General features: G+C 71.2%; 51 protein-coding genes (2 of these 51 running past the window's edge). 40 read left to right on the top strand and 11 right to left on the bottom strand.

Annotated features, from left to right (window positions below):
• Both POL25_RS00700 and POL25_RS00695 read right to left on the bottom strand, forming a co-directional pair.
• Positions 1 to 732, bottom strand: the beginning of a protein-coding gene (locus tag POL25_RS00700) for a hypothetical protein (RefSeq protein WP_272083704.1). It extends 1,449 nt beyond the left edge of the window; only the first 732 of its 2,181 coding nucleotides appear in the window; its start codon is at positions 730 to 732; the stop codon falls past the left edge of the window.
• Positions 729 to 2,120: a carboxypeptidase-like regulatory domain-containing protein gene (locus POL25_RS00695; protein WP_272083702.1), complete on the bottom strand. Its 1,392-nt coding sequence runs from the start codon at positions 2,118 to 2,120 to the stop codon at positions 729 to 731. Before POL25_RS00695 ends, POL25_RS00700 begins: the two co-directional genes overlap by 4 nt.
• 248 nt (positions 2,121 to 2,368) lie before the next feature.
• Between POL25_RS00695 and POL25_RS00690 the strand changes: the two genes are divergently transcribed.
• From POL25_RS00690 to POL25_RS00675, 4 genes are all read left to right on the top strand, one after another.
• Positions 2,369 to 3,697, top strand: coding sequence for an FHA domain-containing protein (locus POL25_RS00690; protein ID WP_272083700.1), 1,329 nt, complete (start codon positions 2,369 to 2,371; stop codon positions 3,695 to 3,697).
• Between the two features lies 1 nt (position 3,698).
• Positions 3,699 to 4,553: a PP2C family protein-serine/threonine phosphatase gene (locus tag POL25_RS00685; protein WP_272083699.1), complete on the top strand. Its 855-nt coding sequence runs from the start codon at positions 3,699 to 3,701 to the stop codon at positions 4,551 to 4,553.
• Between the two features lie 72 nt (positions 4,554 to 4,625).
• Positions 4,626 to 5,084: a nucleoside deaminase gene (locus POL25_RS00680; RefSeq protein ID WP_272083697.1), complete on the top strand. Its 459-nt coding sequence runs from the start codon at positions 4,626 to 4,628 to the stop codon at positions 5,082 to 5,084.
• A gap of 9 nt (positions 5,085 to 5,093) precedes the next feature.
• Positions 5,094 to 6,089, top strand: a complete 996-nt coding sequence (locus POL25_RS00675; RefSeq protein ID WP_272083696.1) for an NAD-dependent epimerase/dehydratase family protein — start codon at positions 5,094 to 5,096, stop codon at positions 6,087 to 6,089.
• Positions 6,090 to 6,244: 155 nt separating this feature from the next.
• On the opposite strand, the gene POL25_RS00670 is transcribed toward POL25_RS00675, so the two are convergent.
• From POL25_RS00670 to POL25_RS00655, 4 genes are all read right to left on the bottom strand, one after another.
• Positions 6,245 to 7,300: a hypothetical protein gene (locus tag POL25_RS00670; protein ID WP_272083695.1), complete on the bottom strand. Its 1,056-nt coding sequence runs from the start codon at positions 7,298 to 7,300 to the stop codon at positions 6,245 to 6,247.
• A gap of 91 nt (positions 7,301 to 7,391) precedes the next feature.
• Positions 7,392 to 8,027: a hypothetical protein gene (locus tag POL25_RS00665; protein WP_272083693.1), complete on the bottom strand. Its 636-nt coding sequence runs from the start codon at positions 8,025 to 8,027 to the stop codon at positions 7,392 to 7,394.
• Positions 8,028 to 8,058: 31 nt separating this feature from the next.
• A complete protein-coding gene (locus tag POL25_RS00660; protein WP_272083691.1) occupies positions 8,059 to 8,742 on the bottom strand; it encodes an RNA polymerase sigma factor in 684 nt (227 codons plus the stop codon).
• Positions 8,739 to 9,644: a carbon-nitrogen hydrolase family protein gene (locus POL25_RS00655; protein WP_272083689.1), complete on the bottom strand. Its 906-nt coding sequence runs from the start codon at positions 9,642 to 9,644 to the stop codon at positions 8,739 to 8,741. The genes POL25_RS00660 and POL25_RS00655 overlap by 4 nt, the downstream gene beginning before the upstream one ends.
• Before the next feature lie 270 nt (positions 9,645 to 9,914).
• Here POL25_RS00655 and rimP point away from each other — a divergent pair, with 270 nt between their 5' ends.
• The 28 genes from rimP to glmM all read left to right on the top strand — a co-directional run bounded on the left by rimP (position 9,915) and on the right by glmM (position 42,523).
• Positions 9,915 to 10,529, top strand: coding sequence for a ribosome maturation factor RimP (gene rimP, locus POL25_RS00650; protein ID WP_272083687.1), 615 nt, complete (start codon positions 9,915 to 9,917; stop codon positions 10,527 to 10,529).
• A 21-nt stretch (positions 10,530 to 10,550) separates the two neighbouring features.
• Entirely contained in the window at positions 10,551 to 11,966 is a 1,416-nt protein-coding gene (gene nusA / locus POL25_RS00645; protein WP_272083685.1) for a transcription termination factor NusA, read from the top strand.
• Positions 11,967 to 11,979: 13 nt separating this feature from the next.
• Positions 11,980 to 12,378, top strand: coding sequence for a YlxR family protein (locus POL25_RS00640; RefSeq protein ID WP_272083682.1), 399 nt, complete (start codon positions 11,980 to 11,982; stop codon positions 12,376 to 12,378).
• Between the two features lie 3 nt (positions 12,379 to 12,381).
• Positions 12,382 to 15,768: a translation initiation factor IF-2 gene (gene infB, locus POL25_RS00635; RefSeq protein WP_272083681.1), complete on the top strand. Its 3,387-nt coding sequence runs from the start codon at positions 12,382 to 12,384 to the stop codon at positions 15,766 to 15,768.
• A 28-nt stretch (positions 15,769 to 15,796) separates the two neighbouring features.
• A complete protein-coding gene (gene rbfA, locus POL25_RS00630) occupies positions 15,797 to 16,216 on the top strand; it encodes a 30S ribosome-binding factor RbfA (protein ID WP_272083679.1) in 420 nt (139 codons plus the stop codon).
• Entirely contained in the window at positions 16,194 to 17,216 is a 1,023-nt protein-coding gene (gene truB, locus POL25_RS00625; RefSeq protein ID WP_272083678.1) for a tRNA pseudouridine(55) synthase TruB, read from the top strand. The genes rbfA and truB overlap by 23 nt, the downstream gene beginning before the upstream one ends.
• A gap of 135 nt (positions 17,217 to 17,351) precedes the next feature.
• Positions 17,352 to 17,621 carry a 30S ribosomal protein S15 gene (gene rpsO / locus POL25_RS00620; RefSeq protein WP_272083677.1) on the top strand — a complete coding sequence of 90 codons (270 nt, stop codon included), beginning with the start codon at positions 17,352 to 17,354 and terminating at the stop codon, positions 17,619 to 17,621.
• A gap of 183 nt (positions 17,622 to 17,804) precedes the next feature.
• The gene (pnp, locus tag POL25_RS00615) at positions 17,805 to 19,910 is read left to right on the top strand and encodes a polyribonucleotide nucleotidyltransferase (RefSeq protein WP_272083676.1); all 2,106 of its coding nucleotides are present in this window, start codon (positions 17,805 to 17,807) and stop codon (positions 19,908 to 19,910) included.
• Between the two features lie 4 nt (positions 19,911 to 19,914).
• Positions 19,915 to 20,367, top strand: coding sequence for a dUTP diphosphatase (gene dut, locus POL25_RS00610; RefSeq protein WP_272083675.1), 453 nt, complete (start codon positions 19,915 to 19,917; stop codon positions 20,365 to 20,367).
• 15 nt (positions 20,368 to 20,382) lie between these two features.
• A complete protein-coding gene (locus POL25_RS00605; RefSeq protein WP_272083674.1) occupies positions 20,383 to 21,972 on the top strand; it encodes a protein kinase in 1,590 nt (529 codons plus the stop codon).
• 43 nt (positions 21,973 to 22,015) lie between these two features.
• Positions 22,016 to 23,008, top strand: coding sequence for a phosphoribosylaminoimidazolesuccinocarboxamide synthase (locus POL25_RS00600; RefSeq protein ID WP_272083673.1), 993 nt, complete (start codon positions 22,016 to 22,018; stop codon positions 23,006 to 23,008).
• A gap of 121 nt (positions 23,009 to 23,129) precedes the next feature.
• Positions 23,130 to 23,495: a phage holin family protein gene (locus POL25_RS00595; protein ID WP_272083672.1), complete on the top strand. Its 366-nt coding sequence runs from the start codon at positions 23,130 to 23,132 to the stop codon at positions 23,493 to 23,495.
• Between the two features lie 86 nt (positions 23,496 to 23,581).
• Positions 23,582 to 24,970, top strand: a complete 1,389-nt coding sequence (gene purF / locus POL25_RS00590) for an amidophosphoribosyltransferase (RefSeq protein WP_272083671.1) — start codon at positions 23,582 to 23,584, stop codon at positions 24,968 to 24,970.
• 13 nt (positions 24,971 to 24,983) lie between these two features.
• Positions 24,984 to 26,133 (top strand): peptide chain release factor 2 gene (gene prfB, locus POL25_RS00585; protein WP_272083670.1). Its coding sequence is split into 2 segments (ribosomal slippage): positions 24,984 to 25,070 and positions 25,072 to 26,133, totalling 1,149 coding nucleotides; the frame shifts between segments, so codons are not numbered across the junction.
• Positions 26,130 to 28,169, top strand: coding sequence for an FtsX-like permease family protein (locus POL25_RS44075; protein WP_272083669.1), 2,040 nt, complete (start codon positions 26,130 to 26,132; stop codon positions 28,167 to 28,169). The genes prfB and POL25_RS44075 overlap by 4 nt, the downstream gene beginning before the upstream one ends.
• Entirely contained in the window at positions 28,166 to 30,019 is a 1,854-nt protein-coding gene (locus tag POL25_RS00575; RefSeq protein WP_272083668.1) for an FtsX-like permease family protein, read from the top strand. The genes POL25_RS44075 and POL25_RS00575 overlap by 4 nt, the downstream gene beginning before the upstream one ends.
• A gap of 164 nt (positions 30,020 to 30,183) precedes the next feature.
• The gene (locus POL25_RS00570; RefSeq protein WP_272087228.1) at positions 30,184 to 30,885 is read left to right on the top strand and encodes an ABC transporter ATP-binding protein; all 702 of its coding nucleotides are present in this window, start codon (positions 30,184 to 30,186) and stop codon (positions 30,883 to 30,885) included.
• A gap of 44 nt (positions 30,886 to 30,929) precedes the next feature.
• Positions 30,930 to 33,542 (top strand): outer membrane protein assembly factor BamA, encoded by a 2,613-nt coding sequence (gene bamA, locus POL25_RS00565; protein ID WP_272083667.1) that lies wholly within the window; start codon positions 30,930 to 30,932, stop codon positions 33,540 to 33,542.
• A 172-nt stretch (positions 33,543 to 33,714) separates the two neighbouring features.
• Positions 33,715 to 34,266 carry an OmpH/Skp family outer membrane protein gene (locus POL25_RS00560; RefSeq protein WP_272083666.1) on the top strand — a complete coding sequence of 184 codons (552 nt, stop codon included), beginning with the start codon at positions 33,715 to 33,717 and terminating at the stop codon, positions 34,264 to 34,266.
• Between the two features lie 56 nt (positions 34,267 to 34,322).
• Positions 34,323 to 34,853, top strand: a complete 531-nt coding sequence (locus tag POL25_RS00555) for an OmpH/Skp family outer membrane protein (RefSeq protein ID WP_272083665.1) — start codon at positions 34,323 to 34,325, stop codon at positions 34,851 to 34,853.
• Positions 34,854 to 34,988: 135 nt separating this feature from the next.
• Positions 34,989 to 35,444, top strand: coding sequence for a 3-hydroxyacyl-ACP dehydratase FabZ (gene fabZ / locus POL25_RS00550; protein ID WP_272083664.1), 456 nt, complete (start codon positions 34,989 to 34,991; stop codon positions 35,442 to 35,444).
• Entirely contained in the window at positions 35,441 to 36,079 is a 639-nt protein-coding gene (locus tag POL25_RS00545) for a hypothetical protein (protein ID WP_272083663.1), read from the top strand. The genes fabZ and POL25_RS00545 overlap by 4 nt, the downstream gene beginning before the upstream one ends.
• 365 nt (positions 36,080 to 36,444) lie before the next feature.
• Complete coding sequence (locus POL25_RS00540; protein WP_272083662.1) at positions 36,445 to 36,624, top strand: hypothetical protein; 180 nt, start codon at positions 36,445 to 36,447, stop codon at positions 36,622 to 36,624.
• Between the two features lie 158 nt (positions 36,625 to 36,782).
• Positions 36,783 to 38,171, top strand: coding sequence for an FHA and sigma-54 interaction domain-containing protein (locus tag POL25_RS00535; RefSeq protein ID WP_267680006.1), 1,389 nt, complete (start codon positions 36,783 to 36,785; stop codon positions 38,169 to 38,171).
• A 21-nt stretch (positions 38,172 to 38,192) separates the two neighbouring features.
• Positions 38,193 to 39,167: a dihydropteroate synthase gene (gene folP, locus POL25_RS00530; RefSeq protein WP_272083661.1), complete on the top strand. Its 975-nt coding sequence runs from the start codon at positions 38,193 to 38,195 to the stop codon at positions 39,165 to 39,167.
• A complete protein-coding gene (locus tag POL25_RS00525; protein ID WP_272083660.1) occupies positions 39,161 to 40,162 on the top strand; it encodes a diadenylate cyclase in 1,002 nt (333 codons plus the stop codon). The genes folP and POL25_RS00525 overlap by 7 nt, the downstream gene beginning before the upstream one ends.
• On the top strand, positions 40,159 to 41,157 hold the full coding sequence (locus POL25_RS00520) for a YbbR-like domain-containing protein (protein ID WP_272083659.1): 999 nt from the start codon (positions 40,159 to 40,161) through the stop codon (positions 41,155 to 41,157). The genes POL25_RS00525 and POL25_RS00520 overlap by 4 nt, the downstream gene beginning before the upstream one ends.
• A gap of 10 nt (positions 41,158 to 41,167) precedes the next feature.
• Positions 41,168 to 42,523 (top strand): phosphoglucosamine mutase, encoded by a 1,356-nt coding sequence (gene glmM, locus POL25_RS00515; RefSeq protein ID WP_276593651.1) that lies wholly within the window; start codon positions 41,168 to 41,170, stop codon positions 42,521 to 42,523.
• 195 nt (positions 42,524 to 42,718) lie between these two features.
• Here the strand turns inward: glmM and POL25_RS00510 are convergent, their stop codons facing one another.
• On the bottom strand, positions 42,719 to 44,077 hold the full coding sequence (locus POL25_RS00510; protein ID WP_272083658.1) for a DUF1552 domain-containing protein: 1,359 nt from the start codon (positions 44,075 to 44,077) through the stop codon (positions 42,719 to 42,721).
• A 32-nt stretch (positions 44,078 to 44,109) separates the two neighbouring features.
• Positions 44,110 to 46,125, bottom strand: coding sequence for a DUF1592 domain-containing protein (locus POL25_RS00505; protein WP_272083657.1), 2,016 nt, complete (start codon positions 46,123 to 46,125; stop codon positions 44,110 to 44,112).
• Positions 46,126 to 46,473: 348 nt separating this feature from the next.
• Between POL25_RS00505 and POL25_RS00500 the strand changes: the two genes are divergently transcribed.
• Positions 46,474 to 47,424 carry a DUF4215 domain-containing protein gene (locus tag POL25_RS00500; protein ID WP_272083656.1) on the top strand — a complete coding sequence of 317 codons (951 nt, stop codon included), beginning with the start codon at positions 46,474 to 46,476 and terminating at the stop codon, positions 47,422 to 47,424.
• Positions 47,425 to 47,629: 205 nt separating this feature from the next.
• Here POL25_RS00500 and POL25_RS00495 read toward each other — a convergent pair whose 3' ends face one another.
• A complete protein-coding gene (locus tag POL25_RS00495) occupies positions 47,630 to 48,022 on the bottom strand; it encodes a DUF423 domain-containing protein (RefSeq protein WP_272083654.1) in 393 nt (130 codons plus the stop codon).
• A complete protein-coding gene (locus POL25_RS00490) occupies positions 48,019 to 48,552 on the bottom strand; it encodes a YfeK family protein (protein WP_272083652.1) in 534 nt (177 codons plus the stop codon). Before POL25_RS00490 ends, POL25_RS00495 begins: the two co-directional genes overlap by 4 nt.
• A gap of 100 nt (positions 48,553 to 48,652) precedes the next feature.
• Here POL25_RS00490 and POL25_RS00485 point away from each other — a divergent pair, with 100 nt between their 5' ends.
• Positions 48,653 to 49,930: a replication-associated recombination protein A gene (locus POL25_RS00485; protein WP_373372078.1), complete on the top strand. Its 1,278-nt coding sequence runs from the start codon at positions 48,653 to 48,655 to the stop codon at positions 49,928 to 49,930.
• A gap of 49 nt (positions 49,931 to 49,979) precedes the next feature.
• Here the strand turns inward: POL25_RS00485 and POL25_RS00480 are convergent, their stop codons facing one another.
• Positions 49,980 to 51,329 carry an FAD/NAD(P)-binding protein gene (locus tag POL25_RS00480; protein ID WP_272083648.1) on the bottom strand — a complete coding sequence of 450 codons (1,350 nt, stop codon included), beginning with the start codon at positions 51,327 to 51,329 and terminating at the stop codon, positions 49,980 to 49,982.
• 121 nt (positions 51,330 to 51,450) lie between these two features.
• Between POL25_RS00480 and POL25_RS00475 the strand changes: the two genes are divergently transcribed.
• The 6 genes from POL25_RS00475 to POL25_RS00450 form a co-directional block, all read left to right on the top strand.
• Complete coding sequence (locus POL25_RS00475; protein WP_272083647.1) at positions 51,451 to 52,185, top strand: pyridoxine 5'-phosphate synthase; 735 nt, start codon at positions 51,451 to 51,453, stop codon at positions 52,183 to 52,185.
• 16 nt (positions 52,186 to 52,201) lie between these two features.
• Positions 52,202 to 52,558 carry a (2Fe-2S)-binding protein gene (locus POL25_RS00470; RefSeq protein WP_272083645.1) on the top strand — a complete coding sequence of 119 codons (357 nt, stop codon included), beginning with the start codon at positions 52,202 to 52,204 and terminating at the stop codon, positions 52,556 to 52,558.
• A gap of 63 nt (positions 52,559 to 52,621) precedes the next feature.
• Positions 52,622 to 53,926 carry an aspartate kinase gene (locus POL25_RS00465; RefSeq protein ID WP_272083643.1) on the top strand — a complete coding sequence of 435 codons (1,305 nt, stop codon included), beginning with the start codon at positions 52,622 to 52,624 and terminating at the stop codon, positions 53,924 to 53,926.
• Between the two features lie 37 nt (positions 53,927 to 53,963).
• Positions 53,964 to 54,449: a ComEA family DNA-binding protein gene (locus POL25_RS00460; RefSeq protein ID WP_272083641.1), complete on the top strand. Its 486-nt coding sequence runs from the start codon at positions 53,964 to 53,966 to the stop codon at positions 54,447 to 54,449.
• A gap of 316 nt (positions 54,450 to 54,765) precedes the next feature.
• Positions 54,766 to 56,541: a DUF4215 domain-containing protein gene (locus POL25_RS00455; RefSeq protein ID WP_272083639.1), complete on the top strand. Its 1,776-nt coding sequence runs from the start codon at positions 54,766 to 54,768 to the stop codon at positions 56,539 to 56,541.
• Between the two features lie 309 nt (positions 56,542 to 56,850).
• On the top strand, positions 56,851 to 57,671 hold the start of the coding sequence (locus POL25_RS00450) for a DUF4215 domain-containing protein (protein ID WP_272083637.1). 958 nt of this gene lie beyond the right edge of the window; the window shows 821 of its 1,779 coding nt (coding positions 1–821); its start codon is at positions 56,851 to 56,853; its stop codon lies off the right edge, out of view.

Below are 57,671 nucleotides of genomic sequence, written 5' to 3'. Positions count from 1 at the left end.
CGGCGGGGCCAGCGGGTCGGTCTCGTCGCGCAAAAACGAGATGACCGAAGGGCCCTGTCCCGAGAAACCTGTTTGTGTGGCCAGGGCCGCGGTCGAGCCGCCGTTGTGCCGGACCTGGCGCAGGCGCAGCAGGCCGGGCCGGGCCTGCGGGTCGCTGAAGTCGCGGCGCAGCGGGTCGTCGCGGTCGACGAAGTGGTGGACGGCGCGGGCCGAGGGCACGAGCTCGGCGAGCACGCCGACCTGCAACCACTGCAGCGCGGGCAGCTCCCACAGGTCGCCCTGGACGCAGTAGCGCTGGGTCTCGATCGGGGCGCCGAGGCCGGGGCAGGCGCCCGGGCCGCCGAGCGCCTCGAGGCCGCCGTGCTGCAGGGCCGCCGTCAGCATGCGCCGCTCGGATGCCGTGAGGCGCCGCGGGTCGACGCGCAGCGGAGTGAAGAGGCCGCGCTGGAGCTCGCTGGCGGCCATCCATCGCAGGTGCAGGGCGCTCTCGACGAGCGCGCGGTCGACCATGCCGAGGTGGGTCGCGCGGGCGTCCCAGGCGGCCGCGGGGGCGGGCACGGCGAAGACGGCGAGGGCGGCGGCGAGGGTCGAGCGGCGCAGCCAGCCGCGCAGGCCGGAGCGGGCTGTCCCGGGGGACAGGTCGGCGGCGACCGGGCTGGCCTCGGGGCCAGGGTCTTTGCGCCCTGTCCTCAGGGACAGGCGGTGCAGCCAGGAGGAGCGTTCGGCGGTCATGGGCGCTTGCCCTTCCCGGCCGGCTGGCCTGGCGCGGGGGAGGTGGTCGTGGCGCCCGGGCCCTTCGAGCCGGTGCCGCCGGTGGTGGGACCTGACTCGGGGGACATGGTCGAATTGCCCTGTCCCTTGGGACTGGCGACGCCGGCGGGGTTGCTGGCGCCAGCGCCGGTCGGGGCGGCGGGCCTTCCGGGGACGGCGCCGCTGGGGACGCTGGGCTGGTCCGGGGCGGCGGGAGCGGCCGGTGCCGCGCCGGCGTTGGGATCGGCGACCGCCTTGAGGCGATCGAGGTTGCGGTAGACGTGCTTGGCGAGGATCAGCGCGGTGTCGAGGTCGTGGCACTGCTGGTCGCCGCAGGTCAGCAGCACGCCGATCTTCTGCTGGCGGTCGACGAAGCCGATCGCGTGCACGCCGTCGGCGGTGGTGCTCCACGTCTCCGGGGTGATGTCGCCGGCCGGCTTGACCTTGCCGAAGGTCTCCTGGATGGTCGCCGCGACCGGATCCATGCCGCCGGGCGGGGCGCTCCACACCCGCAGCGCGAGGTCGTGGCGCTCGTCGCTGTCGGTCGCCTGCAGGTGGACGCCGTGGTAGAAGCCCGTCCGCTTGAGATCGGCGAGGTCCTTGACCTCGAAGGCCTCGGTGTAGCCGGTGCGCTGGCGGACCTCGTCGGGGGTGAGCAGGCCGCTGGCGTCGAGCACCTCGGCGACCACCGGCGCGGTCGCCTGGCCCGGCTCGTCCTCCTCGATCACGACGGCCGGTCCCCCGGCGCCGCCGAGGGCGCGGAACAGGTCGAGGTTGGCGATCTCGGCCTCCCAGCGCACGGCCTTGTGCAGCGGCCGCGGCGGGGCGAGGAACAGCAGGTGCTCGGCGTGCGAGTCGCTGTTCTGCCACTTGCGCAGCTCGACCCGGTTGTGACGCACGGTGAAGTCGGAGCGCGGGCCGCCGATCGCCACGGTGTCGGAGCGGTAGCCGGCGTAGCCCCGCTTGTAGACGATGAGGTAGGCGTCGACGAGCCGCGCGGTCGAGGCCCGCACCGTCAGCTTGGCCGGCGGGATCCGGTAGCGGCCCGCGGCGTCGGTGGTGACGCTGGTCGTTTCCGAGCCCCACGGGCCGATGAAGCCGTCGCCGCGGTCGTAGGCCCACACGGCGACCACGGTGGCCTCGGCGATCGGCTCGCTGGTGGCGGCGTCGACGACCTGGCCGTCGAACGGGCCGAGCAGCGAGGCGTCGGTGACGACGTCGCGCGCGCCGGCGAAGTTGGCCGGGCGCACGATCGGGGCGCAGGCCGCCAGCAGCGGGGCGGTCAGCGCGAGGGCGACGGCCAGGACGGCACGCGCGAGGCGTGATCCGCGGGCGGGAGGCGATCCGGGGCCGCGAGGCCGTGAAACCACGGGTCCGGGGTCCCGGCCGCGGCCGACTCGCGAGCACGAGGCGCGCGGCGAGGGCTGCAGGGGCCGACCTGCGGGCGTTGACGACTGCTCGGGCCCGGCGGGCGACGGCGACGAGCCTGACTGTGCAATGGCGACGCTCAATTGACGCGGTCCGAGCCGGACGGGTACCCTGGCGGGGCGAATAGCGGGCGAGCGCGGGTCTATCCCACGCGAGCGACCCTGGCAAGCCTTCTCCAGGCACGACGCCGATGACGGAGTGGATCCCCTGTCCCGCCTGTGGCACCGAACACGCCCCAGAGGCCGTCGCGTGCGAGATCTGCGGTTATCGCCTGACGCCGCCGGCGCCAGTGAGCGCACTCCCGAAGTGCGCGCGCTGCGGGCAGCCGCTCGGCGCTGGCTTCGAGTTCTGCCAGATCTGCGGCCTCCGCGTGCACTCTCGCCGGCCGCGTCCCACCACCCAGAGCATGAAGCTGATCCCGCGGCGCTTGCTCGACGGGACGGGCGAGGTGGAGCCGGCACGACCTGCGATACCCGATCCGGGGCCGCGTTCTTCCGCGGTCGAACCGGCCGCGGAGGCGGAGGCAGGGATCGTCCCGGCGAGCCCGGCGCCGCAACCGGACGCACCTGTCCCGAACGCCAGCCCGGCCGAGGTCGCGGCCGAGAGCAGCACGCCGGCCGGCCGCGTCGAGGCGGCTGACGGCGGCTCGTGGGGCCAGGCCCGCGTGATCCCGCGGGGGAGCAGCGAGGACGGGGCGCCGGTGCCCCGCGACACCCCAGGCCCGGGCGACACGGCGCGCATGGGTCAGGCGACGCCGGCGGCCGAGCAGGCGTCGGTGGCGGTGAGCGGCTCGCCAGACGGGCCGTCGTGGTCGGCGCCGATGGCGAGGCTGGCGGTCGAGTCTTCGCGCCGCTCGTCGGGGGCGGCGCCGCTGCGGATCGTGCTGGTGAAGCGCGACGGCTCGGAGGGCGAGTCGGTGGCGCTGCGCGGGGCGCTGACGATCGGCCGCAAGCAGGGCGACCTGATGTTCCCGAGCGACGAGTTCCTGAGCCCGGCCCACGCCCGCCTCGAGCCGGCGGCCGGCGGGGGCGTGCGCCTGGGCGATCTGGGATCGCGCAACGGGGTCTATGTCCGGATCTCGCGGCCGGAACCGGTGTTTCCGGGCGATCTCTTCCTGGTCGGTCATCATTTACTGCGGCTCGAGAACCTGCCCCCGGGCGCCCGCGAGCAAGAGCTCGACGACGCGTCGACGCGCCTGTTCGGCACGCCGATGCAGCCGGCGTGGGGCCGGCTGACGCTGATCGGGGTCGGCGGGGCCGAAGCCGAGGTCCACTGCCTGCGCGCGCCGCAGATCGTGTTCGGACGCGAGCTCGGCGACATCATCTTCCCCACCGACCCCTTCGTCAGCTGGCAACACGCGCAGCTGGCGATGGAGCTGCGCGGAGACGCGATGACGGTGCTGCTGACCGACCTCCGCTCGGCCAACGGGACCTATCTCCGGATCCGCGGGGATGTCATCCTTCAACCTGGCGATATGTTCCGGGTCGGGGACCAGATCTTCCGGGTGAGGATGCACTGAGGTGGCGCAGCTCGAGGTGTTCGCAAGGACCGAGGTGGGTTGCGTCCGCAAGCGCAACGAGGACCACTTCGTGGTCCAGAACCTCAAGACCGCGGAGCGCGGGCTGCTGCCGCACCAGCGCGTGCAACCGCTGACGTCGCACGGGACGCTGATCTCGGTGTGCGACGGGATGGGCGGGGCGGCGGCCGGCGACGTGGCGTCGGCGATCGCGGTCGACGTGCTGGCGGCGGTGGTCCAGGCGAGGGCGCCGTTCGCCAGCACGGCCGCAGCGCAGGACGTGATGCACGAGGCGATCACGGCGGTGAACGACAAGATCCGCGCCGCAGCGGTCGAGGATCCGGCGCGTCACGGGATGGGCACGACGCTGACCGCGGCCCTGGCCTTCGGGCCAGAATTGCTGATCGGCCACGTCGGTGACTCGCGGGCGTACATCCGCCGCGGCCGGGCGCTGACGCAGCTCACGACCGATCACAGCGTTGTCGGTCAGCTGATCGCGGCCGGCCGCCTGCGCCCCGACCAGGCCCGCGACTACGAGCACCGCAACGTGCTGCTGCAAGCGCTCGGGGTCCAGCCGCGCGTGGGCCCCGAGTTCGACGTGGTCCAACTGCGCGCCGGCGACGTGCTGCTGCTGTGCAGCGACGGCCTGACCGGGCCCGTCACCGACGAGCAGATCCTGGGGCTGATGCTCCGCTACGAAGACCCGCTGCGCTGCTGCCGGGCGCTGACCGAGGCGGCCTGCGCGGCGGGCGGCCCCGACAACGTGACGGTGGCGATCGCCCGCTTCTCCGGCGAGGGGCTCGAGCTGCCCCACGGGCGCGAAGAGGTGGCGGTGCACCGCGTGCAACTGGCGGTGTGAGCCGCGGCGGCGAGGCGCCGCGCGGAGGCCGGCGCGAGTGGCCGACGGGCGATGTGCGTGCATGCTGAGGTGGTGACCGACGACGACCGGTTCCTCGCGCGCGCGCTCGAGCTCGCCTGCACCAACGTGTGCGCCGGCGGGCGGCCGTACGGGGCGGTGGTGGTGCGCGCGGGGCAGATCGTGGCCGAGGGGGTGAACGAGCTGCACCTGCGACCCGACCCCTCGGCCCACGCGGAGATGCTGGCGCTGCGCTCGGCCGGCGCGGCGCTCGGGCGCGCGAAGCTCGACGACTGCACGGTGTACGCGAGCGGGCAGCCGTGCCCGATGTGCCTGGCGGCGCTGCACCTGGCGAGCGTGCGCCGGGTGATGTTCGCGTACAGCAACGGGGACGGCGAGCCGTACGGGTTCACGACGGCGCCGCTGTACCGCCAAATGGCGCTGCCGCTGGCGGAGCAGCAGCTCGAGATCGTGCAGGGCGAGCCGTCGCTGTGGCCGGAGAACCCGTTCGCGCTGGCGTCGCGGCGCTGCTAGGCTGGACCGGTGAACGACGCGGTGCTCGTGACCGGCGGGGCCGGGTTCATCGGCTCGCACACGGTCGCGGCGCTGCGAGCGGCCGGCCGGCGAGTGGTGGTGCTGGACGACTTCAGCACCGGGCGGCGCGAGAACCTGTCCGAATGGGCAGGCGATCCGCAGGTCGCGGTGGTCGAGGGCGACGTGCGCGGCGCGGTGGAGCCCGCGCTGGCCGGGCTCGGGCCGTTCGCGGCGGTGGTCCACCTGGCAGCCCAGACTTCGGTGGTGCGCTCGCTCGCGGCGCCGATCGACGACCTCGACGTCAATCTGCGCGCGACGACGCGGCTGCTGCTGTGGGCGGCCGCCGCGGGGGCGCGCCGGTTCGTGTTCGCGTCGTCGGCGGCGGTCTACGGCGAGCCGCGCCGGGTGCCGGTGGCGGAGAGCGAGCCGACGGCGCCGCTGTCGCCGTACGGGGCGGCCAAGCGCGCGGCCGAGCTGTACCTCGGCTGCCTGGGGCCGCTGCACGGGGTGCAGACGGTGTGCCTGCGCCTGTTCAACGTGTACGGGCCGCGACAAGATCCGGCGAGCCCGTACTCGGGGGTGGTGGCGACGTTCCTGGCCCGGGCCCGCCGCGGCGAGCCGCTGACGATCTTCGGCGACGGCAGTCAGACGCGCGACCTGATCTACGTGGGCGACGTGGCCCGGGCGATCCACCTGGCGGTCGAGACCGATCTCGTCTCCAGGACGGGAGATGTCCCGGGGGACATGTCCGGCGGGCCGCCCGAGCCGGCGGGGCTCAACATCGGCACCGGGCGCGAGCTGGCGATCGTCGACCTGGCAGCAGCGGCGCAGCGCGCCTGCGGGGCGGAAGGCGCGGGCGTCAGGTTCGCGCCGGCGCGGGCGGGGGAGATCGCGCGCTCGGCCGCGCTGACGCAGGCTGCCGCTGCGTCGCTGGGGTTCCGCGCGGAGGTCGAGCTCGACGAGGGGCTGCGGCGCACCGCGGCCTGGCTGGCGACGCAGGGGTGAGGCCCGCGGGGGCGACTCAACAAGCTGGCGCGGAGGACATGCTCTTCAAGGCATGTCCGATAGGACATGCGTGATGACAGCGTGCGGTCCGAGCGGCCGCTCGCTCGCAGATGGCGCTCAGGACATGTCTTTTTGAACATGCCCGAGCGGACAGCTCACCACTCCTCGTAGACGCTGGGCAGCACCTGGTCGGGCAGCTCGTCGCAGTCGAGGACGCGCGGCACGAGCTCGGCGGCGCGGGTGGCGGCCTCGTCGGAGAGGTCGTCGACGAGCGGGAGGGCGAGGCGGCCGAGGCGGCCGAACACGTCGGCGCGGGCGCGCAGGACCTCGATCAGGTCGTCCTCGTCGCGCAGGACGCCCTCGACCGAGAGGATGGTCCACGAGGGGGGCAGCGGCGCGGCGCCCAGGGCGTCGAGCAGCGCCACCAGATCGTCGGAGCCGGAGAGATAAACGTGCTGAAGCGCGGGGGCTCGCAGGGCGCGCAGGGCGAGCACGATGTCTTCGACCGGCGCGGGCTCGTCGTCGCGGCTGAGGCACAGCACGAGCCGCTCGAGGGCCGGGAATTCGCAGCCCGCAAGCCCGTCGAGGACCTCGGCCGGCAGCGGGTCGCCGAGCAGATGCAGGTGCTTGAGGCGGGCGTGATGACAGGACTCGAGCTCCGGCGCGCCGGCGACGTAGGCCGACTCGAGCGCGGGCAAGGAGCGCAGGATGTGGTCGAGCCGCCCGGGGCTGTTGTCGCGCTGGCGCGTGATCGTCTGGAAGGGGGCGTCGAAGATGAAGCTGCGCACCCGCGGGAGCGGCTGCTCGCTCAGCGCGTCGGTCAGCTCGTCGCCGGGGTTGGCCGGGTCGCACACGACGTGGAGGCTGACGGCGCTGCGCGCGTCGACGGCCTGGGCCAGGACCTTGCAACGGACGCGCACGCCGTGGTCGTCGGTGAACACGCAGCGGAGCCGGTGATGCTCGGCGTCCCACTCGAACAGCCCCTCGCCGGCGTCGCGCTGGCCTTGGTCGAGGACGACGTGCTTGCTGTTGACCGCGTAGCCCTCGCGACGCATGCGCTTCAGGACGTAGTCGAGGTGCGAGCGCGCCTCGAGGTCGTCGTCGAAGGACTGGACGACGCTGTCCTCGCCCTCGCCGGTGACGAGGTCGCAACCGTCGTGGACGATGCGGATGGTGTCATACCCACGGGTGAGGAGGTGCTCGGTGGCCACGCGCGCGCAGCCTATCGCAGATCGCGGGCCGGTGCGGCGAATGCTTCAGCGATCGTCGCGCCGAGATCGGCGCCGGGGCACGACGGCCGCTTCAGGGGCCGCGCTGACGCCGGTGCAAAGCGGCGCCGACGAGGCCGGCGAGCAAGAGCATGAGGACGCCGGCCCCGAGGTGCGAGGGCAGCGTGTGATCGAGGCCGGTGATGACGCAGTGCCAGGTGGTGGTGACGATCCCGACGAGGGCGATCGCAGCGGCCAGCCACAGCGCGCCAGCGCTGCGCCGCCGCTGGACGAAGGCCCCGCTGACGGCGCAGATGGCCAGCACCAGGGCGCCGGCCGCGAGCGTGAGGGAGGCGCAGCCGATCTGGTAGATCGGGTGGTCTTCCATTCCTGTTGGATAGGACATGTCGAAGAGGGCAGGTCCGGCGGCGACGAGGACGGCGACGACGGCGGCGACGAGGCCGAGAGCGATCCGGGCGGCGCGCCCCGGGAACCACAAGCCGAGGCCGAGGGCGGGCAAGGCGAACAGCGCGAGGCCCCAGACGAAGGCTTGCAGCGCGAGGATCCAGGCCGGCTGGGCCCACAGGTCGTCGCGCGCGCCGGTGGCGAGGAGGCCGACGAGCGGGATCGCGGCAGCGAGCAGCCAGGCCGGACGGAAGTGCTGCAGGCGCTCGCGCCGGCGCTCGGCGAGGTCGCCGGCGATCAGGCTCTTGGCGTCGACCGCGGTCACGCGCGACCTCCGGAAGCGGTGCGAGGAGCGGTCAAGCACCACCTCGCGCGAGCAGGAGCAGCAGGGCGCGCAGCGACGGGGTCAGCCAGCGCGCGAGGGCCTTGTAAGCGCGATGGGCCCGGACGCGCACGGCGCCCTCGCGGATCCGCAGGCGAGCGGCGATCTCCGCCATGCTCAGGCCCTGGAACTTGTGGAGCTCGACGATCTCGCGTTGACCGGCGGGCAACTGGGCGAGCGCGTCGCGCACCCGCGAGGCGATCTCCTGCGCCTCGGCCTCGCCGATCTCCAGCTCCTCGGCGGTCGGCAGGTCGGAGGGGATCTCGGCCAGGCGGTCGCGCTCGCCGCCGTCGGGCTCGCCGGGGTCGCGGCGGCGGCGCTCGCGGACCTGGGCACGCAGGTGGTCGACCGCGAGGTTGCGCGCGATCGTGAAGTACCAGGCCTGCACGGCGCCGTCGGGGCTGGCGCCCTGGACCTGGAAGCGGGACCGGGCGAGGTGGGCCTTGAGCCAGGTCGCCTGGACCAGGTCATCGGCGGCGGCGCTGTCGCGGACGAGGTGCACGAGGAAGGCGGTGAGGCGGGGGAGGAGGGCGGCATGCAGCGCGGCGAAGGCCCGCGCGTCGCCGTCGAGGTAGCCCTCCATGAGGAGGTGGAGGCCCGGCGGGGCGCTGCGGCCCGGGCTCGGGCCGCGACCTGGGGCGCCGGCGGGGCCGGTCACGCCAGGGTCTCGTCGGCCGACAACGTGACGACCTCGGCCGGAGTTACGCCGTGGAGGCGGCGGTGCGTCAGCGCGGGCAGGTCGCTGCGGACGCGCTGGAGCAGGTCGGCGCGCAGCCAGGTGAGGGCCAGGCCCTCGCCGCGCGAGACCTGGGCGATCACGGCGCCCCAGGGATCGACGGCGAGGCTGTGGCCGAAGCTGTGGCGGCCGTGGCCGTGGGGCCCGTACTGGGCCGGGGCGAGCACGTAGGCCTGGTTCTCGATGGCGCGCGCGCGCAGGAGCGGCTCCCAGTGGTCGATGCCGGTGAGGAGGGTGAAGGCGGAGGGGACGACGAGGATCTCGGCGCCCGCCGCGGAGAGCGCGCGGTAGAGCTCGGGGAAGCGGAGGTCGTAGCAGATGCTGAGGCCGATCTTGCCGAACGGCGCCGCGAGCACGTGCGGAGTCTCGCCCGCGAGGATGATGTCGGACTCGGAGGCGCGCGAACCGTCCGGCAAGGTGGCGTCGAAGCGGTGGATCTTGCGGTAGACCGCGACCACGCGGCCGGCGAACACGGCGACCAGAGTGTTGTAGAACTTGCCGTCGCCGCCCGTGGGCGGCAGCTCGGGCAGGCCGCCGAGGATGATCACCGCGGCGGGGTACTCGTGAGAGAGCGACAGGAACGGCCGCAGCACCGGCGGCGGGTCACCGCGGAGATCGCCGCCCGGGCCGAGGGCGCTCAGGTCGACCGCCCAGGGCCGGCGATCGAGGCCGGGCGGGGCGACGGCCCAGAAATTTTCCGGCAACACGACGAGCTCGGCGCCGTGCGCCAGCGCTTCGCGCGTGAGTTCGGCGGCGCGGGCCAGGCTGGGGACCGGATCGGCCCCGCTGCCGAGCTGGATCAGGGCGGCGCAAAGGTCTCGCACCGGGCGATGGTAGCGAGAAAACGCCCGCCGCCAAGCCTCCCGGGGCCCCTGACTCCAGGGCGGGCCCCTCCGGGGGGTCCAGGTCCTCACGCCCCGGCAAGGGGGTTGCTCGCCTTCAAGCGCCGTGCTACAGGCCCGGCCAGCAAATTGCCTTTCGCAAGCGAGCAGGCAACTGGCCCAGCTCGCTTTTTTGTTTGTCTCGACTCCACGCGCATGGCCACAAGGCGCCCGACACACAACTCCCGCTCGAAAGTCCCGCCGCAGCCCGCGGTGGTCGACGACGTTGCCGGCACCGAGTCCGAGCACGACGCCGCGGGGCATGAGGTCCACGAGGGCGCGGTGCGGCTGCTCGAGGCGGCGATCGAGCCGGTGGCGCGGGCGATGGGCTTCGAGATCGTGCTCACCGAGTGGGCCGGCGGTCGCGGCGGTCGCATCGCCCGCGTGTACCTCGACCACCCCAACGGCGTGACCCTGGACGACTGCTCGCGCATGGCCGGGGTCCTGAGCAACGCGCTCGACGCCGCCGAGGCCGACCCGGAGACCCCGGAGCTGACGGCCCTGCTGTCGCTGCCGTACACGCTCGAGGTCAGCTCGCCCGGCGTCGACCGGCCGCTGGCACGCCTCAGCCACTTCGCCCGCCACGTCGGCGGGCGGGCGGTGGTCCGCACGTTCCACCCGCTCGCGGGCCAGGGCAGCGCCGACCAGCGGACCTTTCACGGGCGGATCGTCGGCACCGAGGTCGACCCCGCCGCTCCTGACGACGATCGCCGCGGCACGGTGCTCTTGCGATCGCTCGACAGTGATACCATCTACAAGATCTCGCTCGCCGACATCCGGCGGGCCAACCTCGTGTACTCCCCCCCGAGTACGGGGGGGCACGGCTAGGACAGCAGAGGTCATCCGGTTATGGAAGAACAGCTCAACCTCAGTGCGGTGCTCGACCAGGTCTGCGACGAGAAGAAGATCTCGCGCGAGGTCCTGATCGAGACGGTCGAGCAGGCGGTCGCCACCGCCGCGAAGAAGGTCTTCGAGGACAAGGAGATCGAGGCGAGCTTCGACCCGGAGACCGGGCACGTGAACCTGTTCCAGGTGCTCTACGTGGTCGACAAGGTCACCGCGCCGCACCGCGAGATCAGCCTCGAGCAGGCCCACCGCGCCGGCCTCGAGGCCGAGATCGGCGACGAGCTCCTCTTTCAGATCTTCTATCTCGAATCCGACAAGAAGCGCGCCGAGCAGCAGGCCAAGGACTACGCCGAGATCGAGGCGCTCCAGTTCGGCCAGCACGGCTTCGGCCGCATCGCCGCCCAGACGGCCAAGCAGGTCATCATCCAGCGCGTCCGTGAGGCCGAGCGGGACAACCTGTTCGACGCCTACAAGGACAAGAAGGCCGAGCTGATGACCGGCATCGTCCGCCGGTTCGAGCGCGGCTCGATCGTGGTCGAGGTCGACAACGGCAAGGCCGAGGCGCTGCTGCCGGCGCGCGAGCAGGTGCCGCGCGAGTCGCTGCGCCCGGGCGATCGCGTGGTCGCGTTCGTCAAGGATGTCGACAAGTCGGCCCGCGGCCCGCAGATCATCCTGTCGCGGACCCACCGCGGCCTGGTCGAGAAGCTGTTCGAGCACGAGGTGCCCGAGATCTACGAGGGCATCGTCCGTATCGAGGCGTGCGCTCGCGAGCCGGGGGCCCGCAGCAAGATCGCCGTGTCGTCGCGTGACCGCGACGTCGACCCGGTCGGCGCGTGCGTCGGCATCCGCGGCAGCCGCGTCCAGGCCGTCGTGCAGGAGCTGCGCGGCGAGAAAATCGACATCGTCCCCTACAACGACGACCCGGCCCGCTTCGTGTGCAACGCGATCCAGCCGGCCACCGTGTCGCGCGTCCTCATCGACGCCGAGCGCCACACGATGGAGCTCGTGGTGCCGGACGACAAGCTCTCGCTGGCGATCGGCAAGAAGGGCCAGAACGTGCGTCTGGCCTCGCGCCTGACCGGCTGGCGCATCGACATCTACTCGGAGTCGAAGCTCAAGCAGATGGAGCGGCGCTCGCTGGCCGAGATGGCAGCGATCCCGGGCGTCGGCGACGCCGTGGCCCTGGCCATGTTCCAGATGGGCTGGCGCAACCTCCGCGACGTGGCGATCGCCGACGCCGAGGAGCTGGCGCAGGTACCGGGCGTGGGCTCGACCGAGCGCGCCGAGCAGATCATCGAGGTCGCCGACGACGCCGCTTCGGGTAAGCTCGAGCTCAACGTCAAGTATCCCGAGCCGCCGCCGGACGACAACGGCGAGGACCACTACAACAGTGACGAAGGTGACGGAGGTAGCGAGTAACATGCATGCGCCGATGCGCACTTGCGTGGGCTGCCGCGCCATCCGTCCGCAGGCTGAACTCCTGCGGACGAGGATCCTGCTCGCCGATGGTGGTGAGCAGGTGCAGGTCGTTCCGGACGAGTACATCCGGACATGTGCGAAGCGCCATGGCCTTTCGGCCAGGGGGCGCTCGGCTTACGTGTGTCCGGCGCGCTCTTGTCTCGAGCGCGCCGCCCGCCGCGGCGGCTTCGCCCGCGGCTTCGCCCGCAAGATGCCGGCGGTGAACCCCACCGCTTTGTGGAGCGCGCACGGAGATGCGCTCGCGGGCATGATCGATCTCCTGAACCGCAGCGGCAGCGCCGCTGCGCCGCGCGTCCAACGTCTCGCTGCCCTGGCGACCGCCATGCGCGCCGCGGTGGGGAGGGTTTGCTGAGTTATGGCCAAGATTCGCGTCTACGAGCTCGCTAAAGAGCTGAGCAAGGACAACAAGGTGATGGAGAACGTGATTCGCGGCCTCGGGGTCGAGATCAAGGGCGTGATGAGCACGCTCGATGACGACCAGGCCGAGCTCGTCCGTCGCCACATTCAAGGCGGCGAACGCCGCGAACCCGAGCGCAACGACCCGCGCGCCGGTGCTCCGGCGCCGGTCATCCGTCGTGCCGGTCGCGGCCCGCGTCCTGCCGACGAAGGCGAGGAGGAGGCCGCAGCGCCCCGTCCCACGCCGCCGCCGGTGGTCCGTCCTGCGCCCGTCCAGCAGCAGCAGCAGCCGCCGGTAGTCCGGCGGCCGGTGCCGCCGCCGGTCAGCGGTCAACCGCCCGTGCGCCCGAGCACGCCCGTGGTCCGTCCGAGCGAGCCCTCGCGCCCGCCCGAGACGCCGTGGTCGACCCCGGTCCAATCGCAGCCGCGCGAACCGCAGCGCGAGGTGCGGGCCGTCGCGGAGCCGATCGAGGTCCGCGAGCCGACCCCGCGCCCGAGCGCACCCGAGCAGGCGCAGGTCCAGGCGGAGCCGCCGGCCCCGCCGCGCCCGGTCACGCCGCCGAGCGAGCCGGAGCCGGTCCGCAGCGAGCCGGTCGAGCCGGTCCGCAGCGAGCCGGTCGAGCCGGCCCGCCCGGCCGAGCAGGTCCAGTCGGCCGAGCCGGTCCAGCCGAGCCAGCCGAGCCAGCCGATCGTGGCCCCGCCGCCGGTGGTCGCGCCGCAGCCGCCCGCGCCGCCTGCACCGGTGCAGTCGCAGCCGGTCCAGCCGCCGATCCAGCGCCCCGTCAGCCAGCCGATCCAGCGCCCGGCCCAGCCGTCCGGGTCGCGCCCGGAGATCCGCCGGTCCGAGCAGCGGCAGCAGCAGCCGCCGCAGCCCGCGGCCCCGCGGGCGCCAGCGCCCGAGGTCGGCTCGCGCATCCAGCTCCCGCCGGGCACCAAGCGCCTGCCGGGAGGCGTGGCCTCGCGGATGGAAGACAGCCCGCGTGAGCCGCGTATCGAGCCGCATCGTCGCGGTCCGGACGGTCCGCGCGGCACCCCGCCGCAGGGCCAGGTCGGCCCGGTCGGCACGCCGCTGCGTCCGGGCGTCCAGACTCGCCCGGGCCCCGGCAAGCCGGGCGCGCCGACCCAGACCGGCACCCGGCCGCTCGGCAGCGGCCCGCAGCTCGGTCAGACCGGGCCGCGCGGCCAGGTCGTGCAGCCGGCGCCGGTCGCCACCCGTCCGGGCGACCGTGGCGGTTCGACGACCCGCTACGTCGTCCCCGCGACCCCGCAGGCGCAGCAGCCCCCGCAACAGGTCCAGCCGCCGCCGGTCGAGCCTGAGGTGAACCGTCGCGTCCTCCGCGACGAAGCGGGCGTCATCGTCGGCGCCGCCTCGCAGCGCGCCGAGCCGAAGATCCTCGGCTTCGTGCAGCTGGCCAACCGCCCGCGGCCGCAGCAGGTGATCATCACCGACGCCAGCGACAGCCAGCAGCGCGGCCGCGCCACGATCCGCAAGGAGCGTGAGGAGCGGGCGCAGCAGCAGGGCCGCAAGCGGAAGACGATGATCCGCAACGTCCGCGGCCGGCCCGGCCTGCCCGGCGCCCGACCCTCCACGCAGGAGATGTCGGAGTCGAAGAAGCGCATCCGCGTCGACGAGGCGATCCCGGTCGCCGACCTCGCGCACCAGATGGGCAAGAAGGCGACGATGCTGCTGAAGACGCTGTGGGGCATGGGCCTGCGCGGCGTCACCATCAACAGCGCCGTCGACGCCGAGACCGCCGAGCTGGTGGCCGCCGAGTACGGCTACACCGTCGAGAACGTGGCCTTCCAGGAGGACCAGTACTTCGACGAGGACACCGAGGAGGGTGCCGGCGACGTGCGTGCGCCCGTGGTCACCATCATGGGCCACGTCGACCACGGCAAGACCTCGCTCCTCGACCGGATCCGCAAGGCCACGGTCGCCGAGGGCGAGGCCGGCGGGATCACCCAGCACATCGGCGCCTACAAGGTCTCCACCGCCAAGGGCGACGTGGTGTTCCTCGACACGCCGGGTCACGAGGCGTTCTCGGCGATGCGCGCCCGCGGGGCCCAGGTCACCGACGTGGTGGTCCTGGTCGTCGCCGCCGACGACGGCATCATGCCGACCACGGTCGAGGCCATCAAGCACGCGCGGGAGGCCAACGTCCCGCTGGTGGTGGCGCTCAACAAGATCGACAAGCCCGACGCCAACCCCGGCCGCGTCAAGCAGATGCTGATGGAGTACAGCCTCGTCGGCGAAGAGTACGGCGGCGAGACGATCATCTGCGAGGTGTCGGCGAAGACCGGCAAGGGCATCGACCACCTGCTCGAGATGTTGGCCATTCAGTCGGAGATCCTCGATCTCCGGGCCACCACCGAGGGCCGGGCGATCGGCGTCGTCCTCGAGGCGCGCGTCGACAAGGGCCGCGGTCCGATCGCCACCGTCCTGGTGGAGGCCGGCACGCTGCGCAAGGGCGACATCGTGGTCGCCAACGAGTTCAGCGGCAAGGTCCGCGGCATGCTCGACGACCGCGGCCGTACGCTCGAAGACGTAGGTCCCTCGACTCCGGTCGAGGTCCTCGGTCTCGACGGCGTGCCGTCGGCCGGCGACCGCTTCAACGTGGTCGAGAGCGAGAAGGCCGCCCGCCAGCTCGTGACCCACCGCCGCGAGGTCCGGCGCCGCAAGGAGAGCGCGCGCTCGGGGCCCAGCATCGCCGACTTCATCCAGCGCAAGAAGACGCCGACCCTCAAGATCGTCCTCCGGGCCGACGTGCAGGGCTCGGCCGAGGCGCTCAAGCAGGCGTTGCTCGAGCTGTCGACCGACAAGGTCAAGGTCGAGGTCATCTCGTCCGGCGTCGGTGCGATCACCCAGACCGACGTGAAGACCGCTTCGGCCGGCGAGGCCGTGATCATCGGCTTCAACACCAAGCCGGTCGGCAAGGCCGGTCAGATCGCCGACGCCGAGAAGGTGCCCGTCTACACCTTCAACGTCATCTACAACGCGCTCGACAAGACGCGTGAGCTGATGGTCGGCCTGCTCGAGCCCGAGTACCGCGAGCGCGATCAGGGCGAGGCCGAGGTTCGGGCGCTGTTCCCGATCCCGAAGATCGGTGTGGTCGCCGGTTGCCGCGTCACGCGGGGCCTCATCCAGCGCTCGCACCACGTCCGCGTGGTCCGTGGCGGCACGATCATCCACAAGGGGAGAATCTCGAGCCTTCGCGTCCTCAAGGACGACGTGAAGGAAGTCCGCGAGGGCTTCGAATGCGGCATCGTGATCGACTCGTTCCCCGAGGTGGAGCCGGGCGACATCCTGCAGGCGTTCGAGATCGAGACGATCGCGCCGACGCTGTGAGGCGGCGGAGAGGCGAGGGGGAGCGCGTATGGCGAGTAACCGGATGCAACGGGTCGAAGAGACCCTGCGCCGCGGGATCGCCGACGCGCTCCTGTTCGGAGCGATCAGCGACCCGCGACTGCAGGGCGTCAACTTCAGCGTCACCGGCGTCAAGGTCGACACCGAGCTGACGCTGGCCCGCGTGTTCGTCGACCTGCTGTCGCCCGACCGCGACCGCGCCACGGTGCTGGCGGGGCTGCGTTCGGCGGCCAGCGCGGTGCGGCGAGAGCTGCAGGGGCGGGTGCAGTTGCGCCGGATCCCCGATCTGCGGTTCGAGTTCGACGAGAGCATTCAGCGCGGCCTGCGGATCGAGACGATCCTGTCGGAGATCGCGACGCCCCCGGCCGCCCCGAAGCTGGGGAGCGCGGGCGGCGAGGACGACGAAGGTGGCGACGGCGACGGCGACTGAGCGCTGCGGCGTCCTGCTGGTCGACAAGCCGGAGGGGCCGACCTCGCACGACGTGGTCGGCTTCGTCCGTTGGGTCTTGAACGAGAAGGCCGTCGGTCACTGCGGCACCCTCGACCCGCTGGCCTCGGGCCTGCTGGTCGTGTGCGTCGGCGCGGCGACGCGGCTCGTGCCGTACCTCAGCGCCGTCGCCAAGGTCTACCGCGCGCGCTTCGGCCTCGGTCGCGCGACCACCACGGGCGATCGCGCCGGCGAGACGATCGCCGAGAGCGCGGTCGAGCCGTCGCAGGTGCGCGCCGCCGCGGATGTCCTGAAGGACATGTGCGGCGCGCTCCAGCTGCCGCCGCCCGCGTACTCGGCGGTCAAGCTCGAGGGTCGTCCGGCCCACGAAAGGGCTCGCAAGGGCGAGATCCTGGCGCTCGCGCCGCGGCCGATGGAGCTGCGGTCCGTCGAGGAGATCGGGGTCACCGACGACGCGATCGACGCGACCTGTGCCGTGAGCAAGGGCACCTATGTCCGCAGCCTCGCCGAAGAGCTCGGCCGCCGCGTCGGCCTGCCGGCGCACCTGGGCGGTCTGCGTCGACTCGCCTGCGGCAGCCTCGATCTCGCCGACGCCGTGCCCGTGCTCGTTTCCGCGCGGTTGCCGGATCTGGCCGGCGCCCCGCCCAAGTTTCGCCTCGGCCTCGCCGGAGCCGACGGCCGCGAGGCCCTGCGGGCGCGGCTCGAGGCGGCCCTGCGGGCGCCTGGTGAGGTCTTGCCGTTCCCGGTGCGCCGGGTGGTCGGGGCCGACGCCGACGCCCTGGCGGGGCTGCTACACGGCCGGGTGGTTGGGGCCGACGCCTTGCCGGCGGTCGCCCCGACCCTGGCCGAGGGGCACCCCGAGGCGGCGAGGCAGGCGCTGTGGTTCCCCGACGCGCTGGTCGTCGTTCGCCTCGACGGGGGTGAGTGGCGGCCGGAGAAGGTCCTTCACGCCGCGGCGCCCGCCCGCGACACGGAGCCGTGACCGGGCCGACGGAAAAGCGTCGGCGCGTGCGCGAGTGGCCTTGACACGCCAAGGTTTTGCCTGGATTTTCCGCCTACACAAAAGAGCACAACACCTTCTGCGGGGGCACGGGCTGCCCGCACCCGAGAATACGAAATGTCTCTCTCTCCTGATCGCACGGCCGAGATCGTTAGCAAGTTCCAGACCCACTCGAACGACACCGCGTCCCCGGAGGTGCAGATCGCCCTCCTCACGTCGCGGATCAACTACCTCACCGAGCATTTCCGCGGCCACGCCAAGGACTTCCACTCGCGTCGGGGTCTGCTGAAGCTCGTCGGCCAGCGCCGTCGTCTGCTCGACTACCTGCGCAACCGCAGCGTCGACCGCTACCGGTCCCTGATCGGGGCGCTCAACATCCGCAAGTAAGGCCGGGGCGAAAGGGGGACGTGTTCCCCCTTTTCGCTTTTGTGGCCTCTGGCGCCCGCGTAGGTCAGCCGCGCTGATCGGCCGTGGGAACGTGCCGGCACGCCGGCGCGGGCGCATGCGGTCCGACGCCCGATCGGGCAGGACCACGAAGATTTTTGTCCCCGCGGCGGAAAGTTTCCCCCCATGAACGTCATCACAGAGACCTGCCGCATCGGCGAGGTCGAGATCAGCATCGAGACCGGCAAGCTCGCCAAGCAGTCCAGCGCCGTCGTCGTGCGCTGCGGCGAGACAGCCGTGCTCGTCACGGCGGTCAGCAGCAGGGAGCCGAAGGATCTGCCCTTCCTCCCGCTCACCTGCGAGTACCGCGAGTACCCCGCCTCCGCCGGCAAGATCCCGGGCGGTTATTTCAAGCGCGAGGCGCGTCCCACCGAGTGGGAGACGCTGACCTGCCGCTTCATCGATCGTCCGATCCGGCCGCTGTTCCCCAAGAGCTATCGCAGCGACACCCAGATCATCGCCACCGTGCTGTCGCACGACAAGGTGCACGAGCCCGACGTCCTGGCGATCACCGGCGCTTCGGCGGCGCTGCACATCAGCGACGCGCCGTGGGCCGGCCCGATCGTCGGCATCCGCGTCGCGCGGGTGCAGGGCAAGATGGTCGCGTTCCCCTCGTGGGACCAGATGAAGGTCGCCGACATCGTGCTCGTGGTCGCGGCCAGCCGCGACGCGATCGTGATGGTCGAGGGCGGCGGCGATCAGATCCTCGAGAAGGACATGATCGACGCCCTCATGTTCGCCCAGGAGTCGGCGCAGCCGCTGCTGGCCGCGCAGGAGCGCCTGCGTGAGCGCGCCGGCAAGACCAAGCGCGTGCACGTCGATCCGGCTGTCGACGAGGCTTTCCGCGCCGAGGTGATGGCCGCGGCCGACGCCGACGTGCGGGCCGCGTTCGCCATCACCGGCAAGCACGAGCGCCGCGACGCGCTCGCGGCCGCCAGCAAGACGGTGCTCGAGCGCTTCGCCGCCAGCCACCCGGAGCGGGTCGGCGAGGTGCACGCTGCGCTCGGCAAGCTCGAGAAGAAGGTCGTGCGCAGCCGCGTGATCAAGGAGGGCCGCCGGCTCGACGGCCGCGGCACCCGCGACGTGCGTCCGATCTACATCGAGACCCACCCGTTCCCGCGGCCGCACGGCTCGGCGCTGTTCCAGCGCGGTGAGACGCAGGCGCTGGCCACCGTCACTCTCGGCACCGAGAGCGACGCCCAGCGGCTCGACACCATCCGCGGCGACGTCACCCGCAACTTCATGCTGCACTACAACTTCCTCCCGTTCTGCACGGGCGAGGCCAAGCCGGTGCGCGGCACGTCGCGGCGCGAGGTCGGCCACGGCGCGCTGGCCGAGCGGGCGTTGAAGTACATCCTGCCGGCGCAGGAGAAGTTCCCGTACACGATCCGCATCGTCAGCGAGACGCTCGAGTCGAACGGCTCGTCGTCGATGGCGGCGGTGTGCGGCGGCTGCCTGGCGATGATGGACGCCGGCGTGCCGATCAAGGCGCCGGTCGCCGGCGTCGCCATGGGCCTGATGCAGGAGGGCGGCGAGATCGCCATCCTCTCCGACATCCTTGGCGACGAGGATCACCTCGGCGACATGGACTTCAAGGTGACCGGCACCAAGACCGGCATCACCGCGCTGCAGATGGACATCAAGATCGAGGGCCTGACCCGCCAGATCCTCGAGGCCGCGCTCGACCAGGCGCGCGAGAGCCGGCTGCACATCCTCGGCAAGATGCTCGAGGTGCTCGCCGAGCCGCGCGCCGACATCAGCAAGTACGCGCCGCGCATCGTCACGATGCAGGTCAAGGTCGACAAGATCCGCGAGGTCATCGGGCCCGGCGGCAAGACGATCCGCGCGATCATCGAGCAGACCGGCTGCGTCATCAACATCGAGGACTCGGGGCGGATCGCGATCGCCAGCAACGACATCGCCCAGATCGAGCGGGCCAAGCGGCTCATCGAGGGTCTCATCGCCGAGCCCGAGGTGGGCGCGACCTACCACGGGGTGGTCAAGCGGATCGTCGACTTCGGCGCGTTCGTCGAGATCCTCCCGGGCACCGACGGTCTGGTCCACATCTCGGAGCTCGAGGACCGGCGCGTCGATCGCGTGACCGACGTGGTCCAGGAGGGCGACGAGGTCGTGGTGAAGGTGATCAATGTCGATCCCACCGGCAAGATCCGCCTCAGCCGCCGCGCCGCCTTCGGGGTCGACCCCTCCGAGGTCCAGAACCTGCGAGGGTGAGGTGATGTCGCACGTCGAGCCGACGCTGCTGGTCCGCAAGGTCCACACCCAGGCCGAGCTGCCGCGGCGCATGAGCGCCGAGGCGGCCGGGATGGACCTGGCGGCCTGTCTGCCCGACGGGCCTGTCGAATTGGCGCCCGGGGAACGTCGTTTAATTCCCACGGGCGTCGCCGTCGCTATTCCCGGCGGCCACGAGGGTCAGGTGCGTCCGCGATCGGGCCTGGCCCTGCGGCACGGGCTCTCGATCGTGAACGCACCAGGTACAATCGACGCCGACTATCGTGGGGAGCTCAAGGTCATCCTCGTCAATCTCGGGGCCGCGCCGTTCGTCGTCGCGCACGGCGAGCGGATCGCTCAGCTCGTGGTCGCCCCTGTCGTCTTCCCTGCGGTCGTCGAGGTCCAGCACCTCCCGGCTGCCGCACGTGGTGATGGTGGCTTCGGAAGCACCGGCGTTTAGCCGCGGGAGCGTCTCATGGAGTTGAGCGCCGGCACTTCGCACGAGGAGCACACCACGCTGTGCGGCCGCTTCGAGCTGATGCGCGAAGAGCCGGCCAACACGGGAGTGCAGCTGTTCGGCCCCACGCTCGCGGTCCTCGACACCCACACCGGCGAGCCTGCGCGCGCCTGTGTCCTCGACGCCTCGCTGTTGCCCACGCCCGAGGCCCGGGCCGCGTTCGTGCGCGAGCTCGGCGAGCTCGGCGAGCTGCAGGACTCGGCGCTCGTGCCTCAGGTGTTCGTGGGTCAGGACGGCGAGCGCGTGGTCGTCTGTTACGACCCGCTGCAGGGCGCCTTCGCGTTGCGCGACATGGACGACGGCCCGCGCTCGTCCGACCTCGCCAACGAGCTGCAGCGGCTCGCGCGGCAGCTCGCGCGCGCCCTGGCGACCTTGCACGGTCGTGGCCGCGTCCACGGCATGCTCGCCGGCGAGGCCGTGTTCGTCGGACCGGGCGGTCCGGCTGCGTTCCAGCACGGCTTCGCTCCGCTATGCGCCCGCGCCGAGCTCGAGCGGCGGTGGAGCAGCGTCGATCAAGCGATCCTCGCGCCCGAGCTGCTCGGCGGCGGCGGCTTCACCCCGACCTCCGACACCTACGCGTGGGGCGTCGCGCTCGCCGAGTTCGCCACCGGTCTGCGCGGCGCAGCGGCTCTGCGCGCCGCCGAACCGCCGGGGCTGCAAGCCGGGCTGTGGGCGCTGATCGGCGCCAGCCTGCACAGCGACCCCGCCGCGCGCCCGCGGGACGGCGCCGAGCTGGTGCGTCGCCTCGAGTCGCTCGCCGGCGCCGTCGAGGCCGCGCCCGAGCCGATCCTCGACCTCACGCCGGCCTCGCCGCCGCCACCGCCGCCGCGCGTCGCCAAGTCCGCCGGCGAGGTGTCGGCGCCGTCGCTGGCGATCCCGCCGACCGCCTCGTCCTCGGCCGCGGTGCCACCTGTCCTCGAGACCCTGTCCGTTCCAACAGGTCCTTCGGTACCTGGCCTTCCGGTCAGAGAGGCACCCAAGGTCACCGCCTCGGCGCCGGTCGAGCCGCCGGTGATGGGCCTCGAAGACCTGCTGTTCGGCGAGGGCTCGATCCGGCCCAACACCGTGCAGGCGCTGCGCTCGAGCTCGATCCCCGCCGGCTCGTTCGCGGCGGCCAGCGCCGGTGGCTTCGCCAACCCGCAAGATCCGTCGGGGCGCTCGAACAGCGGCCTGCGCCGCGTCCACGTCCTCACCGAGGACAGCATCGTCCGCCGCGGTTCGCCCTCGCCCTCGCGGCCCGACATCCTCGTCGAGCCCAGCGGCGGCGACACCAACCCGGCCGCGGCTCGCTCCGACGTGCGCGAGCGTGAAGTCGAGGCGCCCGTGGCTCCGGTCGCGGCGCCGACGCTGTCGCCGATGGCGCCGGTGTCACCCGCGCCGCTCCTCGAGACGAGGGCGCCGAAGGCCATCGAGAGCCACGCGCCGACGGCCGGCACCTCGCTCACCGCCCGCCCGCCGGAGATGCTCGCGCGGCGCAACGACACGAGCTTCTGGCTGGTGATCGTCGCGCTGCTGGTCGCCGTCGCCCTGGCGTGGGCGTTCACCTGAGCGCGCCCCCCGCGCGGCGTGGTCCGGGTATGGTCCGCGCCGCATGGCGGTCACCGATTCGACGTCCCCCGAGATGCGGCGCGCGCTGGCGGCGGGCGGCACCCTCGACGCGTTGCCGGACGAATTCGAAGTCCTCGGCGCGCGCTACAGCGGCAAGGTCCGCGAGAACTTCACGCGCGGCGGCGAGCGGCTGATCCTCGTCACCGATCGCGTCAGCGCCTTCGACGTCGTGCTCGGCACCATCCCGTTCAAGGGTCAGGTGCTCAACGGACTCGCGCGCTTCTGGTTCGACGCCACCGCCGCGATCTTCCCCAACCACATGCTCGGCGTACCTGACCCTCAGGCCATGCGGGCCATCGAGTGTGCGCCGATCCCCGTCGAGTTCGTGGTCCGCGGCTACCTCACCGGCGTCAGCGACACCAGCATCGCCCGGGCTTACGAGCGCGGCGAGCGGACCTTCTGCGGGCACGCCTTGCCCGAGGGACTGCGGCGCCACGAGAAGCTGCCGCGCAGCTTGCTGACCCCCTCGACCAAGGCGCCCAAGGGTCAACACGACATCAGCGTCAGCCGCGACTGGCTGGTCGAGCGCGGCCTCATCGAGCGCGAGCGTTACGACGAGCTCGAGCGGCGCTGCCTGACCCTGTTCGAGGCCGGGCAGAAGATCGCCGCCGAGCGCGGGCTCATCCTCGTCGACACCAAGTACGAGCTCGGCGTGCGGCCCGACGGCGAGGTCGTGCTGATCGACGAGATCCACACGCCCGACAGCTCGCGTTACTGGTACGCCGACAGCTACGCCGAGGCGATGGCGCGCGGCGACGATCCGCGCAGCCTCGACAAGGAGTACCTGCGGCGCTGGCTGGTCTCGCAGGGCTTTCGCGGCGAGGGGCCGCCGCCCGTCCTGCCTGACGAGGTCCGCGCCGAGGCGGCGCGGCGCTACATCGAGGTCCACGAGCTCATCACCGGGCGCCGCTTCGAGCCGGATCTCGAGCCGCCGGTCGCGCGGCTGCGGCGGAACCTCGGCCTGCCGCCGCGCTAGCGCGGGTCCTCGTCTCGCATCGCGGCTGCGGGGCAGGGGAGGGCGGCCGGCATGACCGCTGAGTTCGCCCGGTCGCGGCACTCGCTTGCAAAGCGCGGGCGGGCGGGTCACGCTGGCGGCGATGACGTCCCTCGTCGCTTCCTGCCTCGCGTTCACCTTCGGCCTGATCGTCTGCTCGGCGCTCCTGCCGGGCATGATGGTGCGAGACCTGTGGAGCGCCTTCAAAGCGGCCGTGATCTGCGGCCTCCTCAGCGTCGTGCTCGGCAAGCTGCTGTTCTTCTTGCTGTCGCTGGTGTTCTTCTTCCCGATCCTGATCAGCGGTCCGATCGGCGCCTTCCTCGTGCAGGCGTTCGTCAACACGATCCTGCTCGTCATCACCGAGAACCTGGTCGACGGGGTGCGGTTCGTCCGCTGGCGCACGGCGCTGTGGGCGGCGATCGCTTTGACCTTGCTGCAGATGTTGGTCACCCGGGCCGTCGCCGGGTAGCGAGCACCTGTCCGCGCGTCGTCTCACGGTCTCGGCGGCGGCGGCGCCCGGCCCCCTTGCGTGCCGACTGCTAGGCTTCGCGCGGCATGTGCGGCGTGTTCGGCATCTTCAATCACCCCGAGGCTGCGAACCTCTCCTATCTGGGCCTGCACGCGCTGCAACACCGCGGCCAGGAGTCCGCGGGCATCGTCACCAGCCAGGAGGGCACGCTGCACGCGGTGCGCAAGATGGGCCACGTCGCTGACGTGTTCATCAACACCGAATTCGGGCAGCTGCCGGGGCGGATCGCCGTCGGCCACGTCCGCTACACCACCGCCGGCGGCTCGCTGCCGAAGAACATCCAGCCGCTGACCGCCGAGTACCGCCACGGTTCGGTCGCGGTGGCCCACAACGGCAACCTCGTCAACGCCGAGCTGCTCCGCGAGGAGCTCGAGCACGACGGCGCCATCTTCTCGAGCCAGAGCGACACCGAGGTCATCTTGCAGCTGCTCGCGCGCAGCCGCGAGCCGACCTTCGTCGAGCGCCTGTGTGACGCGCTCGGTCGGGTCCAGGGCGCCTACAGCCTCGTGCTCGTCACCGAGGACAAGCTGCTGGCCGTCCGCGACCCGCACGGCTTCCGCCCGCTCGTGCTGGGCCGCCTGCGCAACCACCCCAACAGCTACGTCGTCGCCTCCGAGACCTGCGCCTTCGACCTCATCGAGGCCGACAAGATCCGCGACATCGCCCCCGGCGAGATCCTCGTCATCGACAATACCGGCCTGCGCAGCGTCCAGCTGCGCCGCGACAACCGCCGCTTCTGCGTGTTCGAGCACGTCTACTTCGCCCGCCCCGACAGCGTGCTCGACGACCTCCCCGTCTACGAGGCGCGCATCGCCATGGGCGAGCAGCTCGCGCGCGAGGCCCCGGTCGAGGCCGACGTCGTCGTGCCGGTGCCCGACAGCGGCGTCGTTGCGGCGCTCGGGTTCGCCAAGGCCAGCCAGATCCCGTTCGAGATGGGGCTCATCCGCAATCACTACGTCGGCCGCACCTTCATCGAGCCCAAGGATTCGATCCGTCACTTCGGGGTCAAGCTCAAGCTCAACCCGGTGCCGCCGGTCCTGCGCGGCAAGCGGGTGGTGGTCGTCGACGACTCGCTGGTGCGCGGCACCACCTCGCGCAAGATCGTCAAGATGATCCGGGCCGCCGGCGCCCGCGAGGTGCACCTGCGGATCTCGTCGCCGCCGGTGATCAGCCCTTGTTACTACGGCATCGACACACCGACCCGCTCCGAGCTGATCGCCGCCAGTCACACGCCCGACGAGATCGCCCGCTACCTCACGGCCGACTCGCTGGCCTACCTTTCGGCCGAGGGCCTGATGAAGGCGGTGCGCGGCGATTCTGGTACAACGTATTGCGACGCGTGCTTCACCGGCCGCTATCCGATCCGCTTCATCCCCCCGCCCGGGCGCCGTCAGCTCCGCCTGATCGAAGCCTGAGCACTGGTGCACCATGAACGACGCCGCCCACATCCTCCCCGAGCACAATAAGGTCACCGAGCAGCTCGCCCGCCTCGCTCACCGCCTGAACGAGCTCCGGAGGCATCTTTGACTACGATGGCAAACGCGAGAAGTTGGAAGAGCTCGACGCGCAGACCGTCGATCCGGCGTTTTGGGGCAACAACGATCGCGCCCAGGACGTCCTGCGCGAGCAGTCGACGCTGAAGAAGATCCTCTCCGACCTCGACGAGGCCCAGAGCCGCTACGACGACGCCCAGACGCTGTACGAGCTCGGGCGTGAAGAGGGCGACGACGCCAGCATCCGCGACGCCTGGTCGGCGCTCGAGTCGCTCGACGCGCGCGTCGGCAAGATGGAGTTTCGCCGCATGTTGTCGGGCGCGCACGACGAAAAGGGCGCGCTCGTCACCATCAACGCCGGCGCCGGCGGGGTCGACAGTCAGGACTGGGCGCAGATGCTCATGCGCATGTACATGCGCTGGGGCGAGCGGCACGGCTTCAAGGTCGAGGTGCTCGACGTCCAGGACGCCGAGCAGGCGGGCATCCGCAGCGCCGAGATCGAGATCACCGGCGAGTTCGCCTACGGCTACCTGCGCTCGGAGATCGGCGTGCACCGGCTGGTCCGGATCTCGCCGTTCGACGCCAACGCGCGCCGGCAGACCAGCTTCGCCAGCGTGATGACGCTGCCCGACCTCGGCGACGACGACATCGACATCGAGGTCAACGAGGCCGACCTCGAGGTCGACACCTTCCGCTCGAGCGGCGCCGGCGGTCAGCACGTCAACAAGACCGACTCGGCGGTGCGCCTGCGCCACTTGCCGTCCGGCATCGTCGTCGCCTGCCAGGTCGAGCGCTCGCAGCACAAGAACAAGGCCACGGCGATGCGCGTGCTCAAGGCCAAGCTGTGGGACCTCGAGCAGCAGCGCCGCGATGCCGAGCGCGACGCCCTCCAGGGCGAGCGCAAGAAGATCGAGTGGGGCAGCCAGATCCGCTCGTACGTGCTGCAGCCGTACCAGCAGGTCAACGATCACCGCACCGAGATCAAGAGCTCGGCGGTCAACGCGGTCCTCGACGGCGACCTCGACGAGTTCATCGAGGCCTACCTCCTGCAACAGTCGCAGTCGTCCGCGGAAGCGTCGTCGTGAGCCACGCTCGTCCCGCCGCGTCATCCCGGCCGGAGGCTCCCCCGAGCCTCCACTGGCAGATCGCGTGGCGGCACCTGCGAGCCGGCGATCGCCCGCCGTCGTGGGCCTGGCCGGCCGTCGGCCTCGCGCTCTATCTGCTCGTGGTCGGCGGCGGCTTCGTGCTCTACGCCCTCTACGGCTTCTCGCCGCTCGAGTCCGGCCTGCCCGAGCGCGTCGCCCTCGACTCGAGCCTCGTCGGCCTCGGCTTCGATCCGACCGCCGACCTCCCGCCGCCGGCGCAGGCCTACTTCGGGGTGCTCGGCGGGATCAGCCTGTTGCTCGGCGCCGGCCTGCTGCTCGGCGCCGTGCTGTCGCTGATCTTCACCCTGCTCGCCACGGTCATCACCGTCAGCGTCATGCTCGGCTGCATGGCCCTGGTCGTGGTGCTCAGCCTGATGACCGGGCTCGAGCTCGAGCTGCGCGACAAGATCCTCGGCCAGCGCGCCCACATCCGCGTCGCCGGGGCCGACGGGCGGCCGTTCGCCGACTACCGAGACCTCGCGCTGGCGATCGCCGACAAGCCGGGGATCCTCGGCGCCAGCCCGTACCTGCAGGGCGAAGTCATGGTCCGCAGCGGCTTCCAGCGCCAGGGCGGCATCCTCCTCGGCATCGACCCCGAGCTGCACCGCAGCGTGTCGAACCTGCCCGACATCATGCGCGAGGGCGACTACGCGTTCCTCTCGCAGCCGGAGAAGATCCCGGAGTCGGAGTTCGGCTTCGAGATCACGCCGGTCGAGCCGCCCGCGCCGGTGCCGCCCGACGAGGGCGAGGCGAAGGAAGGGCAGGGCGCCACGGCCCTGCCCCATGCGACAGGTGCCGAAGGACATGTCCCCGAGGACATCCCGAGCACCGTCGACGACGACCCCGACGACGGCTGGGAGGACCCCGAGATCGAGATCCCCGCGCTGCGCAAGACGGGCACGCTGCCGCCGGCCAAGCCGGAGCCGAGCCCGCCAGCGACGAGCAAGAAGATCGGCGTGCCGACCTCGGCGGCCGCGGCGATCCCGACCATGCCGCGCAGCCCGTTCGGCCCGCTCGGCGAGGCGGACGAGGGCTGGGAAGATCCGGAGGTCGAGATCGGCAAGCTGCGCGCGAAGGGCCAGCTGCCGCCCGCGGCCGCGCCTGGCGCGAGCCAGCCCGAGCCCGAGGTCGAGCCCGAGGTCGAGGCGCCGATCTCGCGCGACGCGCTGGTCGACGGCCTCCTGATCGGCAGCGAGAAGGCCAAGGAGCTGGCGGCGCGCACCGGCGATCAGGTCCAGCTGATCACCCCGATCGGTCGCATGACCCCGGCCGGCCGGATCCCCGGAGTCATGGCCGTGCGGATCGCCGGGGTGTTCGACGCCGACCACTACGACTACGACCGCTGGCTGGTGTACGCCTCGCTGCCGGTGGCCCAGGCGTTCCTGCGCGCCGGCGACCGCGTCACCGGCCTCGAGGTCAAGGTCGACGACATCGAGCAGCTCGACGTCCGCCGCCAGGCCGTGCAAGACGCGGTCGACGCCGCCGGCCGCGACGACCTCGTCGTCCAGGACTGGCAGGAGCTGAACCGCAGCCTGTTCTCGGCGATGGCGCTCGAGAAGATCGCGGTGTTCGTGGCCCTGCTGTGCGTGATCCTGGTCGCCTCGTTCGGCATCCTCGGCTCCAACTTGATGAGCGTGATCGAGAAGTCGAAGGAGATCGCGATCCTCAAGACGATGGGCTGCACCGACAGCCTCATCCAGCGCATCTTCATCTCCGAGGGCCTGTGCCTCGGCATCCTCGGCGGTGTCCTCGGCATCGTCACCGGCATCGGCTTGTGCGGCCTGCTCGATCGCTTCGGCCTGCCGCTCAGCGGCTCGCTGCAGAGCTTCGAGCAGTTGCCGGTCGCCATCGACGGCTTCGAGGTCGCGCTGGTCGGCGTGTCGTCGCTCGTCATCGTCTGGCTGTCGAGCCTCTACCCGGCGCGGATCGCCTCGCGCATGCGCCCGGTCGACGCTCTGCGACAGGCGGAGCGATGAACCTGTCGCTGCGGGTCGCCTGGCGGCACCTGCGGACGCGCCGGGCGCCACGCTGGACCCGAACCATCGCCATCCTGGCGCTCGTCCCGGTGGCCGCCGGGGCAGGCGCAGTCATCTGGTCTTTCGGACAACCTCCCAGCGAGGCCGGCGAGCTGTCGAACGGCGATCTCGCCTACGTGGTCGGCAGCTTCGCCGCGGCGATCGGCCTGCTCGTGTTCAGCTTCGCCGCCACCGTCCGCGGCTTCACCCTGCTGGTTGCGATCACTGGTTACTCGGTGGCCCAGGGCTGCGCCGCGCTGGTGCTGGTCCTCAGTCTGCTGGGCGGTCTCGAGGGCGATCTGCAGACCCGCTTGCTCGGCCACCGCGCGCACCTCCGGATCGCGCCGCCGCCCGGCGCGGAGATCGTCACGCCCGGTCCGCTGGTGGCTCGCGTGCAGGGGGTTCCGGACGTCGTCGGCGTCAGCCCCGAGCTCGCCGGGCCGATCATGATCCGCAGCGGCTTCGGTCGCGCCGGGGTCAACCTGGTCGGCGTCGACCCGGTCCTGCACGCCACGGCCTCGGGCCTGCCCGACGAGGTCATCGAGGGCGACTACGCCGCCTTCCTCGATCCTTCGCAGCTGCCATGGCGCCCGTTCCCGGTCCTCGACGCCATGCCCGAGGATGACCCTTCGGACATGGGCGATGGGACAGGTCCCGAAGGACCGGTCGAGCCGGCGCCGGACGACGCGCTCGCGCACCCGGAGGCGGTCGAGGCCGAAGTCGAGGACTCGGGCGGCTGGGAGGATCCGGCGCAGGAGATCCCGCAGCTGCGCGCGGCGGGCAAGATCCCACCGGCACGCGACCCGGTGGTCGCGCCGGGGCCCGCGGCCGAAGAGGACGACGGCGGCGGCTGGGAGGACCCGGAGCAGGAGATCCCGCGGCTGCGCGCCGAGGGCAAGATCCCGCCCGCACGCCCGGTCGACACCTCGCCGACCGACGCGGAGCCGTCGCTCGCCGACGGGCTCCCGGCGCCTCCGGCCGCCGAGCCCACGAGCGACGGGGCGGCGGACGAGCCGCGGACCGTGCCCGTGCTCCTCGGCATCGAGCTGGCGGCCGAGCTCAGCGTCGGTCCCGGCGATCCGGTGCAACTCATCACCCCCGAGGGCCGCATGACCCCCGCCGGGCTGGTGCCCGGCGTCCTGCAGGCCCGCGTCGCCGGCGTCTACGCCACCGGCGTCTATGACGACGACCGTGACTACGCCTACGTCCCGTTGACCGACGCGCAGGCGTTCCTGCGGGCCCCGGGCGCGGTGACCTCGATCGCCGTTCGCCTCGCCGATCCCGACGCGCTCGCCGCGGCCAAGGCCGGCGTGATCGCCGTCGCCGGCCCCGAGCTCGTGGTCGAGGACTGGCGCCAGATCCACCGCGGCCTGTTCTCGGCGATGTTCCTCGAGAAGGTCGCGATGTTCGTCGCGCTGCTCTTCGTGATCCTCGTCGCGGCCTTCGGGATCCTCGCCACCAACATGATGAGCGTCATGGAGCGGTCGGCCGAGATCGCCATCTTGAAGGCCATGGGGGCCCGCGATCGTCTGATCGCCGGAATCTTCGCCTTCGAAGGAATAATCGTCGGAGGCGTCGGTTGTGTCGGTGGGATCGCCGCGGGTCTGGCCCTGTGCACGTGGTTCAGCGAGCGCGGCATCCCCTTGCGCAGCGACGCCTTCACCCTCGAGGCGTTGCCGCTGCGCGTCGATCCGTGGGAGGTCGCGCTCGTCGCTGCCGCCGCGCTCGTGCTCGTAGGGCTGGCCAGCGTGCTCCCCGCGCGGGCCGCGGCGGCGCTGCGGCCCGTCGACGGCCTCCGGCGCGGCGAGTGACCCGCAAGCCGCATTGACAGGGGAATGGGGCGCGTCTAGGGTTGCGCCGGCAAACGGCCCCCATGAGCGCGAGTGCTGATCGAGCTGTACGGCCTGCGGCGGGCTTCCCCGCGGGTTCTGTGGCGGGGACGCCCGGCGATACGCCGCTCGTGCGTGTCGTCAACATGGTCAAGGAATTCACGCACGGCGCCCAGGTGCTGCAGGTGCTGCGAGGCGTCGACCTCACGCTCGAGCCGGGCGAGATGGTCACGATCATCGGCGCCTCGGGGGCGGGCAAGTCGACCTTGCTGCACTGCCTCGGCACGCTCGACCTGCCGACGCGCGGCAGCATCTACTTCGGCGCGACCGAAATCACCCGCCTGTCGCCGCCGGAGCTGGCCAGCTTCCGCAACCAGACGATCGGCTTCGTGTTCCAGTTCCACCACCTGCTGGCCGAGTTCACCGCGCTGGAGAACGCGATGATGCCGGCGCTGATCGGGCGCGTCCCCGTCAAGGAGGCGCGCGAGCGGGCAGGGGACATGCTCAAGGCCGTCGGCCTGTCGCACCGCCTCGCGCACCGGCCGGGCGAGCTGTCGGGCGGTGAGCAGCAGCGCGTCGCCATCGCCCGCGCGCTCGTCATGCAGCCGGCCTTGCTGCTCGCCGACGAGCCGACCGGCAACCTCGACACCCGCACCAGCGAAGAGGTGCACGATCTGCTGTTCCGCCTCAACGACGAGCGGAAGATGACGCTGCTGATCGTCACCCACAACATGGAGCTGGCGCGCCAAGTCCCGCGCCAGATCCGCATGGAAGACGGACGTCTCGTCGACGACCAGCGCGGCCCGGGCCGCGCCGGCAACGAGCGGAGCGCCGCGAAAGCCCCGTGACGGAGCGTCCCCTTCACAGCCCCGCCCGCGGAGTGCCCCTCCGCGTGCACCTGGTCCGTCGCCGCCCGCGCTCGCGCGCGCTGGCTTTGCTGGTGGCCGCGCTCATCTGTCTGTTCGGACAGGTCTCGAGCGCCATGCCCAGCATGGCCGACATCGGCAGCGAGTTCTTCTTCAAGGCCGCCGCGGCTGGTGTGCCGCAGGAGCTCTACGGCCAACCGATCGTCGACATCCGCTTCGAGGGCAACCGCCGGGTCGAGAGCGAAGCGATGATGCTCGAGCTCGAGAGCCACATCGACGCGGTGGTCAACCCGCGCAACCTGGCGACCGACATCAAGCGCCTGTGGGGCCTCGGCAAGTTCGACGACATCCGCGTCGAAGGCGAGCTGACGCCCTCGGGCGTGGTGCTCACCTACGTCGTCAAGGAGCGGCCGACGATCCGCAAGATCGTGGTCGAGGGCAACAGCAAGATCAAGCTCGACGACATCAACGAGCAGCTCGACCTCAAGCTCAACGCCATCCTCGACGTCGGCTCCGTGCGGGCCAACGTCGAGAAGGTCAAGCAGCTCTACGTCGAGAAGGGCTTCTTCCTGGCCGAGGTGACCTACGGCCTGCGCCCGGTCGAGGACGAGATCGGCAAGGTCGACATCCAGATCGTGATCAGCGAGGCGGCCGAGACCATCGTCCGCAAGATCACCTTCATCGGCAACCAAGCCTTCACCGACGACGAGCTGCGCAAGCACATGATCACGCGCGTCGGCGGCTACCTCAGCGTCGTCACGAAGAAAGCCGGCGGCGTCTTCAACAAGGAGGCGTTCGCCGGCGACTTCCAGATGTTGAAGCAGTTCTACACCGACAACGGCTACCTCGACGCCAACGTCAAGGACCCGGAGCTGAGCCTCAGCCCCGACCGTCGGTTCGTCTACGTCACCGTCCCGGTCGACGAGGGCCCGCAGTACCGCGTCGGCAAGATCCGCGCGAAGGAGGTCCTCGGGCGCGGCGAGAAGGCGCTCTACAACGAGAACGTCCTGGCCGACTCGATCAACCCCGTGATCAAGGAGGGCGACGTCGCCTCGATGGGGAAGATCCAGACGATCATCCAGGACATCGAGCGCCGCTACAAGGACGCGGGCCACGCCTACGTCAACGTCATCCCCGACGGCCGCCAGGACCGCGAGAACCTCAAGCTCTACATGACGCTCGAGGTCGGCAAGGGCCCGCTGGTCTACGTCGAGCGCATCAACATCAGCGGCAACGACAAGACCGCCGACAAGGTCATCCGCCGCGAGATGGCGCTGCGCGAGGGCGACCTCTACGCCGAGAGCGGCAAGGAGCAGTCCGAGTTCAACGCGATGCGGCTCGGCTACTTCAACCAGGTCACGATCTCGACCAGCAAGGGCAGCGCCGAGGACAAGATCGTCCTCAACGTCGAGGTGACCGAGCGCCTGACCGGCACGTTCCAGGTCGGCGCCGGCTTCAGCACGATCGAGAACTTCGTGCTGCAGGCGCAGATCCAGTACGACAACTTCCTCGGCCGCGGCACCACGGTGACCCTCGTGGCCCAGATGTCGAGCCTGCGGCGCCTGTTCAACCTCGCCTACATCACGCGCTACTTCCTCGACTCGCGCTGGAACTTCTCGTTCAACATCTTCAACTCGCGCAACGTGTTCCCCGGCTTCTCGCGTGAGAGCACCGGCGTGCGACTGTCGTGGGGTTACCCGATCCCGCGGATCCCGAACCTCATCCTGTTCGCGGGTTACTCGTTCGAGTACATCAAGGTCGGCTTCGGCAACTTCGGCTCGCTCGGCGGCTACTACGGCGGCGGCGCCGGCCTGTTCACGGGCGGCGCCTACTCGACGCTCTACAGCGGCCAGGCGCTGATCTCGAACCTCTTCAACAACGGCATCACGTCGGCGATCACGGCCAGCCTCCGCTACGACACGACCGACAACTACCTCTTCCCGACCGAGGGCATGCGCCACGAGATCCGGGCAGAGTTCGCCAACAAGTACTGGGGCTCGCAGAACCGGTTCAACCGCTACGACGCGAACTTCCGCTTCTACTTCCCGATCATCCGCAGCAAGCAGGCGTTCCGCGCCTGGTTGGTGTTCAAGACCCGCCTGCAGGTCGGCTTCATCCACAGCCCGCAGGACAAGGGCGTGCCGGTGTTCGAGCGCTACTTCCCCGGCGGCATCTTCGGCGACGGCGGCATCCGCGGCTATCGCCTGCGCAGCCTCGGCCCGGCGATCAAGGTGCTCGGCAGCTCCGACCCGACGGCGTCGCTCATCCCGTACACCATCGGCGGCAACCTGCTCACGGCCTTGAACCTCGAGCTCGAGTTCATGATGGTCCCGCCCGCCAACATCAAGGGCGTGGTCTTCATGGACATCGGCAACGCCTACAACACCGAGCCGCTGTACTGCGTCGAAGCCAACCCGGTCGAGCAGCCGAAGAGCGATCCGTGCACGCTCCTGCGTCCGGGCGCGCCGGGCTTCCTCAAGTCGCTGCGTCGCTCGGTCGGCTTCGGCTTCCGCTGGCAGTCGCCGATCGGCCCGCTGCGGTTCGAGTGGGGCTTCCCGCTCGATCGCCTGCCGCCCACCGAGTTCTATTACGGCGACGAACCGGTCGTCTTCGAGTTCAACGTCGGCAACAGCTTCTGAGAAGCCCACCAGAGCCCGGTTTGCGGCGCGCGCAGCGGCAAATCGGGTGAGCTAGGCCACACCGTGACAGCGGCTCCAGGTCCACAGACCGCATGAATGCGACTGTAAGTCCCCGCGTCCGAGGCCAGCCCGGTTGCCCCCCTGCGCGGCCCCGGCTAAGGTCCCGCCCATTATGCCCTGTACCTCGCGCGTCCTCCTCCTCGCAGCGGCACTGACAGCAAGCGTTTTCGGCGCCTCCCCGGTCGCCGCCGCGCCCGCTGCCACCGTCAACGCCCTCAAACAGGTCGCCCTCGTCGACCTGCAGCGCTGCCTGCTGGAGACCACGCAAGGCACCAAGGGCAAGAAGGACCTCGAGTCGGTGTTTGCGAAGGGTCAGTCGCAGCTCGACAAGAAGACCGAGGACCTCAAGAAGAAGTACGAGGACCTGATGGCCAAGCGGGCGATGCTCTCGGACGAAGAGATCGCCAAGCGGCAGCAAGAGCTCGTGGTCAAGGACCAGGAGCTGCAGCAGCTCTACGCCCAGCTCCAGGAGGACGTGGCGACGAAAGAGGCGCAGCTCACCGAGAAGATCTACAAGAACGTCGCGGCCATCGTGAAAGACATCGCGGCCGAGGAAGGTCTTCAGATCGTGTTGGTCCGCTCGCCGGCGACGGTCCTGTACGCCAACCCCAAGTTCGACGTCACCAACCGCGTGATCGTCGCCTACGACAAGAAGCACAAGTGACCCACCTGAAGGATCGCCCCGCCATGATTACCCCCCAGCGTCGTCTCGCTCGTCTCTTGTCCGCCGCCGCCGTCACGCTCGCCTTCGCTGGCGGCGCCGGCCTCGTCCCGGGTGCCGTCACGCCGGCTCAGGCGACCCTCCCGCAGGTCCGCGGCGTCGCCGTCGTCGACATGCAAAAGGTCCTCGCCGACACCAAGCAGGGCCAGGCCGCCCGCAAGAAGCTCGAGGACAGCTCCAAGGCCAAGCAGGAGAAGCTCGAGCAGAAGCGCAAGAAGCTCGAGGCCGACACCGGCAAGCTCAAGAGCCTCCAGGGCGACAAGCTCGCCGCCGCCGAGGAGGCGCTGCAGAAGGAGTACATGGAGATGCAGCAGATCTACATGACCATGCAGCAGGAGCTCTCGCAGCAGGAGTCGCGGGTCCTCGAGGACATCTACAAGAACTGCCAGACGATCATCGACAAGCTGGCCGCCGAGAAGAACGTCGACCTGGTGCTGATCCGCGACGACTCGACCGTGCTCTACGTCGAGCCCGGCCTCGACATCACCGCCGAGCTGGTCAAGCGCTTCAACGCCAAGTACCCCTCCTAGCGGTTCGCGTCCGCACGGCCCGGGCTCGCGCACGACGCTGCGCGGCCCGGGTTTCGCGTTTAAGCCGGCCCGACGCGCGCCCCGGGTCGTGCAGTGGGCGCGACGGCGGCGGCCTGATAAGCTACGCGCCGACCGATGCTCCTCGACGCCGTCCAGATCCAGAAGATCCTGCCGCACCGGTACCCCTTCCTCTTCATCGACCGCGTGCTGTCGGCGACGCCGAACGAGTCGATCGTGGCCCAGAAGCTCGTGTCGATCGGCGACCCGATCCTGCAGGGCCACTTCCCCGGCTTCCCGATCCTGCCCGGGGTGGTCCAGGTCGAGGCGATGGCGCAGGCCGCGGTCCTGCTGGCCAACCTGTCCGGCGTGTTCGACCCGGCGCTGCACAACTGCCTCTTCCTGGGCATCCAGGAGGCCAAGTTCCGCGCGCCGGTGGTGCCCGGCGACGTGCTGACGATCGAGGTCAAAGCCCAGCGGCTCGGGCGGATCGGCAAGTTCTCCGGCGAGACCCGCGTGGGCGAGCAGGTGAAGGCTTCGGGCGTCTTCACCGCGGTCATCGAGAAGCGCGCCGATGCCGGGGGCGCTGCGTGAAGATCTTCGCGGTGCTCGTCGCGCTGACGCTCGCATCCTGCGCGCAGCGTGACGTCCGCGGCCTCGCGCGCGCCAGCGAGGACGCCGCCGGCGCGGTGCGCCGCGGCGAGGCGAAGGAGTTGTCCGAACACGTACTCGTCGGCGCGCGCGCCCACGTCGACTACGCGGCGGTCCTCGGCGACAAGGCGGCGCGGCAGCGCTGGGCGAAGACGTTGAAGAAGCCGGCGGAGATCCGCCCGCGCGCCGTCGTGTTCCTCGCGCCCGATTCGCCGATCGACGTGCGCTGGACGCCGCGGGGCTGGGTGTTCGCGGAGGATCCGACCGTCGTGTACGACCAGTCGACGCCTCGCGCCGCTCTGCGGAGTCTGGTTCGGGCGAGCCTCCAGCGCCGCTGGGACGTGGTCCTCGGGCTCGCTCCGGAGCGCTACCGGCTCGGGCTCTCGGAGGACGATCTCCGCACGGCGTGGACCGAAGGCGAGCATGCCGACGCCTTGCAGACGGCCCGCGATCGCCTGGCCGCGCGCCTGGGCGATCCCATCGTGGCCGACGCACACGAGGCCGTCCTCGACCTGGGGAACGCCGAGGTCGCCCGACTCGAGCGGGAAGGCTCCCGCTGGGTCGTGGTCGACTTCTGAGTCAGTCGCCGCAAGCGCAGACGGGTCAGGTCGTCGCCGCCGCCGAGGCTCAATTCGAGCGTCGTAGGCGTGGTGTCAGTGTACGCCTACCGCACACTGGAACAGCGCTAAACGGCGCGAAGACAATTCTTGCCAACCACCGTGGCGGCGTTAGTCTCAAACGTAAGGTGGCGAACCAAGAATTCAGGCGCTCCGAACCGGATGGTGGGCACATCAGGGTCGAAGCTGCGGGACGAGCGAGCCACCTCGTTCGTGGGGAGGAGTGGTACTCCCCGGAGCGAGGCGGTGCAAGCGCCGATCTCGTGAGGTTTGAAACACACAGCCCGGTGGCTTATTCGGATTTCTGGCGAAAAAGGCAGGTGTTCATGCGACCAGCCCTCGAGAAGCAGAAGCAGGTCCCGACCATGAAGATCCCGGGCAAGCGGACTCCGACGCTGCAGATCGAGCTCGAACTGCCGCGGATGCCCGCGGACGAGCTCGACGAGCGGCCGCCGCTGCGCGAGCCGCCCGAGCGCGGCGTGTCCATCGTCGACTTCTACGTCTGAGGAGTTTTTCCAGCGAGGGTCGGGGTGCTTCGGGGCCGAGGCACCCCGATTTTTTTTCGCTGCGGGCGAGCGACCTCAGCCCTGTGAATCGTCGCCAGGCGCTCCGTACCGGCGTTGTGTGCTTCCCGCAGAGGGAGCCCCCTGGTAGCGTGGAGGACATGGCGCACGAGATCGAAGCAGCGGTGGATTCGACGGTAGTCCAGGACGATGCCGAGCCCATGCGGCACTCGGGTTTTCGACTGGTCGTCCTGAACGGCGAGCTCCGCGGCCGCGAGATTGATGTCACCCAGGATGTCGTCCAGCTCGGCAAGTCGCGCCAGTGCGACGTGGTGCTGCCGGACGAGTCGGTGAGCCGGATTCATGCGGAGATCCGGCGGCAGGGCGACAGCTATCGGGTCCTGGACCAGCAGTCGACGAACGGCATGTTCATCGGCGGCGTGCGGGTCAGCGACGGGTTCCTGCGGCCGGGCGATGTCCTCGGGCTCGGCAAGGTCCAGGTCCGATTCATGCCCAGGGACTCGCGTGTCGAACTTCTTCCTAGCGAAGCCGACAGCTTCGGTCCGGTCTGCGGACGCAGCCTTGCGATGCGTAAGATCTTCGGCGTCCTCGAGCGCGTAGCGGGCGCCGAGGCGACCATTCTTCTGGATGGAGAGACAGGCACCGGTAAGGCGCTGCTCGCTAGGGCCATCCACGACATTTCGCCGCGGCGCGACGGACCGTTCGTGGTCGTCGACTGTGGTGGCACGGCGGCGGCGCAACTCGAGGTCGAGCTGTTCGGCCACGAGGACCGGCGCGGCGCCTTCGAGCTGGCTCACGGCGGCACGCTGGTGTTCGACGACATCGGCGAACTGCCCGCAGACCTTCAGCCGAAGCTCACGCGTGCGCTCGAGAACGGCAAGGTCCGCCGCCACGGCGTGACCGAAGAGCTCGAGGTCGACATCCGCGTGCTGGCGACGGCGAGCCGCGGGCTGCGCGAGCAGGTCAAGTCGGGCGAGTTCCGCGAGGACCTGTACTTCCTGTTGGCGGTGGTCCACATCGAAGTGCCGGCGCTGCGCGACCGTCGCGAAGACATCCCGATGCTCATCGATCAGTTCTCGCGTCGCTTGCCGCCGGGCATGTGGCGCGCGCCGGGCCCCGAGGCGATGGCTCGCCTGGTCGGCTACGACTGGCCGGGCAACGTCCGCGAGCTCCGCAACGTGGTCGAGCGCTCGGCGTACCTGTCGCCCGACGGGGTCATCGATCTCATCACGACCGGCAACCTCGGGCGCGCCGGGCGCGAGCAGCAGGTCGCGTTCGACCCGACCCTGACCTTCCGCGAGCAGAAGGAACGCGCGGTCGAGCTGTTCGAGGAGACGTACCTGAACTGGCTGCTCCAGCGGGCCGAGGGCAACATCTCGCGGGCCGCCCGCGAGGCCGACATGGACCGCAAGTACCTGCACAAGCTGCTGCGGCGCTACGGGATCGACGCCAAGCAGTTCGCCGCCGGGCGGGGCGGGGCCGCAGGCGGGCACAGCGACAACAGCGACCCGGGCGTGTCATTGGCGTAATGGCGCGCTACCATGGCGGCGATGTCCCCCGCCGCCGAGCGCGCCCCAGTCCGTGACGACGGCGCGCGGCCCGAGCTCGCGCCCCCTTGGGTACACGCTCGCGGAGCGCTCGACCTGAGCGCGCCGCGAGTGATGGCGATCGTCAACGTCACGCCCGACAGCTTCTTCGACGGCGGCAACCTGCTCGCGCCCGCGACCGACGATCCGAGCGTCAGCGTGGCCGCGAGGTTGTGTCGCGCGTATCGCCAGCAAGGCGCCGACATCCTCGACGTCGGCGGCGAGTCGACGCGGCCGGGCGCGACGCCGGTGCCGCCCGACGTCGAGCTACGGCGCGTGCTGCCGGTGATCCGCGGGCTCGTGGGCGATCCGGAGCTGGCCGGCATGCCCATCAGCGTCGACACGCGGCACGCTTCGGTGGCCGCCGCGGCGATGGCGGCCGGGGCGGCGATCCTCAACGACGTCAGCGGGCTCGCCGATCCGGACATGGCGCGCGTCGCTGCCGACAGCGGCGCCGGCCTCGTCATCGGTCACCTGCGCGGCGAACCGGCGACGATGATGCGCGAGATCCGTTTTGAGCATGTGCTGGTCGAAGTCGCGGCCGAGCTCGCACGCGCGGTCGAGCGGGCGCTGCGAGCCGGCGTCGCCGCCGATCGCATCGCGGTCGACCCCGGCATCGGCTTCGGCAAGACCGCCGAGCACAGCGCGGCGCTGGTCGGCGCCGCCGACTACCTGATGCGAGAGACAGGTTGTCCGGTGCTCGTCGGCGCCAGTCGCAAGGCGTTCCTCGGGGTCGTCGGCGGGCGCCCTCGGCCGGTCGAGGAGCGGCTGATCGGAAGCGTGGTAGCGGCGGTCATGGCGGCGCTCGGCGGCGCGGCCGTCGTGCGGGTGCACGATGTCGCGGCCACGGCCGAGGCGCTGCGGGTGGCGTGGGCGATCCGTCACGCGTCGGCGGCGGCCGTTCGTGCGGCGGAAGGGGTCGAACGGGGGCGATGGTGACGCCGCGGGACTTCATCGAGGCGCTCACGTGGCGCGACGGGCTCGACTTCGGGATCTTGCTGATCCTGGTCTACGCGGCGTTGCGCCTGCTCCAAGGGACACGTGCGGTCCCGGTGCTGCTGTCGGTCGCCGTGTTCGGGGGCATCGCCGCGGCCGCGAGCGCGCTCGACATGGTCGCGGTGGCGGCGCTGGTCCGCTACTTCCTCGAGTACGTCATCATCATCCTGATCGTGGTGTTCCATCAGGAGCTGCGGCGGATCTTGCTGCACATGGGCCAGCGGCTGCTGCCGCAGGGCCACCGCGACGCGGCTCGCAGCGCCGTCAGCGAGCTGGTGGTGGCGTGCGAGCGGCTGCAGCGCGCGCGGCTCGGGGCGCTGTTCATCCTCCAGGGCGAGATCGACGTCCTCGACGTCGTCAGCGATCGCGGCCGTGAGATCGACGCGTCACTGCACGCCGACACTCTGGTGGCGCTGCTGATCCCGTTCTCGATCAACCTCACGCACGACGGCGCCGTGTTGATTCAGAACCTGCGGATCGCCCGCGCCGGCGTGATCTGCCCGTTGACGCAGCGCGACCGGCTCGACCCGGCGTTCGGCACGCGCCACCGCGGCGCCATCGGCGTCAGCGAGGAGAGCGACGCGCTGGTCGTCGTGCTCAGCGAGGAGCGCGGCGAGCTCCGCACCGTGCACCGCGGCGCCATCTCCGAGTCGCTCACGCCCGAGCAGCTCGAGGAGCGGATCACCCGCTGGCTCGATCAACCGCGCGCCGAGGCCTCGCGCCCGGCTCCGCCGACCGAGACCCTCGCGGCCGCCAAGGGCGCGGCGCGCAGCTACATGGACCTGCGCAAGTCGGGCGACAGCGGCAGCGACATGACCTCCGTGCGCCGCCGCGGCAGCAAGGAAGGTCCGGTCGACGAGAAGTGGAACGACAACGACTTCCTGCACGCGCCGTCGGTCACCGACTTCTCGTCGGCGCGCAAGGGAGGTGAGGGGTGACGCGCGCGCTGAAGTGGCTCTACGGGGCCCTCTTCAACCATCTGCTGACCAAGCTGACGGCGCTGATCCTCGCCAGCGGGTTTTTCATCTTCACGCGCGACGACGTCACGCGGCGCTTCACGATCCCGCTCAAGGCCAACGCCGATCCGCGGCGCGTGCTGCAGACCAAGCTGCCCGAGACGGTGACCGTGGAGCTGCATGGGTCGTGGGCGCGGATGAATCGGCTCTCGGGCCACGACCTCGGCAGCGCCCAGATCGACCTCGCGGGCGCGCGCCCGGGGCCGCTCGAGCTCGACCCGGCCACGATCGTGATGCCGCCGGGGGTGATCTTCCGCGGCATGGACTACGAGAAGGTCGACCTCCGCTTCGACCCGGTGATCGAGCGCGCGGTGCTCATCAGCGCCGCGGTGCGTGGCCTGGTCCACCCCGACTACGAGCACACCGGCACGCGCGTCGATCCGCCGCGCTGGCGGGTCCACGGCGGCAGCAAGATCGTCGGCGAGCTGGCCAACCTCAACACCGACCCGATCGACGTCAGCGGGGCCACCGCCGACGTCGAGATGGTGGTCGGGCTCGGGCAGCTGCGCGAGGGCGCCGAGTACACGGGCGTGACGCCGGGCGAGGTGCCGAAGGTGACGGTGTCGGTGGCGATCCGTCCCAAGCTCAGCGAGCGGCGCTACGAAATTCCGCTGACCTGGCCGGTCGACCAGGAGCCGCCGTTCGGCGCGCCGCTCAAGGTCGCGGCGGTGGTGCGCGGGCCGGTGCCGTCGCTGCGGCAGATCGACGCGATCCCGAGCGCGGTGGTCTCGACGGTGCAGCTGCAAAAGCCGCAGGACGACGCGCCGGCCGGCGCCGTGCTGGTCGATCTCGGCCTGTCCGAGGCGGTCCCGCCGGCGCTCCGTGCCAACCTGACCTTGGAGCCAGGTCACGAGCGGATCATCCTCCCGCCGCCGCCCGCCGAAAAGCCGCTGGACGGGCCGAGTCGCGGCCATTAAACAGGTGCGCATGGCGAACGAGCGGCGGTTGTTCGGCACCGACGGGATCCGCGGCCCCGCGGGCGTCCCGCCGATGACCCCTGATATCGCGCTGCGGCTGGGCATGGCCGTCGCAGCCCACTTCGGGCGACGCGGCAGCATCGTCATCGGCAAGGACACGCGGCTGTCGGGCTACATGTTCGAGACGGCGCTGGCCGCCGGCGTGTGTGCGATCGGAGCCGAGGTGCTGCTGGTCGGTCCGCTGCCGACGCCCGGCATCGCCTACATCACGCGGTCGATGCGGGCCGACGCCGGCGTCGTCATCTCGGCCAGCCACAACCAGTTCGCCGACAACGGCATCAAGCTGTTCGCGGCCGACGGCTTCAAGCTGCCCGACGACGTCGAGGCGCACCTCGAGCAGCTGATGGAGCCCGGCGCGGTCGACGATCGGGTCGCTCGCGGGCGCGACATCGGCAGGGCCGCGCGCATCGACGACGCGGCCGGCCGCTACCTGACCCACCTCAAGCAGGGCTTCCCGTCGTCGCTCGCGCTCGACGGCCTCACGATCGTGGTCGACTGCGCCCACGGGGCCGCCTACAAGGTCGCGCCCACGGTGCTGCGCGAGCTCGGCGCGACGGTGATCCCGATCGGCGTGACCCCCGACGGCGTCAACATCAACGACGCGTGCGGCGCGGTGCACCCGCAGGCGATGTGCCGCGCGGTGGTCGAGAGCGGGGCCGACCTCGGCATCGCGCTCGACGGCGACGCCGACCGCGTGGTCTTCAGCGACGCCCGCGGCAACGTGGTCGACGGCGACGCGATCCTGGCGATGTGCGCGATCGACATGCACGCCCGTGGGGCCCTGCGCGGGGACGCGGTGGTGGCGACGGTGATGTCCAACATGGGCCTCGCGCGCTGCCTGGCCGGCCACGGGATCGGTCTGGTGCGCACGCCGGTGGGCGACCGCTACGTGGTCGAGTCGATGCTCCAGGGCGCGTACAACCTCGGCGGCGAGCAGTCGGGCCACGTGGTCTTCCTCGACCACGGGACGACCGGCGACGGCATGGTCGCGGCCCTGCAGGTGCTGGCGATCATGCAGCGCAGCGGGCGTCCGCTGGCCGACCTGGCCGGGGTGATGACGCGCTATCCGCAGCTGCTCAAGGCGATCCCGGTGGCGCGCAAGGTCCCGCTCGATCTGCTGCCGGAGCTCGGCGCGGCTGTGCGCGGGGCCGAGGCCGAGCTCGGGGACGACGGCCGCGTGCTGGTCCGCTACTCGGGCACCGAGTCGAGCCTGCGCGTCATGCTCGAGGGTCCCGACCTGGCCCGGCTCGAGCAGCTGGCCGAGCGCATCGACGAGGTCGCCCGGCGCGAGCTGGCGGCGCCGTAGTCGGATCTGTCCTCGGGGACATGCTCCGGCGAGCATGTCCGAAGTGACATGTCGATGTGGGCATGTCCGTGAGAGCAGGTGATGGCGGGGCTGCGCCCGGAGCGAGCGCGGCAAGGCCCGCGGCCCTGGCCGGGAGGGCCGGGGACGCGGGCCTGCGTCGTTCTGGTTCACGGGCGGCTCGCCCGCGCCTCGCCGTCAGACCTTGAGGTTCTGCAGCGGGCCGACGCCGTCGTCGCCGAAGCCCGCCATCGGCACGCCGAACATCTCGCCGATCGAGATGAACAGGTTGGACAGCGGCGGGGCCTCGCCGTACTTCACGTGGCGCCCGGGGGTGATCTTGCCGCCGGCGCCGCCGGCCAGCAGCACCGGCAGGTTGTTGTGGTTGTGGGCGTTGCCGTCGCTGATCTCCGACGACAGGAACACCACGCAGTTGTCGAGCAGGGTGCCCTCGCCCTCGGGCGAGGCCTTGAGCTTCTGCAGCAGCTTGGCGAACTGGACCATCTCCCAGCGATCGATGATCTCGAGCTTGGCGAAGTTGTCCGGGCTGTCCATGTGGTGCGAGATCTCGTGGTGCGAGCCCGCGGCGCCGATGAACGAGTAGTCGCGGTAGCTGCCCGCGTTCTCGAGCATGAAGGTGACGACGCGGGTCTGGTCGCACTGGAACGCCAGCACCATCAGCTCGGTCATGAGGTCGACGTGGGTCGTGAAGTCCGGGTAGGCGCCCGAGAACATCGCCGGCAGCTCGCACACCGCCTCGGTGTTCTCGGCGGTGAGGCGCTTCTCGAGGTCGCGCAGGCCGGTGAGGTACTGGTCTAGCTTGTCGCGGTCGGTCTTGCCGAGCTTGGTCTGCAGCGACTCGACCTGGCCTGTTGCGTAGTCGATGACACTGATCCGGTTGCTGCGCCGCTTGGCCTGCTCCTCGGCGGTCGCCTCGGGGTCGAAGCCGGAGAACAGCAGGTCGAAGATGACCTGCGGGTCGTAGAGCTTCGGCAGCGGGGTCTTGGCGTCGGCCCACGAGATGTTGCTGGTGTAGGCGCAGCTGTAGCCGCTGTCGCAGTTGCCCATGGTCGCGCCGTTGGCGGTCCCGAACTGCAGCGAGCGGTGCGGCGTGGCCTCGCCGATGGCGTTGGCGAGCACCTGGTCGATCGAGATGTCGTTGTTGATGTCGGTCTCGGACTTGGTGACGTGGGTGCAGGTCAAGAACGCCGAGGTGCCGCCGGCGTGGTCGCCCGGGCCCTCGGGCTTGGCGGGCAGGTTCTGCAGCCCGCTCAGGACCAGCACGTCGCCCTTGAGGTCGACCATGGCCTGCGGGTCGACCAGCGGCGAGAGGATCGGCGTGATCTCGAAGCCCGGTCCTTCGGTCGCGGGCGTCCACGACTGCATGTGGATCCCGTTGGGGAGGTAATAGAAGAGGGCGCGCAGCGGCGGGGGTTCGGGGTCGGCCCCGCGAGCCCGGCGAACGACGGGCGCGAGCGACTCCAGCCAGGGCAGGGCGATGAGCGCACCAGCCCCGCCCAGGAGGGTACGGCGCGAGAGAGAAATGCGACGCGGCATCGTGATGTCTCCGGAGTTTGGGGTAGTGGGCTTCACATCGCGGGGTCGCCGCGGCGCATGCGGAACGGCTCGCTGGTGACGAGCGAGACGACGAGGTCGGAGAAGCGACGGTCGTTGGCCGAGAAGGTCTCGGTGGCCTCGTCGAGGTACGGGATGTCCTTCACCGCGACGGCGCGACCGAGCGCGTAGATGAAGGTCTTGCGGGTGATGCAGCGCAAGAAGTCGGGCTCGTCGGCGATCAGCGTCTGCATCTCGAGCCCGTCGGCGAACGGGGTGCTGTTGGGCAGCGTGCCCGAGGGGTCGATCGGCAGGCCGTTGTCGAGGTCGCGCCAGGCGCCGAGCGGGTCGTAGTGCTCGAGGCCGAAGCCGAGTGGGTCCATGGTGACGTGGCAGCCGATGCACTCGGGCTTCTCGCGGTGCGCCTCGAGGATCTCGCGCTGGGTCTTGCCCTCGATCGGGTTCAGCTTGGTGTCGACGCCCGGCGGCGGCGGCGGCGGGACCTGACACAGCAGGCTCTCGAGCACCCACTTGCCGCGCTTGACCGGCGAGGTGTGGTCGGCGTGCGAGAGCACCGTCATCAGGCCGGCCTTGTTGAGGATGCCCTGGAACGGCAGGTCGCCGAAGTCGACCGGGGCGAACTCGGCCCCGAACTGGCCCTCGATGCCGTAGTGCCCGGCGAGCGTGGCGTCGACGAAGGTGTCGGTGGCCGTGAGCATCTCGAGCATGTCGCGGTCCTCGGAGAAGAACGCCTCGGCGAACAGGCGCATCTCGGTCCGCATCGACGCGCGCATGGCGTCGTTCCACTGCGGGTACATCGCCACGTCCTTGAAGGCGACGGCGATGTTGCGGATCAGCCACCACTGACCGGCGAAGTTGTCGATGAGGGCGCGGGCGCGGTCGTCGGCGAGCATGCGCCGGGCCTGGGTCTCGAGCACCTCCGGGTCCTCGAGGTTGCCGGCCGCCGCGGCGGCGAACAGCTCGTCGTCGGGCATGCTGCTCCACAGGAAGTAGGAGAGGCGCGAGGCGAGCTCGAAGTCGTCGAGCGGGTGCGGCGTGAGATCGGTCGGCGCCGGGTCGAGCTCGACGCGGAAGATGAAGTACGGCGAGACGAGGACGGCCTGGAGGGCGATGCGCAGGCCCGACTCCCAGGTGTCGCCGGCGCCCTTGGCGTCGCTGACGAACTTCATCAGCGCGTCGAGCTCGGCGCCGGTGACCGCGCGTCGCCAGGCGCGCTCGGTGAACCTGCTCAAGATCTGGCGCAGACAGACCTCTTCGCCGTCGACGTTCGGGTCGCACACCATGATGCGCGTGCGCTGCGGGTTGTCGCCGTCGGGCAGGTTGATCGGGCCCTCGACCTTGAACCAGTCGACCAGCAGGTTGCGGTCGGCCATGTTCGGCTCGTCGTAGAAGTCGTTGGTGAACTCGACCGCGAACTTGTGCACGCCGGCGGTGGCGTCGATCTCGATCTCGTAGACCTGGGCGCCGTTCTGCACCGCCTCGACGTCGAACATCGCCACCGGCGCCTGGTCGACGGTGAGGTTCATGTGCGGCAGGTCGGGCCCGGCCTGCTGGCCCCACACGCGGGCGCTGAATTTGTACTGGCCGTCGTAGGGCAGCTCGATGGTCTGGTACACCTCGCCGTTGCTGTAGAGGTTCCAGGCCTCGCCGCTGGCGCCGCCGACCGAGGCGAGCGCGTCTTCGGCCTCGATCTGCCAGGTGCCCGGGTCGGTGATCGGGATCTCCATCGCCTCGAGGATCAGACCCTCGGCGGCCCGCTCATAGAGCTCGGCCTGCAGCGGCGAGAGGCTGAGGACGTCGGAGATGTTGTCGAAGCCGAGGCCGAAGTCGTCGGCGGGGAAGCTGTCGGCCGGCCGCTGCGCGGTGCCGAGAAGGTCCCGGACGGTGTTGTTGTACTCGGTGCGGTTGAGCCGGTGAACGGTGACGCGGCCAGGGTCCGCGGCGTCGCCGTCCTCGGTCGGATCGCCGGCCGTCGGATCTTCGGTCTCGCCCGCGGTGGCCTCGGTGGGCCCGCCGGACGGCGCAGTCATCGACGTGTTACCAGTCGCGGTCGGGTCGTCGGTGTCGTTGGCGTTCGGGCTGCTCGGACAGCCCGCGAGCCACACAATCCCGAGCGCGGCACCGAACCAGGGGCGGTGGGTTTGCCTCGTCATCAGAGCCTCGATGCGGCAATGCTCGCCGGCTGTCAACTGACGCCGATTGCCCGCACCCGCGAGCGACACACGAACACGCGGGATCGCGCCGCGCAGGCCCGGGCCAGCCCGATCGAGGGCTCGGCCTTGCACGGGTGCGGGGCCCACGAGTAACTTGAAGTGCATATGTTACTCGCTTGTAGACGGTGGGGGCTCGTGGCACGAGGGCTTGTTTTTGCGCACCTCGTGAGCGGCTGCTTCGCGATCAAGATCGATACGACCGACACCATTTCGACCTCCATCACCACCGATACGCTGACCGATACGCTGACCGATACGCTGCCGACGACGATCGATCCGCCGACGACCGAGACGACGATCGACCCGACGACGATCGACCCGACGACGATCGACCCGACGACGATCGACCCGACGACGATCGATCCGACCTTCACGACCGTGTTCACCGACCCCACCATCGGGCCGACGTCGTTCACGGTGACGGTGACGACCGAGCCGCCCGCCGACTGCGGCAACGGGACCATCGAGGACGGCGAGGAGTGCGACGACGGCAACGCTTCGGACACCGACGACTGCCCGACGACCTGCAAGGAAGCGCGCTGCGGCGACGGCTTCGTCCGCGCGGGGACCGAGGCGTGTGACGACAAGATCAACGACAACAGCTACGAGGGCTGCGCGCCCGGCTGCTCGGCGCTCGCGCCCCGCTGCGGCGACAACGTGCTACAGGCGGCCGAGGGCGAGCTGTGCGACGACGGCAATGCGACGCCCGGCGACGGCTGCAACGGGTGCGTGACCGAGGACCTACCAGGCGAGTGCGGGCAGGCGGTCGCGCTGGCGCAGCCGGGGCGCAACGTGGCGTCGCAGATCGAGGAGGTCGAGTGCGACCTGGATCTGCCGGCCGAGGGCCAGTGGTCGCGCTTCGTCGGCTCGGCCGGGCGGCGCATGCCGACCACGGCGCCGCCGCAGTTCTCGTGCGGGACGCACGCGCCCGGGTGGCTCAGCGGGACCGATCCGGGCCCCGCCGACGGGGTGGTGGCGCGCGAGGTCTGCTTCCACTGGGAGGGCGAGAGCTGCCACTTCAAGGTCCCGATCGCGGTGCAGAATTGCGGGCCGTTCGTGATGTACAAGCTGCCTGCGCCGCCGACCTGCGCGCTGCGCTACTGCGGGGTCGACTGAGCGACGGGCCGGCGCGCGCTCCGGAGGCGCGACGCGCGTGACAGGAGCATGGCCCCCGGGACATGCGCATGAGAGCATGTCTTCATGCGCATGCTCTTCGAGACATGTTCGATAGAACATGTCTCGAAGTACGGCCGGCAGGTCGATACAGGCCGACCGGCTGCCAGACGCGGGCCGAAGCGGCGGGCTCCGGTCGAGCGGGCCGCTACCCGACCTGACGCAGGCCGAGGACGACGATCGTCAGCCACCCGGCGAGCAGGCACAGGCCGCCCAGCGGGGTGACGGCGCCGAGGATCCGCGGGCCGCCGAGGGTGATGGCGTAGAGGGTGCCGGAGAAGATGGCGATGCCGGCGACGAACAGCGACATGGCGACGCCGTGGAGGGCGACCGGCTCGCCGCGGGTCGAGGCGGACAGGGCCCACAGGGCGACGGCCAGGAGGACGACGGCGTGGACCTGCTGGTAGTGCGCGCCGGTGTTCCAGATCTCGAGCTCGCGCGGGCCGACGCGGTCGCGCAGGCCGTGGGCGCCGAAGGCTCCGGCGGCGACGCCGAGCATGCCGAGGAGGCCGGCGAGGATGATGCCAATCTTTGCGGTCATGGGGTCTCCGTGGCGGGCAGGGCGGTCGGCAGGGCCGCGATCTCGGCCTCGAGCCAGCTGCGGAAGTTGAGCTCGCGGCCGTCGGGCAAGCGGACGAAGTAGGAGCGGCCGCCGAAGAAGGTGCGGCCGCCGATCTGGTCGAGCCAGGCGGACAGCTCGTCGAGGCCGCGGCCGAGCCAGCGAGATTTGGTCTCGAGCATGGCGGCGAAGTCGAAGCCGCTGTAGCGCTTGCGGCTGCCGTCGGACTTGACCGCGACGAAGTCGTAGTCGCTGGTGCGGACCAGGGCGATCGCGGCGCGCACGGGCGGCGAGATCGCGGCCGCCTCGATGGCGTCCCGATCGGCGTCGGTCTCCTTCTTCTTCTCGCGCTCGACGTGGCGGTCGGAGGCGTTGCGGAGGAAGGACTGGAACTTCTCGTCGCAGGCGGGCCCGACGCCGGCGACCACGGCGAGCGCGAGGGTCAGCGCACGCGGCGAGGTCGACCACCGGCGGGCGGTCGCGGGCGCGGGAGGGGCGGCGCGGCGCGTCACGCCTGGTAGGCTACCACGCACCGTGCAGTCCCACGCGAGCGACGACCTCTTCGAGCGGGCCTGGCAACGCGACCCCACGCTGGTGCCGCTGGCCGAGCGCATGCGGCCGCGCCGCCTCGACGAGGTCGTGGGGCAGACGCACTTGCTCGCGCCGGGGAAGATCTTGCGACGGCTCGCGGACACCGGGAGGGTGCCGAGCCTGATCCTGTGGGGGCCTCCCGGGACCGGCAAGACGACGCTGGCGCGGCTGCTGGCCGAGCACACGCAGAGCGCGTTCTGCGTGCTGTCAGCGACCTCGGCCGGGGCCAAGGAGCTGCGCGAGGTGGTCGAGGTCGCGCGCCGGCGCCGGGCCCACGAGGGCCGCGGGACGCTGCTGTTCGTCGACGAGATCCACCGCTTCAACAAGGCGCAGCAGGACATCCTGCTGCCGCACCTCGAGGCCGGGGTGTGCGCGCTGGTCGGGGCGACGACCGAGAACCCGAGCTTCGAGGTCAACGCGGCGCTGCTGAGCCGGGTGCGGGTGCTGCAGCTGCGGCCGATCGAGGTCCGCGACCTGGTGGCGCTGCTGCGGCGGGCGCTGACCGACGAGGAGCGCGGGCTCGGGGCGCGCAAGCTCGAGGCCGAGGACGGGCTGCTGGCGGCGCTGGCTCACACGGCGCAGGGCGACGCCCGGCGGGCGCTCGGGACGCTCGAGCTGGCGGTCGACCTGGTGCCCGAGGGCGAGACGCAGCTGAGCCGCGAGGTGGCGCAGCTGGCGGTCGGAGGCCGCTCGCTGCGCTACGACAAGGCCGGCGAGGAGCACTACAACGTGGTCTCGGCCTTCATCAAGAGCATGCGGGCCAGCGACGCCGACGCGGCGGTGTACTGGCTGGCGCGCATGCTCGAGGCGGGCGAAGACGTCGATTTCGTGGCGCGGCGGATCGTGATCTTCGCCGCCGAAGACGTCGGCAACGCCGAGCCGCAGGCGCTGCCGCTGGCGGTCGCTGCGGCCCAGGCGGCCCACCAGATCGGCATGCCCGAGGCGGTGCTGCCGCTGACGCAGGCGGCGCTGTTCCTGGCGCTGGCGCCGAAGAGCAACACGGCCCTGACGGCCTACGCCAACGCGCGCAAGGATGTGATGCGCGCGGGCAGCCTCGAGGTGCCGATGGCGGTCCGCAACGCCGTGACCGCGTTGATGCGCGAGGCGCAGTACGGGGTCGGCTACAAGTACCCGCACGACTTCGACGGCGGGGTGGTGCCGGGGGGCGAGAGCTACCTGCCCGAGGCGCTCCGCGGCCAGCGCTACGCCCAACCGGGCCCGCGCGGGTGGGAGGCGGCCGCGTGGGCCCGCTTGCAGCAGCTGCGCGGAGGCACGGGCGAGCCCGAGTCAGACGAGTGAGAGGCTGTCTGAAGGGGCATGTCGTCGAGGACATGCCCCGAGGGACACGTCACTGCCGGCCCCGCAGCCGCTCGGCCAGCGCCTGACACTGGGGCGCCAGCTCGAGCACGGCCGTCGTCTCCCACAGCTGCGGCCGGCGCAGGCCGCCGAGCGCGTGCAGCCAGCTCGAGGCGCGGCCGTGGGCGTCGATCACCGCGCCGTCGTCGGTGATCGCCGCGCCGAGCGGCTCGGGCACCAGCAGGCCGCGGGCGATCAGGTCGCGCAGCAACGGGTCGGCGCCGTCGCGCGGGTCGGGCGACGGGCCGGTGGCGTTGAGCAGCGCCGCGACGCGCAGGTGGACGCGGTCGGTCCGGCCGCGCGGGCGGATCGCCAGCGTGATCGCGTCTGTCCCGAGGGACATGTCCACGACGCGCCCGGCGTGGACCTGTAGGCGGCCCGCCGCGCGCAGCTCGGCGATCGCGGCCGCGGTCGCCGGGGCCGCGCGGTGGCGGTGGGCCTCCCAGAACACCCGCAGGTGGCGCACGAACCGGTCGCGCTCGTCCGCGGGCCAGCGGCGCCAGATCGCCTGCGTCACCGGTCGCAGGTCGGCCAGCACGTCGCGCCAGTCGCCGTCGCGGGTCGCCTCGAGGCGGGCGGCTGCTCGCAGCGCGTGCAGGCTCCCGCGCGCGGTGGCTGGCCAGTCGGTGAACGCGGGCGGATGCGGCTCGGGCGGCCGCGAGGGGGCGCGATGGGCCTGCGGCAACAGGCCGTGGCGCGACAGCAGGTGGATCGGGCCGCGGTGGCCGGCGCCGCCCAGCCCGAGCGCGAGGTCGAGCGCCGACAGACCTGTCCCGCAGACCAGCACGGTGGCGTCCGGCGCGATCGCGGGCCCGGGCGCCGTCCACGGGTCGTGGACGTAGCGCGGATCGGCGCGGACTTGCGGCCCCAGCCCGGCGGGCAGGCGCGGCGGCAGGTTGCCGACGGCGAGCACGACGTGGTCGGCGGCCAGCTCGGTGCCGTCGCTCAGCGCCAGCACGGCGGACCTGCCCGGGGCGGGCGGGCGGGCTTCCACGACATGGCCCTTGAGACAGGTGACGTTCGCCTCGGCCACCAGGTGGCGCAGGTAGTCGCCGTAGACGCCGCGCGGCAAGAAGCTGCCGCCGCCGACTGCATGGTCGCCGGTCCGGGCCCAGCGGACGAAATGCTCGGGGTCGTCCGCCAGCGCGCTCATCCGCCCGGCCGGGGTGTTGAGGAGGTGGCGCGGATCGCCTGTCCGATAGGCCAGGCCGGGACCGAACTCGCCGCGGCCGTCGATCAGGGTCACCCGCGGGCCGCCGGCGCGGGCCAGGTGCCAGGCGAGGGCGGCGCCGCAGAAGCCCGCGCCGACGACGGCGACTGCGGGCGCGGACGCGGACGGCACAGCGCGAGACTAGTGCCCCGGCCGCGCGGCTTCAACGGGCCCGCGTCGGGCCGGCGCCGAGGTCGGCGGGCGCCGGCGACAGGGGAGGTGACAAGCGCGCGCGCCGGTGCTATCGCGCGGCATGGCCGCCCGCCTCAGCGTCAACGTCAACAAGGTCGCGACCCTCCGCAACGCCCGCGGCGGCGACGTCCCGAGCCTGATCGGGGCCGTGCGGACCATCGTCGCCGCCGGGGCGCCGGGCATCACCGTCCACCCGCGGGCCGACGAGCGCCACATCCGGGCCGCCGACGCGCGGGCGATCGCGGCCGAGCTGGCGCCGCTGCGCGATCGCGTCGAGTTCAACATCGAGGGCGATCCGCGGCCCGACCTGCTGGCGATGGTCGAGGAGCTGCGGCCGCACCAGTGCACGCTGGTGCCGGTGCGCCCGGGCGAGATCACGAGCCAGGCCGGCTGGCCGCCCGACACCTCGCGCGCCGAGCTGGGGGCGATCGTGGGTCACCTGCAGGCGCTCGGCGTCCGCGTGTCGCTGTTCGTCGACGCGGACTTCGCGGCGGTCCGCTGGGCCGCGGAGGTCGGCGCGCAGCGCATCGAGCTCTACACCGAGCCGTACGCGCAGGCCCACGCGGCCGGCCGCGGCGAGGCCGCCATCGCGCGCTTCGCTGCTGCCGCCGAGCTGGCCTACGAGCTCGGGCTCGGGGTCAACGCCGGCCACGACCTCGACCTCGACAACCTGCCCCTGTTCAGCCACCTGCCGCACCTCGACGAGGTCTCGATCGGCCACGCGCTGATCAGCCACGCCCTGTTCGTCGGCCTCGACCGGGCCGTCCGCGACTACCTCGGCTGCCTGCTCCAATAGACATGTCGTGAGGGACATGTCCGAACGGACAGGCCGCTCCGGCGCGGGGCTGCGCGCGTGCGCCCGCGCTCGCCGACGGGCGTCGACGGGCGTCGACGGGCGGCTGCGGCTGCGGTATCCCGGAGGGGTGCGGGTGCTGCTGTGCCAGTGCAGCTCGGTCTTCGAGCACGAGGTGATCGCCTGCGTGCGCCGGGGGGCGCGGAGCGTCGACGAGGTCGGCGACGACTGCGAGGCGGGCACCGGCTGCGGCAGCTGTCGCGGGGCCATCAAGACGATCCTCGAGGAAGAGGCGGCGCGGCGGCGCGGCGGTCGTGACGGCGGGGCGCCCGAGGCGCTGTTCCAGCTGCCGCTGTTCAAGACGCGAAAAGAATAGTGCCGCCGCACCGCAATTGCGGTACAGCAAGGCCGCGAGGGACGCGCGTCCCGATCGAAAGCCATGCTCATCGTCCAGAAATTCGGCGGCTCTTCGGTCGCCACGCTCGAGCGGATCCGCAACGTCGCCGAGCGGGCCCTCGCCACTCAGCGCGCCGGCCAGGACGTGGTCGTCGTCGTCTCGGCGATGGCGGGCGAGACCAACCGCTTGATCGGCCTCGCCAACGCGCTGGCGAGCGAGGGCGAGGGCCAGGGCGACCGGGCCAGCAAGGGGCCGTACCTCGCCAGTGAGCGGGCCGGCGACCGCGCCCACGAGCGCGAGCTCGATCAGCTGGTGAGCACCGGCGAGAACGTCAGCGCCGCGCTGCTGGCGATGGCGATCCAGAACGCGGGCGGCCGGGCCATCTCGCTGGTCGGCCATCAGATCGGCCTGCAGACCGACGGCACCTACACCAACGCGCGGATCCTCGGGTTTTCCCACGGGCGCATCCGCCAGGAGCTCACCGCCGGCAAGGTCGTGGTGTGCGCCGGCTTTCAGGGGCTGAACGCCGCCGGCAACATCACCACGCTCGGGCGCGGCGGCTCCGACACCTCGGCGGTCGCGCTCGCGGCAGCGCTCAAGGCCGATGCTTGCGAGATCTTGACCGACGTCGACGGCGTCTACACCACCGACCCGCGGGTCGAGCCGCGCGCGCGCAAAATCCACCGCATCACCTACGAGGAGATGCTCGAGCTGGCGAGCCTCGGCGCCAAGGTGCTGCAGATCCGCAGCGTCGAGTTCGCCATGAAGTTCGGCGTGCCGGTGCACGTGCGATCGAGCCTGAACGACAGCGAAGGGACGTGGATCGTGTCTGAGCAGAAGAGTCTGGAGTCCGCGGTCGTGACCGGCGTCGCCCTCGACCGCAACGAGGCCAAGGTCACCCTCACCAACGTGCCCGACGTCCCGGGCACCATCGCCTCGATCTTCGGCGCGCTCGCCGGCGCCGACATCGTCGTCGACATGATCATCCAGAACGCCAGCCGCGGCGGCTCGACCGACGTCACCTTCACCGTCCCCGAGAACGACCTCAAGAAGGCGGTCGCCGGCCTGCGCAGCCTCGACCTCCTCCCTGGCGCCGGGCCGATGGAGATCCTCAGCGACCCCGACATCTGCAAGATCTCGATCGTCGGCGTCGGCATGCGGACCCACGCCGGCGTCGCCTCCAAGGCGTTCGAGATCCTCGCCCGCGAGAACATCAACATCCAGATGGTCTCGACGTCCGAGATCAAGGTGTCCGTGGTCGTCCACGAGCGCTACGGCGAGCTGGCCCTGCGGGCCCTGCACGCCGGGTTCGGCCTCCACGAGGGGCCGACCAGCAGCGCCGCCTGAGGTCGTCGGGGTGGTCCGCGTCGGGGCGACAGTCGCGTTGCTCGCCGCGCTCGTCGTGGTGCTGGCGGCGTGGTTGCGGCCGGCCGCGCCGGAGCTGCTCGTGGTCACGGCCTGCGATTTCGCGGTCGAGGTCGACGGAGCGCTGCGCTGCGACGACGAGGCGCCGCGCGACCTCGCGGCGCTGTGCGGCGCGGGCTCGCCTGCCGCCGCGCTGGCCCACGGTGACGCCGTGACCACCGCGTCGCTGTGCGCCGTCGCCTCGCCGCAGTCCGGCGGCGACGGCTGGGGCCGCATGCGAGGCGACGATCTCGAGGCGCTGTCGATCCCCGTCGATCTCAATCGCGCCGCTGCCAGCGAGCTCGAGAGTTTGCCTGGTATCGGCCCCGAGCTCGCGCGCCGGATCGTCGAAGGAAGACCGTACGCGACCGTCGACGAACTGCAGCGCGTGCGTGGGATCGGGCCGGCGCGGCTGACCGCCGTGCGCCCGCGAGCTCGCGTCGAGCCTTCAGGACAGGTCCCTTAGGACAGGTCTTGAAGTACAGGGCGCAAAGTTCAGCCGTGGGCATGCACGCAGGCGGTGGCGGCGCGTGAGGAAGCCGCGATCCGTAAATCACAGTCGTCGTCGAGCAAACGGACGGCGCCGCGCCGGAGGCGCCCGTAAAGCCGCGAATTAGCCGCAGGTCGTCTACGGCTCAGTCTGCGAACACCTCGTCGGCCGACGCTTGATCGGATCGGCGAAGTCCGAAATCGTGGCGCGGTTGATTCAGCTCGTGTCGCGCGGACGCCGCTGCGACACGCAAGTCCGCGCTCACGGGCGCACCCCATCAGGATTTACTGACATGAAGACTCGTCCCATCCTTCGCCTCCTCACTGCAGGCTTCTGTGCTGCCACGCTCGCCGCGTGCGGCGACGACGGCAACAACGTCACCGGCGCCACGGGCAACGGCTCCGAGGCTTCGGCCTCCGAGACCGACGGCCAGACCACCGCCGGTCCTGGCGGCCAGTCGGAGTCGGAGACGCAGTCGCCCACCACGCCGACCACCGGCATGGGGATGAGCGACACGCAGGCCACGACCGACGGTGAGACCACCGAGGGTGAGACCGGCACCACGACCGCCGCGACCGACGCGACCGAGGGCGTGACCGAGCCGCAGGCGGAGTGCGGCAACGGCGTGCAGGAGGGCACCGAGGAGTGCGACGACGGCAACCAGGAGCCGGGCGACGGCTGTGAGCCGGGCTGCGTTTTGTCGGCGGAGTGCGGCAACGGGACCGTCGAGGCGGGCGAGGCCTGCGACGACGGCAACCTCGAGGACGGCGACGAGTGCAGCGCCGACTGCCAGACCGCGACCATGGAGCAGGTGTGCGGCAACGGGGCCGTCGAGGACCCGGAGCAGTGCGACGACGGCAACCAGGCGCCGGCCGACGGCTGCGAGCCGGACTGCACCTTCACGCCCGCCGAGTGCGGCAACGGCGTCAAGGAGACCGGCGAGCAGTGCGACGACGGTAACGAGGTCGACGGCGGCCCGAACGACTTCTGCAAGAACGACTGCACCCCGTACTCGCCGCCGCAGTGCCAGGCCCCGGCCGACTACGTCAACTGCGACGACGCCATCAACCTGACCGACAAGGCCGACAAGACCAACGCGCTCAAGTCGATCGGCATCTGCAACGCGCAGGCGAACAACTCGATCCAGACCACCGACTTCGTGTTCGACCCGGCGGCCCAGAACAACACCTGGCAGGTCGCCAAGGGCTTCGGCTCGTACACCTACGACCACGACAACGATCCGGCCACGCCCAACAAGCTGCTCTACAGCCCGCGCGAGGGCAGCACCTTCCTCATGCTGTCGAGCGGCACCATCAACGCGCCCAACGGCAGCGGCGTCGTCACCCACGGCGTCAACTCGCAGGTCGGCAACGGCGACAACTTCAACTCCGACGACAACGCCCTGCCGGCGCCCTTCAAGGTCGGTTTCGGCAGCAACAACGGCGCCGGCGGCACGCCGTTCAAGACCTGCGACAACGGCGTCCCGAACGGCGACAAGGACTGCTCCGACACCCTGCAGGCGCAGTGGACCCTCGGTCAGAGCAACCCGAACGACCGCATCTACTTCACCTTCAAGACCACGGTGCCGCAGGGGACCTTCGGTTACTCCTTCGACTTCGTGTTCTGCTCGTCCGAGTGGCCGTCCTACGTCGGCACCTCGTTCAACGACATGTTGATCGCGTACCAGGTCGATCCGACCCCGGACAACCCGAACGCGGTCCCGCCGGTCGATCCGTACAGCGGCAACATCACCTTCATCCCCAACCCGAACGACCCGACCAAGGGCCTGCCGCTGACGATCACGGCGCTCGACCCGTACTTCGACAACCCGGGTTACACCTACAACGAGCCGCAGCTCGCGGGCACCGGCTTCGAGCAGCACGCCTGCTCCGACTGGTTCACCGCCAAGGGCGGCGTGCAGCCGGGGGCGCAGGTCACCATCGGCTTCTACCTGGCCGACATGCAGGACAACATCCTCGCCACCGTCGCGCTGCTCGACAACTTCCGCTGGGACTGCGAGGGGTGCGTCCCGAGCGAGGTCGACGACTGCGGCGTCCAGCCGATGTGATCGCTGTCCAGGCGTGAGATCGACAGGCGCGCCCGGCGACGGGCGCGCCTCTTTGTTTTGCGCGACTGTGACATTCGCGGGCGGAGCGGACCGACGGCCGCCGAGCTTGCGTCTCCGTCATGATGCGTCTTCGCCGGATTTGAGCCCCGGAACGCTGGTCCATGCCGGTTTTGCGGCCGCGGGTCGCTCGCTGCCGATGCGGACCAGTCGGCAGGTGCCCGGGCTTGATAAGCCGTGAAAGATGGGAAATCGTGGCGGCACCGTCACGCATTCGAGGACGGCCGTACTCTCTGCGAGTAGGACACGACCATGACGACTCGACCGATCATTCGACTTCTTACGACAGGTTTCATCGCTTCGGCGCTCGCTGCGTGCGGCGACGACGGCAACAACGTCACGGCCGCCTCGGAGGGCCAGACCCAGGGCACCGACGCGACCACCGACGACACGAACGCGACGCCCGGGACCACCGGCAACTCGGAGAGCGACAGCACACCGACGACGACCACGCCGACCACCGGCGTGAGCGACAGCGACACCCAGGGCACCACCGACGCGACGACGACCAGCACCACCGACGCGACCTCGACGACGACGGAGGGCGTGACCGAGGCGGTGCCGGAGTGTGGCAACGGCGTGCAAGAGGGCAGCGAGGAGTGCGACGACGGCAACGACGTCGCCGGCGACGGGTGTGAGCCCTCGTGCACGATCACCGCGGTGTGCGGCAACAACACCGTCGAGGGCGGCGAGGTGTGCGACGACGGCAACACCGAGGACGGCGACGAGTGCAGCGCGGACTGCCTCACGGCGACGCCGACGCAGGAGTGCGGCAACGGGACCGTCGAGGATCCCGAGCAGTGCGACGACGGCAACCAGGAGCCGGCTGACGGCTGCGAGCCCGACTGCACCTTCTCCCCGGCCGAGTGCGGCAACGGCATCAAGGAGCGGGGCGAGCAGTGCGACGACGGCAACGAGGTCAACGGCGGCCCGGCCGACTTCTGCCTCAACAACTGCACCCCGTTCTTCCCGGCCAACTGCCAGGCGCCGGCCGACTACGTGACGTGTGACAACACGCCCGAAGTGATCACCGACAAGAACGACAAGAACAACGCGCTCAAGGCGATCGGCAT

This window comes from Nannocystis bainbridge, from assembly GCF_028368995.1.
Lineage (GTDB): Bacteria > Myxococcota_A > Polyangia > Nannocystales > Nannocystaceae > Nannocystis > Nannocystis bainbridge.
This window is presented reverse-complemented; position numbering and strand designations above follow the sequence as displayed.

What these genes read in the sequence shown, in the direction of transcription:
- POL25_RS00690 (WP_272083700.1), top strand. Translation starts at nt 2,369, where the DNA reads ATGACGGAGTGGATCCCCTGTCCCGCCTGTGGCACCGAACACGCCCCA.
- nusA (WP_272083685.1), top strand. Translation starts at nt 10,551, where the DNA reads ATGGAAGAACAGCTCAACCTCAGTGCGGTGCTCGACCAGGTCTGCGAC.
- POL25_RS00640 (WP_272083682.1), top strand. Translation starts at nt 11,980, where the DNA reads ATGCGCACTTGCGTGGGCTGCCGCGCCATCCGTCCGCAGGCTGAACTC.
- infB (WP_272083681.1), top strand. Translation starts at nt 12,382, where the DNA reads ATGGCCAAGATTCGCGTCTACGAGCTCGCTAAAGAGCTGAGCAAGGAC.
- rbfA (WP_272083679.1), top strand. Translation starts at nt 15,797, where the DNA reads ATGGCGAGTAACCGGATGCAACGGGTCGAAGAGACCCTGCGCCGCGGG.
- rpsO (WP_272083677.1), top strand. Translation starts at nt 17,352, where the DNA reads ATGTCTCTCTCTCCTGATCGCACGGCCGAGATCGTTAGCAAGTTCCAG.
- pnp (WP_272083676.1), top strand. Translation starts at nt 17,805, where the DNA reads ATGAACGTCATCACAGAGACCTGCCGCATCGGCGAGGTCGAGATCAGC.
- dut (WP_272083675.1), top strand. Translation starts at nt 19,915, where the DNA reads ATGTCGCACGTCGAGCCGACGCTGCTGGTCCGCAAGGTCCACACCCAG.
- POL25_RS00605 (WP_272083674.1), top strand. Translation starts at nt 20,383, where the DNA reads ATGGAGTTGAGCGCCGGCACTTCGCACGAGGAGCACACCACGCTGTGC.
- POL25_RS00600 (WP_272083673.1), top strand. Translation starts at nt 22,016, where the DNA reads ATGGCGGTCACCGATTCGACGTCCCCCGAGATGCGGCGCGCGCTGGCG.
- POL25_RS00595 (WP_272083672.1), top strand. Translation starts at nt 23,130, where the DNA reads ATGACGTCCCTCGTCGCTTCCTGCCTCGCGTTCACCTTCGGCCTGATC.
- purF (WP_272083671.1), top strand. Translation starts at nt 23,582, where the DNA reads ATGTGCGGCGTGTTCGGCATCTTCAATCACCCCGAGGCTGCGAACCTC.
- POL25_RS00575 (WP_272083668.1), top strand. Translation starts at nt 28,166, where the DNA reads ATGAACCTGTCGCTGCGGGTCGCCTGGCGGCACCTGCGGACGCGCCGG.
- POL25_RS00570 (WP_272087228.1), top strand. Translation starts at nt 30,184, where the DNA reads ATGGTCAAGGAATTCACGCACGGCGCCCAGGTGCTGCAGGTGCTGCGA.
- POL25_RS00560 (WP_272083666.1), top strand. Translation starts at nt 33,715, where the DNA reads ATGCCCTGTACCTCGCGCGTCCTCCTCCTCGCAGCGGCACTGACAGCA.
- fabZ (WP_272083664.1), top strand. Translation starts at nt 34,989, where the DNA reads ATGCTCCTCGACGCCGTCCAGATCCAGAAGATCCTGCCGCACCGGTAC.
- POL25_RS00540 (WP_272083662.1), top strand. Translation starts at nt 36,445, where the DNA reads ATGCGACCAGCCCTCGAGAAGCAGAAGCAGGTCCCGACCATGAAGATC.
- POL25_RS00535 (WP_267680006.1), top strand. Translation starts at nt 36,783, where the DNA reads ATGGCGCACGAGATCGAAGCAGCGGTGGATTCGACGGTAGTCCAGGAC.
- folP (WP_272083661.1), top strand. Translation starts at nt 38,193, where the DNA reads ATGTCCCCCGCCGCCGAGCGCGCCCCAGTCCGTGACGACGGCGCGCGG.
- POL25_RS00525 (WP_272083660.1), top strand. Translation starts at nt 39,161, where the DNA reads ATGGTGACGCCGCGGGACTTCATCGAGGCGCTCACGTGGCGCGACGGG.
- glmM (WP_276593651.1), top strand. Translation starts at nt 41,168, where the DNA reads ATGGCGAACGAGCGGCGGTTGTTCGGCACCGACGGGATCCGCGGCCCC.
- POL25_RS00510 (WP_272083658.1), bottom strand. Translation starts at nt 44,077, where the DNA reads ATGCCGCGTCGCATTTCTCTCTCGCGCCGTACCCTCCTGGGCGGGGCT.
- POL25_RS00505 (WP_272083657.1), bottom strand. Translation starts at nt 46,125, where the DNA reads ATGACTGCGCCGTCCGGCGGGCCCACCGAGGCCACCGCGGGCGAGACC.
- POL25_RS00495 (WP_272083654.1), bottom strand. Translation starts at nt 48,022, where the DNA reads ATGACCGCAAAGATTGGCATCATCCTCGCCGGCCTCCTCGGCATGCTC.
- POL25_RS00485 (WP_373372078.1), top strand. Translation starts at nt 48,653, where the DNA reads ATGCGGCCGCGCCGCCTCGACGAGGTCGTGGGGCAGACGCACTTGCTC.
- POL25_RS00475 (WP_272083647.1), top strand. Translation starts at nt 51,451, where the DNA reads ATGGCCGCCCGCCTCAGCGTCAACGTCAACAAGGTCGCGACCCTCCGC.
- POL25_RS00470 (WP_272083645.1), top strand. Translation starts at nt 52,202, where the DNA reads ATGTCCGAACGGACAGGCCGCTCCGGCGCGGGGCTGCGCGCGTGCGCC.
- POL25_RS00465 (WP_272083643.1), top strand. Translation starts at nt 52,622, where the DNA reads ATGCTCATCGTCCAGAAATTCGGCGGCTCTTCGGTCGCCACGCTCGAG.
- POL25_RS00455 (WP_272083639.1), top strand. Translation starts at nt 54,766, where the DNA reads ATGAAGACTCGTCCCATCCTTCGCCTCCTCACTGCAGGCTTCTGTGCT.